At 59.6% G+C, this 54,274-nt stretch carries 57 protein-coding genes (1 of these 57 only partly in view); 25 read left to right on the forward strand and 32 right to left on the reverse strand.

The window, feature by feature from the left end; all coding sequences use genetic code 11:
* Both fdhF and FFS64_RS07530 read left to right on the forward strand, forming a co-directional pair.
* On the forward strand, positions 1–1,987 hold the 3' portion of the coding sequence (gene fdhF / locus FFS64_RS07525) for a formate dehydrogenase subunit alpha (RefSeq protein ID WP_137804830.1). 890 nt of this gene lie to the left of the window's left edge; the window shows 1,987 of its 2,877 coding nt (coding positions 891–2,877); the start codon falls outside the window, past its left edge; its stop codon occupies positions 1,985–1,987.
* Complete coding sequence (locus tag FFS64_RS07530; protein ID WP_137804831.1) at positions 1,984–2,205, forward strand: formate dehydrogenase subunit delta; 222 nt, start codon at positions 1,984–1,986, stop codon at positions 2,203–2,205. Before fdhF ends, FFS64_RS07530 begins: the two co-directional genes overlap by 4 nt.
* A 134-nt stretch (positions 2,206–2,339) precedes the next feature.
* On the opposite strand, the gene FFS64_RS07535 is transcribed toward FFS64_RS07530, so the two are convergent.
* Positions 2,340–2,681, reverse strand: a complete 342-nt coding sequence (locus FFS64_RS07535) for a potassium channel family protein (protein WP_137804832.1) — start codon at positions 2,679–2,681, stop codon at positions 2,340–2,342.
* A gap of 137 nt (positions 2,682–2,818) precedes the next feature.
* On the opposite strand from FFS64_RS07535, the gene FFS64_RS31240 reads away from it, so the two are divergent.
* Complete coding sequence (locus FFS64_RS31240; RefSeq protein ID WP_171017064.1) at positions 2,819–2,995, forward strand: hypothetical protein; 177 nt, start codon at positions 2,819–2,821, stop codon at positions 2,993–2,995.
* A 3-nt stretch (positions 2,996–2,998) separates the two neighbouring features.
* On the opposite strand, the gene FFS64_RS07540 is transcribed toward FFS64_RS31240, so the two are convergent.
* From FFS64_RS07540 to FFS64_RS07550, 3 genes are read right to left on the reverse strand one after another with little or no spacing between them, the layout of a single operon-like run.
* The gene (locus tag FFS64_RS07540) at positions 2,999–3,451 is read right to left on the reverse strand and encodes a hypothetical protein (RefSeq protein WP_137804833.1); all 453 of its coding nucleotides are present in this window, start codon (positions 3,449–3,451) and stop codon (positions 2,999–3,001) included.
* 54 nt (positions 3,452–3,505) lie between these two features.
* Positions 3,506–4,867 (reverse strand): ATP-binding protein, encoded by a 1,362-nt coding sequence (locus FFS64_RS07545; protein ID WP_137804834.1) that lies wholly within the window; start codon positions 4,865–4,867, stop codon positions 3,506–3,508.
* Positions 4,864–5,574, reverse strand: coding sequence for a response regulator (locus tag FFS64_RS07550; protein WP_095193801.1), 711 nt, complete (start codon positions 5,572–5,574; stop codon positions 4,864–4,866). The genes FFS64_RS07545 and FFS64_RS07550 overlap by 4 nt, the downstream gene beginning before the upstream one ends.
* Before the next feature lie 166 nt (positions 5,575–5,740).
* Here FFS64_RS07550 and FFS64_RS07555 point away from each other — a divergent pair, with 166 nt between their 5' ends.
* From FFS64_RS07555 to FFS64_RS07580, 6 genes are all read left to right on the forward strand, one after another.
* Complete coding sequence (locus tag FFS64_RS07555; RefSeq protein ID WP_137804835.1) at positions 5,741–6,532, forward strand: VacJ family lipoprotein; 792 nt, start codon at positions 5,741–5,743, stop codon at positions 6,530–6,532.
* Entirely contained in the window at positions 6,522–6,779 is a 258-nt protein-coding gene (locus FFS64_RS07560) for a hypothetical protein (RefSeq protein ID WP_137804836.1), read from the forward strand. Before FFS64_RS07555 ends, FFS64_RS07560 begins: the two co-directional genes overlap by 11 nt.
* A gap of 71 nt (positions 6,780–6,850) precedes the next feature.
* On the forward strand, positions 6,851–8,770 hold the full coding sequence (locus FFS64_RS07565) for an alkaline phosphatase D family protein (RefSeq protein WP_137804837.1): 1,920 nt from the start codon (positions 6,851–6,853) through the stop codon (positions 8,768–8,770).
* Between the two features lie 56 nt (positions 8,771–8,826).
* Positions 8,827–9,318 (forward strand): adenylate kinase, encoded by a 492-nt coding sequence (locus FFS64_RS07570; RefSeq protein WP_137804838.1) that lies wholly within the window; start codon positions 8,827–8,829, stop codon positions 9,316–9,318.
* 176 nt (positions 9,319–9,494) lie between these two features.
* Positions 9,495–9,749, forward strand: coding sequence for a type II toxin-antitoxin system prevent-host-death family antitoxin (locus FFS64_RS07575; RefSeq protein ID WP_137804839.1), 255 nt, complete (start codon positions 9,495–9,497; stop codon positions 9,747–9,749).
* On the forward strand, positions 9,746–10,000 hold the full coding sequence (locus FFS64_RS07580; RefSeq protein WP_137804840.1) for a Txe/YoeB family addiction module toxin: 255 nt from the start codon (positions 9,746–9,748) through the stop codon (positions 9,998–10,000). The genes FFS64_RS07575 and FFS64_RS07580 overlap by 4 nt, the downstream gene beginning before the upstream one ends.
* Here the strand turns inward: FFS64_RS07580 and FFS64_RS07585 are convergent.
* Positions 9,994–11,166 carry an aspartate aminotransferase family protein gene (locus FFS64_RS07585; protein ID WP_137804841.1) on the reverse strand — a complete coding sequence of 391 codons (1,173 nt, stop codon included), beginning with the start codon at positions 11,164–11,166 and terminating at the stop codon, positions 9,994–9,996. The two genes, FFS64_RS07580 and FFS64_RS07585, sit on opposite strands and share 7 nt — an antisense overlap.
* A 102-nt stretch (positions 11,167–11,268) precedes the next feature.
* Here FFS64_RS07585 and FFS64_RS07590 point away from each other — a divergent pair, with 102 nt between their 5' ends.
* Together FFS64_RS07590 and FFS64_RS07595 are read left to right on the forward strand one after the other, a co-directional pair.
* Complete coding sequence (locus FFS64_RS07590; protein WP_137804842.1) at positions 11,269–12,174, forward strand: LysR family transcriptional regulator; 906 nt, start codon at positions 11,269–11,271, stop codon at positions 12,172–12,174.
* Between the two features lie 74 nt (positions 12,175–12,248).
* Positions 12,249–13,262, forward strand: coding sequence for a sensor domain-containing diguanylate cyclase (locus FFS64_RS07595; RefSeq protein ID WP_137804843.1), 1,014 nt, complete (start codon positions 12,249–12,251; stop codon positions 13,260–13,262).
* 8 nt (positions 13,263–13,270) lie between these two features.
* On the opposite strand, the gene msrA is transcribed toward FFS64_RS07595, so the two are convergent.
* Together msrA and msrB are read right to left on the reverse strand one after the other, a co-directional pair.
* Complete coding sequence (gene msrA / locus FFS64_RS07600) at positions 13,271–13,984, reverse strand: peptide-methionine (S)-S-oxide reductase MsrA (protein WP_137804844.1); 714 nt, start codon at positions 13,982–13,984, stop codon at positions 13,271–13,273.
* A gap of 45 nt (positions 13,985–14,029) precedes the next feature.
* Complete coding sequence (gene msrB, locus FFS64_RS07605) at positions 14,030–14,560, reverse strand: peptide-methionine (R)-S-oxide reductase MsrB (protein WP_137804845.1); 531 nt, start codon at positions 14,558–14,560, stop codon at positions 14,030–14,032.
* 172 nt (positions 14,561–14,732) lie between these two features.
* Here msrB and FFS64_RS07610 point away from each other — a divergent pair, with 172 nt between their 5' ends.
* The 4 genes from FFS64_RS07610 to FFS64_RS07625 all read left to right on the forward strand — a co-directional run bounded on the left by FFS64_RS07610 (position 14,733) and on the right by FFS64_RS07625 (position 19,534).
* Positions 14,733–15,452, forward strand: coding sequence for a response regulator transcription factor (locus tag FFS64_RS07610; RefSeq protein ID WP_095193811.1), 720 nt, complete (start codon positions 14,733–14,735; stop codon positions 15,450–15,452).
* Entirely contained in the window at positions 15,449–16,969 is a 1,521-nt protein-coding gene (locus FFS64_RS07615; protein ID WP_137804846.1) for an ATP-binding protein, read from the forward strand. Before FFS64_RS07610 ends, FFS64_RS07615 begins: the two co-directional genes overlap by 4 nt.
* A 169-nt stretch (positions 16,970–17,138) precedes the next feature.
* Complete coding sequence (locus FFS64_RS07620; protein WP_137804847.1) at positions 17,139–17,843, forward strand: hypothetical protein; 705 nt, start codon at positions 17,139–17,141, stop codon at positions 17,841–17,843.
* A 260-nt stretch (positions 17,844–18,103) separates the two neighbouring features.
* Positions 18,104–19,534, forward strand: coding sequence for a PLP-dependent aminotransferase family protein (locus tag FFS64_RS07625; protein WP_137804848.1), 1,431 nt, complete (start codon positions 18,104–18,106; stop codon positions 19,532–19,534).
* Positions 19,535–19,648: 114 nt separating this feature from the next.
* Here the strand turns inward: FFS64_RS07625 and FFS64_RS07630 are convergent, their stop codons facing one another.
* The 10 genes from FFS64_RS07630 to FFS64_RS07675 form a co-directional block, all read right to left on the reverse strand.
* Positions 19,649–20,449, reverse strand: a complete 801-nt coding sequence (locus FFS64_RS07630; protein WP_137804849.1) for an N-acyl homoserine lactonase family protein — start codon at positions 20,447–20,449, stop codon at positions 19,649–19,651.
* A gap of 13 nt (positions 20,450–20,462) precedes the next feature.
* Positions 20,463–21,422 carry a diiron oxygenase gene (locus FFS64_RS07635; RefSeq protein WP_137804850.1) on the reverse strand — a complete coding sequence of 320 codons (960 nt, stop codon included), beginning with the start codon at positions 21,420–21,422 and terminating at the stop codon, positions 20,463–20,465.
* Positions 21,423–21,485: 63 nt separating this feature from the next.
* Positions 21,486–22,244, reverse strand: coding sequence for a TauD/TfdA family dioxygenase (locus FFS64_RS07640; RefSeq protein ID WP_137804851.1), 759 nt, complete (start codon positions 22,242–22,244; stop codon positions 21,486–21,488).
* Positions 22,245–22,265: 21 nt separating this feature from the next.
* Positions 22,266–23,138, reverse strand: a complete 873-nt coding sequence (locus tag FFS64_RS07645) for a branched-chain amino acid aminotransferase (RefSeq protein ID WP_137804852.1) — start codon at positions 23,136–23,138, stop codon at positions 22,266–22,268.
* A gap of 30 nt (positions 23,139–23,168) precedes the next feature.
* Positions 23,169–24,521 carry a KamA family radical SAM protein gene (locus FFS64_RS07650; RefSeq protein ID WP_137804853.1) on the reverse strand — a complete coding sequence of 451 codons (1,353 nt, stop codon included), beginning with the start codon at positions 24,519–24,521 and terminating at the stop codon, positions 23,169–23,171.
* A 30-nt stretch (positions 24,522–24,551) separates the two neighbouring features.
* Positions 24,552–25,196 carry a glutathione transferase gene (gene yfcF / locus FFS64_RS07655; protein WP_137804854.1) on the reverse strand — a complete coding sequence of 215 codons (645 nt, stop codon included), beginning with the start codon at positions 25,194–25,196 and terminating at the stop codon, positions 24,552–24,554.
* A gap of 205 nt (positions 25,197–25,401) precedes the next feature.
* On the reverse strand, positions 25,402–25,866 hold the full coding sequence (locus FFS64_RS07660) for a cupin domain-containing protein (RefSeq protein WP_137804855.1): 465 nt from the start codon (positions 25,864–25,866) through the stop codon (positions 25,402–25,404).
* Positions 25,867–25,948: 82 nt separating this feature from the next.
* Entirely contained in the window at positions 25,949–26,443 is a 495-nt protein-coding gene (locus tag FFS64_RS07665) for a RidA family protein (protein WP_137804856.1), read from the reverse strand.
* 47 nt (positions 26,444–26,490) lie between these two features.
* Positions 26,491–27,771: an acetyl-CoA carboxylase biotin carboxylase subunit family protein gene (locus tag FFS64_RS07670; protein ID WP_137804857.1), complete on the reverse strand. Its 1,281-nt coding sequence runs from the start codon at positions 27,769–27,771 to the stop codon at positions 26,491–26,493.
* Positions 27,772–27,811: 40 nt separating this feature from the next.
* Entirely contained in the window at positions 27,812–28,912 is a 1,101-nt protein-coding gene (locus tag FFS64_RS07675; RefSeq protein ID WP_137804858.1) for an MFS transporter, read from the reverse strand.
* A 148-nt stretch (positions 28,913–29,060) separates the two neighbouring features.
* On the opposite strand from FFS64_RS07675, the gene FFS64_RS07680 reads away from it, so the two are divergent.
* On the forward strand, positions 29,061–30,473 hold the full coding sequence (locus tag FFS64_RS07680; RefSeq protein WP_137804859.1) for a PLP-dependent aminotransferase family protein: 1,413 nt from the start codon (positions 29,061–29,063) through the stop codon (positions 30,471–30,473).
* 143 nt (positions 30,474–30,616) lie between these two features.
* On the opposite strand, the gene FFS64_RS07685 is transcribed toward FFS64_RS07680, so the two are convergent.
* From FFS64_RS07685 to hmpA, 8 genes are all read right to left on the reverse strand, one after another.
* Positions 30,617–32,128, reverse strand: coding sequence for a Fic family protein (locus tag FFS64_RS07685; RefSeq protein ID WP_137804860.1), 1,512 nt, complete (start codon positions 32,126–32,128; stop codon positions 30,617–30,619).
* Positions 32,129–32,554: 426 nt separating this feature from the next.
* On the reverse strand, positions 32,555–33,442 hold the full coding sequence (gene cyoE / locus FFS64_RS07695) for a heme o synthase (protein WP_137804861.1): 888 nt from the start codon (positions 33,440–33,442) through the stop codon (positions 32,555–32,557).
* 11 nt (positions 33,443–33,453) lie between these two features.
* Positions 33,454–33,789, reverse strand: a complete 336-nt coding sequence (cyoD, locus tag FFS64_RS07700; protein ID WP_095193827.1) for a cytochrome o ubiquinol oxidase subunit IV — start codon at positions 33,787–33,789, stop codon at positions 33,454–33,456.
* The gene (locus tag FFS64_RS07705; RefSeq protein ID WP_095193828.1) at positions 33,789–34,415 is read right to left on the reverse strand and encodes a cytochrome o ubiquinol oxidase subunit III; all 627 of its coding nucleotides are present in this window, start codon (positions 34,413–34,415) and stop codon (positions 33,789–33,791) included. The genes cyoD and FFS64_RS07705 overlap by 1 nt, the downstream gene beginning before the upstream one ends.
* A 3-nt stretch (positions 34,416–34,418) precedes the next feature.
* A complete protein-coding gene (cyoB, locus tag FFS64_RS07710) occupies positions 34,419–36,449 on the reverse strand; it encodes a cytochrome o ubiquinol oxidase subunit I (RefSeq protein WP_137804862.1) in 2,031 nt (676 codons plus the stop codon).
* A gap of 3 nt (positions 36,450–36,452) precedes the next feature.
* Positions 36,453–37,385, reverse strand: a complete 933-nt coding sequence (gene cyoA / locus FFS64_RS07715) for a ubiquinol oxidase subunit II (RefSeq protein ID WP_137804863.1) — start codon at positions 37,383–37,385, stop codon at positions 36,453–36,455.
* Positions 37,386–38,211: 826 nt separating this feature from the next.
* Positions 38,212–38,721, reverse strand: a complete 510-nt coding sequence (locus tag FFS64_RS07725; protein WP_095193831.1) for a disulfide bond formation protein B — start codon at positions 38,719–38,721, stop codon at positions 38,212–38,214.
* Positions 38,722–39,012: 291 nt separating this feature from the next.
* Positions 39,013–40,194, reverse strand: coding sequence for an NO-inducible flavohemoprotein (gene hmpA / locus FFS64_RS07730; protein WP_137804864.1), 1,182 nt, complete (start codon positions 40,192–40,194; stop codon positions 39,013–39,015).
* A 156-nt stretch (positions 40,195–40,350) separates the two neighbouring features.
* Between hmpA and norR the strand changes: the two genes are divergently transcribed.
* The 5 genes from norR to FFS64_RS07755 all read left to right on the forward strand — a co-directional run bounded on the left by norR (position 40,351) and on the right by FFS64_RS07755 (position 44,743).
* Complete coding sequence (gene norR, locus FFS64_RS07735) at positions 40,351–41,901, forward strand: nitric oxide reductase transcriptional regulator NorR (protein WP_137804865.1); 1,551 nt, start codon at positions 40,351–40,353, stop codon at positions 41,899–41,901.
* Between the two features lie 133 nt (positions 41,902–42,034).
* Positions 42,035–42,937 carry a chemotaxis protein CheV gene (locus FFS64_RS07740; RefSeq protein ID WP_137804866.1) on the forward strand — a complete coding sequence of 301 codons (903 nt, stop codon included), beginning with the start codon at positions 42,035–42,037 and terminating at the stop codon, positions 42,935–42,937.
* Positions 42,938–42,976: 39 nt separating this feature from the next.
* Positions 42,977–43,435 carry a GNAT family N-acetyltransferase gene (locus FFS64_RS07745; RefSeq protein ID WP_137804867.1) on the forward strand — a complete coding sequence of 153 codons (459 nt, stop codon included), beginning with the start codon at positions 42,977–42,979 and terminating at the stop codon, positions 43,433–43,435.
* Positions 43,436–43,583: 148 nt separating this feature from the next.
* Positions 43,584–43,910, forward strand: coding sequence for a hypothetical protein (locus FFS64_RS07750; protein WP_137804868.1), 327 nt, complete (start codon positions 43,584–43,586; stop codon positions 43,908–43,910).
* Between the two features lie 83 nt (positions 43,911–43,993).
* Positions 43,994–44,743, forward strand: coding sequence for a YkgJ family cysteine cluster protein (locus tag FFS64_RS07755; protein ID WP_137804869.1), 750 nt, complete (start codon positions 43,994–43,996; stop codon positions 44,741–44,743).
* Between the two features lie 83 nt (positions 44,744–44,826).
* Here the strand turns inward: FFS64_RS07755 and FFS64_RS07760 are convergent, their stop codons facing one another.
* Positions 44,827–45,084, reverse strand: a complete 258-nt coding sequence (locus tag FFS64_RS07760; protein ID WP_137804870.1) for a hypothetical protein — start codon at positions 45,082–45,084, stop codon at positions 44,827–44,829.
* A gap of 198 nt (positions 45,085–45,282) precedes the next feature.
* On the opposite strand from FFS64_RS07760, the gene FFS64_RS07765 reads away from it, so the two are divergent.
* A complete protein-coding gene (locus FFS64_RS07765) occupies positions 45,283–46,257 on the forward strand; it encodes a D-glycerate dehydrogenase (RefSeq protein ID WP_095193839.1) in 975 nt (324 codons plus the stop codon).
* 204 nt (positions 46,258–46,461) lie between these two features.
* On the forward strand, positions 46,462–46,971 hold the full coding sequence (locus tag FFS64_RS07770; protein WP_137804871.1) for a DUF2165 family protein: 510 nt from the start codon (positions 46,462–46,464) through the stop codon (positions 46,969–46,971).
* A 12-nt stretch (positions 46,972–46,983) separates the two neighbouring features.
* Here the strand turns inward: FFS64_RS07770 and FFS64_RS07775 are convergent, their stop codons facing one another.
* On the reverse strand, positions 46,984–47,886 hold the full coding sequence (locus FFS64_RS07775; RefSeq protein ID WP_137804872.1) for a DMT family transporter: 903 nt from the start codon (positions 47,884–47,886) through the stop codon (positions 46,984–46,986).
* A 138-nt stretch (positions 47,887–48,024) separates the two neighbouring features.
* On the opposite strand from FFS64_RS07775, the gene FFS64_RS07780 reads away from it, so the two are divergent.
* Complete coding sequence (locus tag FFS64_RS07780; RefSeq protein ID WP_137804873.1) at positions 48,025–48,900, forward strand: helix-turn-helix domain-containing protein; 876 nt, start codon at positions 48,025–48,027, stop codon at positions 48,898–48,900.
* A gap of 118 nt (positions 48,901–49,018) precedes the next feature.
* Here the strand turns inward: FFS64_RS07780 and FFS64_RS07785 are convergent, their stop codons facing one another.
* Complete coding sequence (locus FFS64_RS07785) at positions 49,019–51,376, reverse strand: TonB-dependent receptor (protein WP_256660419.1); 2,358 nt, start codon at positions 51,374–51,376, stop codon at positions 49,019–49,021.
* Here FFS64_RS07785 and FFS64_RS31635 point away from each other — a divergent pair.
* Positions 51,291–51,653 carry a hypothetical protein gene (locus FFS64_RS31635; protein WP_256660420.1) on the forward strand — a complete coding sequence of 121 codons (363 nt, stop codon included), beginning with the start codon at positions 51,291–51,293 and terminating at the stop codon, positions 51,651–51,653. The genes FFS64_RS07785 and FFS64_RS31635 overlap by 86 nt on opposite strands.
* Here FFS64_RS31635 and FFS64_RS07790 read toward each other — a convergent pair.
* The 4 genes from FFS64_RS07790 to FFS64_RS07805 form a co-directional block, all read right to left on the reverse strand.
* Complete coding sequence (locus FFS64_RS07790) at positions 51,620–52,609, reverse strand: FecR family protein (protein WP_137804875.1); 990 nt, start codon at positions 52,607–52,609, stop codon at positions 51,620–51,622. The genes FFS64_RS31635 and FFS64_RS07790 overlap by 34 nt on opposite strands.
* The gene (locus FFS64_RS07795) at positions 52,606–53,178 is read right to left on the reverse strand and encodes an RNA polymerase sigma factor (protein ID WP_137804876.1); all 573 of its coding nucleotides are present in this window, start codon (positions 53,176–53,178) and stop codon (positions 52,606–52,608) included. The genes FFS64_RS07790 and FFS64_RS07795 overlap by 4 nt, the downstream gene beginning before the upstream one ends.
* A 4-nt stretch (positions 53,179–53,182) precedes the next feature.
* The gene (locus tag FFS64_RS07800; RefSeq protein WP_137804877.1) at positions 53,183–53,509 is read right to left on the reverse strand and encodes a DUF3325 domain-containing protein; all 327 of its coding nucleotides are present in this window, start codon (positions 53,507–53,509) and stop codon (positions 53,183–53,185) included.
* A partial coding sequence (locus tag FFS64_RS07805) for a PepSY-associated TM helix domain-containing protein (RefSeq protein WP_137804878.1) occupies positions 53,510–54,274 on the reverse strand: 765 nt, incomplete at its 5' end.

Below are 54,274 nucleotides of genomic sequence, written 5' to 3' on the forward strand. Positions count from 1 at the left end.
TCGCATCACCAAACCGATGATCCGCAAAAACATCAGCGACCCGTGGCAAGAAGTCAGCTGGGACGAAGCGGTGACGTACGCCGCCAGCGAATTCCGTCGCTTGCAACAGAAATACGGCCGCGATTCCATCGGTGGTATCACCTCCAGCCGTTGCACCAACGAAGAAACCTACCTGGTGCAGAAACTGGTGCGCGCCGCCTTCGGCAATAACAACGTCGACACCTGTGCGCGGGTCTGCCATTCGCCGACCGGTTATGGCCTGAAACAAACCTTGGGCGAGTCCGCCGGCACCCAGAGCTTCGACTCGGTGATGCAGGCTGATGTGATCCTGGTGATGGGCGCCAACCCCAGCGATGCGCACCCGGTGTTCGCCTCGCAACTCAAGCGTCGCCTGCGTGAAGGTGCACGGCTGATCGTCATCGATCCACGCCGTATCGATCTGGTGGATTCGGTGCATGCCCGCGCCGAATATCACCTGGCCCTGCGCCCCGGCACCAACGTCGCCATGCTCAACGCCTTGGCCCACACGATCATCACCGAAAACCTGCAAGACCAGCCCTTTATCGACGCCCGTTGCGAGGGCAACGATTTCGCCCGCTGGAGCGAGTTTGTCAGCCGTGCGGAGAATTCGCCGGAAGCCCTTGGCCCTGTCTGCGGCGTCGAACCTGCCGACATTCGTGCCGCCGCTCGTTTGTATGCCACCGGCGGCAACGCCGCGATTTACTACGGCCTGGGCGTCACCGAGCACAGCCAGGGCAGCACCGCCGTCATGGGCATCGCCAACCTGGCCATGGCCACCGGCAACATCGGCCGCGAAGGCGTGGGCGTGAACCCGTTGCGTGGGCAGAACAACGTTCAGGGCTCCTGCGACATGGGCTCCTTCCCCCACGAGTTGCCCGGCTACCGGCACATCTCCAACGAAACGGTGCGTACGCAGTTCGAACAGGCGTGGAACGTCACCCTGCAACCCGATCCGGGCCTGCGTATTCCCAACATGTTCGAGTCGGCGCTGGCGGGCAGCTTCAAAGGCCTGTATTGCCAGGGCGAAGACATCGCCCAAAGCGACCCGAATACCCAGCACGTCACTGCGGCGCTGTCGGCCATGGAATGCGTGGTGGTGCAGGACATTTTCCTCAACGAAACCGCCAAGTTCGCCCACGTGTTCCTGCCGGGCGCTTCGTTCCTGGAAAAGGACGGCACTTTCACCAACGCCGAGCGCCGTATTTCCCGGGTACGCAAAGTCATGGACCCGCTCGGCGGCAAGGCCGACTGGGAAGGCACCGTGGCCCTGGCCAACGCCTTGGGCTATCCGATGAACTACAAGCACCCATCGGAAATCATGGATGAAATCGCCAGCCTGACGCCGACCTTCACCAACGTCAGCTACGCCGAACTGGAGCGCCACGGCAGCCTGCAATGGCCGTGCAACGCTGCGGCACCGGATGGCACGCCGACCATGCACATCGAGCAGTTCGTGCGCGGCAAGGGGCGCTTCATGCTCACCGGCTATGTGCCCACCGAGGAGAAGGTCAACAGCCGCTATCCACTGCTGCTGACCACCGGGCGCATCCTCAGCCAGTACAACGTCGGCGCCCAGACCCGACGCACCGAGAACGTCGCCTGGCACGACGAGGACCGCCTGGAAATCCACCCGACCGACGCCGAAAGCCGTGGCATCAATGAAGGTGACTGGGTCGGCATCGGCAGCCGTGCCGGGCAGACCGTACTGCGTGCGAAAGTCACGGAACGGGTCGCCCCGGGCGTGGTGTACACCACCTTCCACTTCCCGGAATCGGGGGCCAACGTGATCACCACGGACAACTCCGACTGGGCCACCAACTGTCCGGAGTACAAGGTCACCGCCGTGGAAGTCAGCCGCGTCTACCACCCTTCCGAGTGGCAAAAACGCTTCCAGGAATTCACCGACGAACAGCACCGCCTACTCAAGGAACGCCGTCAAGGTGCCAAAGCGGAGGTGCGCCGATGAGTACTGAGAACCTGATCAAAATGGCCAACCAGATCGCCCAGTACTTCGCCAGCGAGCCGGACCAGCAACAGGCTGTACTGGGTGTGCGTAACCATTTGCAAATGTACTGGACGCCGGGCATGCGCAAGGAATTGCTGGCCTGGCAGACCGAGCACCACGGGGCGGATATGCATCCGTTGGCGCAAGAGGCGGTCAGTGGGGCGGGGTGGGAAGCCTGAAACTTAATTAAGTGAAACCCATCCCCTGTAGGAGCGAGCATGCTCGCGATGGACGTCAACGATAACGCGGGCTGTCTGGATGCCCGCGTTGTATGGACTTGCATCGCGAGCATGCTCGCTCCTACAGGGATAGGTTACTTATCTCCCCCCGTCACCCGCACCGCCGTCTCGATCGCCCGCACGCTGATGGCCGCAAAGATCGCCGTCAGCAGCACACCATTGAACCCGAGCAATATCGCCAATACCCGCGACAGCGGCAGCTTCGGCACGAGTTCGCCATAACCGATGGTCAAGCCCGTCACGAAGCCAAAATAGATGCCGTCAAACGCATCCCAGCCCTCCAGATAACTGATGATCAAGCCAACCATAACGATGACTATCAGCATCGCGGAAAAGATCGGCCAGGCCAGTCGAAGGTAGAAGCCGACGGATTTGTAGAACTCTCGACGGATGTGCGACGTAGGGGCGTGCTTCATGTCATGGCTTCCTGAACGACCGGCGAAATGGCGTCCCATCAGCTTGGCACAAACTCTGGAATATGAAGGCGGACCAACGGCTCGGTGCGCGTGCAGAACAGCGATTAAGCTGCAAGGGTCCGGTTCTGGAGACGCCCATGTTCAAGCCCCCGATCACGCCGCTGCTCTTCTTCGTGTTCATGGCCATCAGCGGGTCGTCGTGCCATGACACTCGGCAGGACGACCAGGCAAGCCCACCCGACACCGGAGGCAGTGGCAGGATTATCCCCGACCAACAACGCATGCCCTCGACGATGCCGCGTCCCAGGATGTAACGGCTACTCGATCTGTATCGGCCCCTTGGTCCCGGCAGCGCTGTCGGTCCAATAGTCCTCATTCTGCAGCCGCCGATCGCCCTGAATCGTGAAGGTGAGCTTGCCCTGGCGAAATTGCAGCGTGCCGTCGGTGCGCTGGGCGTTGACCCGCTTGCCGTTGACCCAGACCTGTTCCTTGGCATCGATACGAATCGTGGCGACGGTCGCGCCGGCGTCGCTTTTGGCGACCCACTGCCCGGCATACGGCGTCTGGGTATTTGTGCTTTCGGCGGCCGGGTTGGTGAACCCGGCCTTGGCGTTTTCGGCCTTGCTCTTGTGGATATCGCAGCCCTGGGTCTCGCTGACCTGGGTGCAACCGGATTGCTCAAGTTGTTGGCGGTACTTATCGTTGATGGCGTAGGCCGAGGGTTGCGCCGCGATGAAAATAGCCAGTGCCGGCAGGATGGTTCGGTTCATTTTCCTCTCCTCTGGTCAGCGCCTTCCCGAGCGCCCGCAAGGTGCATGGATCAATCACTGTAGTCCGAATCCTGTACCCGGATGCACCGGCAATACCACCAACGCCTCCAACCCACCCTTCGACCGGTTGCGCAGCTTCAACTCTCCGCCATGCTCCAGCACAATCGCCCGCGCCGCCGACAACCCCAGGCCAACGCCCCCCGTGCTTTTGTTGCGCGAGCCTTCCAGGCGGAAAAACGGTGTGAACGCTTGCTCAAGGCTGGACTCAGGAATCCCCGGCCCGCGATCCAGTATCTTGATCCGCACCTGCTCGGCATCGGCATTCAGTTCAACCGCCGGCTCAGTTCCATACTTGATCGCGTTCTCCAGCAAGTTGGTCATCACCCGCTTGAGCCCCAGCGGCCGCCCGAAATACACCAGCCGCTGCGGCCCACGATAGGCAATCTCGACACCCTGATCCCGATAATCATCCAGCAGGGTTTGCAGCAATTGCGCCAGGTCAAACTGGGTCGCCGGTTCCAACCGGGCGTCGTCGCGGAAGAACTCCAGCGCAGCGTTGATCATCGCCTGCATCTCATCCACGTCACGAAACAGCCGCTGCTGTTGCTCGCTGTCTTCGATGAATTCACCGCGCAAGCGCATCCTGGTCAGGGGCGCGCGCAGGTCGTGGGAGATGGCGGCGAGCATTTGCGTGCGGTCGCGGATGAAGTGTTGCAGTTGGGCCTGCATGGCGTTGAAGGCGAGGATCGCCTGGCGAATTTCCTGGGGGCCGAGCGGTTCGATAGGTGGCGCTCGGAAGTCCATGCCGAAGCGGCGAGCGCCTTCGGCGAAGCGTTGTAACGGCGTGGCGAGGCGACGGGTGGCGATCAGGGCGACCAGGCCGGTGGAGATCAGCACCAGCAGGATGACGATCAGGTAGCGCGGCGCCTCGTCGAGCCCCCAACTGCGCGAGGGCGCGGAGAACATCACCCATGAGCCGTCGGCCAGCTCGATCAAAAGCGCGTAATGAGCGTCGGACTTGTGTTCGGTCCAGTCCGCCGGTTCATAGGCTTCGATGCGCCGGTTCGGGCTTTTGAGCATGGGTTGCAGGATGGTCGAGCCGATGTCCGATTTCGCATCGTCCACCGTTGGCAGGTCGAGATCGTGCCGGTCAGGGTGCCAGGTGACGATGAATCCATTCTCACCGGCGGCTTGCGCCAGTGGGTTGCGCAAAGTCGTCGGGGCGGCCTCGATGACGCGGGTGATGGCGGCGGCTTTTTCCAGCAGGCCGATTTCGGTCAGTGGCGGGCGTGCCCAGACACCGGCCAGCTGGATAAACAGGCCGTTGAGCGCCAGTGAAATGAGCATGGCCAGGATGATCGTCAGCGCGATCCAGCGCCCCACCGTATCGCGGCGAACCCGCGCCAGCCAACTCATCGCCGGGTCACACTGGGGGTGAACAGATAGCCGCCATTGCGCACGGTACGGATCATCGCCGGGCGCTTGGTGTCGGATTCGAGTTTGCGTCGCAGGCGGCTGACCTGAACGTCAATGCTGCGATCGAAGGCGTCATGGCAATGCCCGCGCGCCAGGTCCAGCAATTGTTCGCGGGTGAGAATGCGCTGCGGGTGTTCGACGAAGACCAGCAGCAGGTCGAATTCGCCGGCCGACAGCGGAATCATCACGTTGTCCGGCGAGCGCAGCTCACGACGGGTGACATCCAGGTGCCAGTCGGCGAAGTCGATCAGCGGCCTTGGCCGTTCCTGCGCCAGCGGCCGGCGTTCGTCCACCCGGCGCAGCACAGCGCGGACCCTGGCCAGCAGTTCGCGGGCGTCGAAGGGTTTGGTCAGGTAATCGTCGGCACCCAATTCGAGGCCGACCACCCGGTCGCTGAGTTCGCCCATGGCCGTGAGCATGATCACCGGAATGGTATGGCGTATCCGCAGTTGCTGACAGAGGATCAGGCCGCTGTCGCCGGGCAGCATTACGTCGAGAATGATCAGGTCCGGCGGCTGGCGCTCGATGGCCGCCCACAGCGACGCGCCGTCGGTGGCGACCTCGACGCTGTAGCCGTGCTGCACGAAGAATTTTTTCAGGAGATCGAGGACTTCAAGGTCGTCATCGACGATTAACAGGCTGTTCACCGAAGGTCACTTACGGGGCGAATGGAACCGTTATCTAAAACCATTCGCGGCCGTCCGTCATATATTTCAATCCTGCAATAAAACGACAACGCTGCAATAAACCAGACATCTTTGCGCAAGGCTCGGGCCTCAGCATCACGGCGAATTCCTCCCGAGACTTGCGTCCATGTTGCCTTTGAAGTGTGCTCCCTGGCTGACCCGTCGTACCTCGATTGCCATGCTGGCTGCCGGATTGGCGGGTTGCGGCAGCCAGCCGCCGTCCGCCACCACCGTGACCTGCGCCGAAATCAGCTATTCGGTGGACGACCCGGCGGAACCGTTCAATCGCGGCGTCTTCGCGTTTAACCGGGTGGTCGATGACTATGCCCTGGCACCGGTCGCTCGAGGCTATCGCTACACGCCGGATTTTTTCCAGACCGGTGTGCATAACTTCGTCGCTAACTTCGGCGAGCCCAAAGTCTTTATCAATGACCTGTTGCAGGGCAATCCGGGGCGTTCGGCCAACACCTTGGGGCGTTTCTTGTTCAACACCACCCTCGGTGTGGCGGGTTTGGTCGATGTCTCTGGCATGGCGGGCATTCCACGACACAACGCCGACTTCGGACAGACCTTCGGCGTGTGGGGCATCGGCAACGGCCCGATCGTCGAACTGCCGTTGCTCGGCACCTCCAACAGCCGCGACGCCACCGGACGTGTGTTGAGTTTCATGGTCGATCCGTTCGGCGACAACAGCGACACCGTGGACACGCTGTCCACAATCAACACGGTCGGCGACGTTGTCGATGGCCGCGCGGAAGCCTTGCCGCTGACCGACAGCCTGCAAAAGCTGCCGGACTATTACAGCGCGTTGCGCAACGTAGTCGCCGAGCGCCGCGCGGCTTTCGTGGCCGATGGCAAACAAGGCTCGGCGCAGATTTCCAATCCTCAATGCAAAGGAGCACCGGCCGATGGTTTCTGATGGCTTGATTTTGCAACAACGGGTCAGTCGGGACGACGCGGCCAACCTGCACTGCCGGGAAATCACCCTGCGGCTGTCAGCAGACTGTCGCCATCTGGTGCTCACCCGCTACACCGAGCACTACGGCCCGGCGGTGGTGAGGGGGATTGAGCGCAGTCACACGGTGTCGGTGAGTGAATTGTTGCGCTGGTTGGTGGCCAATGGCGAGGAAAAGGTCGTGAGCCTGGGGAACTCGTCGCTGAGTTGAATCGATAACAGGCAATCAGAGCCAGCTGCGTTATTATCCCGCGCTTGCGCATTTTGAATCTTGAAACCCTGATGTCCAGTTCTTCGCCCTTGCCCGACACTCATCAATCCCTGCCCCCGGTCCTGGCCGGCCCACTGCTGCGGCGTCTGGAACCCACGCGCCTGGTGCTGTGGCTGGTGGGTTCCCGGGCGCTGGAGTTAACGCTGCGTTTGCAGGGCGTGGGCGACATTCGCCTCGATGCCGGGCAAAGCACGGTCATTGCGGTGGGCACTCATGCATTTGTGCACCTGATCGATGTGGTGCTGGACACCGCCCTGCCCTGCGATGAGTTGATCGAGTACGACCTGCTGATCGACGGCGGAACCGGCATCGCTGACTGGGCGCCGCATCTGGTGTACGGCGATGCCAGTTCGCCAAACTTCGTCCTGCGCTCACGCATAGATCAATTGCTGCATGGCTCCTGCCGCAAGCCTCATCATCCCGCGACCGATGGTTTGCTCTGTGTCGATACGCTGTTGGCCCAAGAACATGACGCCTGTGATCGCCCAGCGTTGCTGATGATGAGCGGCGACCAAGTCTATGCCGACGATGTTGCCGGGCCGACGCTGCGGGCGATTCATGCCTTGATCGAGCGGCTGGGTTTATACGGCGAGCACCTTGAAGGCGCCGTGGTCAGCGACAGCGCCAAACTCTACGAGCACCCTGCCAGTTACTATCACCGCGCGGATTTGTTACCAGCGCTGGAGAGCAACGAGACCCTGCGCGAGCGTTTTTTCGGTGGCGCGCGTAAGCCGATTTTCACCAGCAGCAGCGCCGACAACCATCTGGTGACCTTCGCCGAAGTCATGGCCATGTACCTCTTGGTCTGGTCGCCGGTGCCCTGGACCTTGATTGCACCACAACCGCCAGTGCTGACACCGCAAAGGCGCGAGCGTTATGCGTTGGAACAGACGCGCATCGAGGGCTTCAAGGCCGGGCTGGGCAACGTCGCCCGGGCGCTGGCGCACTTGCCGACCCTGATGATTTTCGACGATCACGATATTACCGATGACTGGAATCTTTCCGCGCAATGGGAGGAAACGGCCTACGGCCATCCGTTCTCCAAACGCATCATCGGTAACGCGCTGCTGGCTTACATGTTGTGCCAGGGTTGGGGCAACAACCCGGACGCCTTCAAGGGTGTGCTGGACAAGGCCCGCTCATTGACCGCTACAGGGCACGACCAATACCTCGACAGCGAGGTCCAGGACGCGTTGATCGATGAGCTGCTGAGGTTTCAGCGCTGGCATTACGTGCTGCCGACCACCCCGGCCATGGTCGTACTCGATACCCGCACCCGGCGCTGGCGCAGCGAGATGAACCTCAAGCAACCGTCGGGCTTGCTGGACTGGGAAGCCCTGAGCGAATTGCAGCAGGAATTGCTGGATCACCCGTCGGCGATCATCGTGTCACCGGCGCCGGTCTTTGGCGTGAAACTGATCGAAACCGTGCAACGGGTATTCAGCTGGTGCGGTTATCCGCTGCTGGTGGATGCGGAAAACTGGATGGCCCATCGCGGCGCGGCGCAGGTGATCCTTAACATTTTCCGACACTCGCGCACGCCAGGTAACTACGTGGTGCTGTCCGGCGATGTGCATTATTCCTTCGTCTACGAAGTGCTGATCCGACACCGCAAGGCCGGCCCGCGCATCTGGCAGATCACCAGCAGCGGGATCAAGAACGAATTCCCGCCGAGCCTGCTGGAATGGTTCGACCGCCTCAACCGCTGGCTCTATTCACCCCGCTCGCCACTCAACTGGCTGACCAAACGCCGACGCATGCGCATCGTGCCGTACATTCCTGAGCATGCTGAAGCAGGTGAGCGGCTGTGGAACTCGGCAGGGATCGGGCAGGTGTTCTTTAATGAAAAAGGACAACCGCGGGATATCTTTCAGCACAACGCCAATGGGGCGCCGAAGACACGGATGGTGGCGCCGGAGCATGAGGACTGAAGGCCTGACCGATATTCATGGTCATGCCCGCTCCCACATTTTGATCGGTGTCGCTCATGGACCTCACCCGAACCCTGATCATCGGCAATTCCGGTTCCGGCAAGAGTTGGCTGGCCGAGCGGTTAGCCGCACATCTGAAAGTACCTTGTGTTGATCTCGATTCAATCCACTGGCTATCCGACGAACACAGCATCGCCCGCCCCCGAGGCGAAGCGTTGGGCATGGCGCGCATCGCGGCCAGTGAAGAGCGCTGGGTGATCGAAGGCGTTTACGACTGGATCATCAGCGAACTCCTGCCCCGGGCGACGGCGTTGATCTGGTTAAGTGTTGAAGATGAGGAGTGCGTCGCCAATATTCGCCAGCGCGAGGCAGAACGGGGCGAGGACGACGAGTTGTTGATTGCCTTGCTGAATTGGTCCGGCAGTTATCGTGCGCGTGACGGGGCCAGTGGGTTTGCTGCGCATCAGCGGTTGTTCGACGAGTTTGGCGGTTCGAAATGTCAGTTGATGAACCTGACTGAAATCGCTGCTTTTGCCAGCGAAAATTAATAGAAGACGTTGGTATCAGATCGGGATTGCAACGATCTCGGAAACGTCCTGAAGAAGCATCGGTGATACTCGCTAAAGACGCGGATGCATCGTCTGCGCCACAACCACTCGTAGGTATCGCCTTGCTACCATGTACTCATTTCTGTACGTTCTCTGCATCGAGCGAGGACATCCAAATGGAAACCATCAACTACACCAACGCCCGTGCACACCTGGCGGAAACCATGGATCGAGTAAATGAAGATCGGGCACCATTACTGATCACTCGGCAGAAAGGCGAACCCGTGGTGATGATGTCACTGGCGGAATACAACGCCTTGGAGGAGACCGCATATTTGATGCGTTCCCCAGCCAACGCCGAACGCCTGATCAAATCAATCGCAAACTTACGGGCCGGGAAGGCCAACGCTAGAAAGCTCATCGAAGAATGATCATCGAGTTCACTCCTGAAGGATGGGACGACTATCTTTGGTTTCAGCAGAACGATAAGGCAGGCCTCAAGCGAATCAACCTGCTGGTCAAAGAAATCCAGCGTGAACCGTTCAATGGATTGGGAAAACCAGAACCGCTCAAACACAACCTGAGCGGTTTCTGGTCGCGCCGGATTACTGCTGAACATCGTTTGGTCTACACAATCGAGAACGATGAAATACGTATCTTGATGTGTAGATATCATTACTGAGAAATCACCCGACTCACCCCTCTCACAATCATCTCCACCTCCCGCTCATCAATCGTCAGCGGCGGCAGCAAGCGGATGGTCTGGCCCCGGGTCACGTTGATCAGCAAGCCGTGATCCCGGGCGGCGATCAGGGTCAGGTCGCGGATCGGTTGTTTGAGTTCGATGCCGATCATCAGGCCTTGGCCGCGGATCGCCAGGACGTTCGGGTGGTCGGCCAGTTCCATGCGTAATCTACCGAGCAGCCGTTCGCCTTGTAGCCGGGCGTTCTCCCGCAATCCCTGTTCTTCGATGATGTCCAGCACGGTGCAAGCGACGCGACATGCCAGCGGATTGCCGCCGAACGTGCTGCCATGGCTGCCGGGGGTGAAGCGTTCGGCGGCTTTGCCACGGGCCAGGCAGGCGCCGATCGGGATGCCGTTGCCCAGGCCTTTGGCCAGGGTCATGACGTCGGGAACGATGCCTTCGTGCTGGCAGGCGAACCACTGGCCGGTACGGCCGATGCCGGTCTGGATTTCATCGAGCATCAGCAACCAGCCGCGCCGCGTGCACAACTCGCGCACGGCCTTGAGATAGCCGGGTGGCGCCAGTTGCACGCCGCTTTCGCCCTGGATCGGCTCCATCAGAATCGCCACGATGCGCGGACCGTGGGCTTGCTGGACCTTGTCCAGTGCCTTGAGGTCGCCGAACGGCACCTTGATGAAATCCCCCGGCAATTGGTTGAAACCCAGGCGCACGGCCGGGCCATCGCTGGCGGACAAGGTGCCCAAGGTCCGCCCGTGAAAGGCATTCTCCATGACCACCACCAGCGGTTGTTCGATGCCTTTGTGCCAGCCGTGCAGCCGCGCGATTTTCAGCGCCGTTTCGTTGGCTTCTGCACCGGAGTTGTTGAAAAACGCCCGGTCCATGCCGGCCAGTCCCGTGAGCCTGTGCGCCAGCCGCTGCTGCCAGTCGATGCTGTAGAGATTCGAGGTGTGCAGCAGCAACCCGGCCTGCTCGCTGATGGCCGCGACGATTTTTGGATGAGAGTGGCCAACGTTGGTCACCGCCACCCCGGCCACCGCATCCAGGTATTCACGACCCGCCCGGTCCCACAGGCGCGTGCCCAGGCCTTTATCGAAACTCAAGGCCAAGGGCTGGTAAGTACTCATCAGGCAGGCGGCGGTCATGACATCAGGCTCCATCAATTGTCGGTGTTTTTGCAGTATGGTTAGCCACCTGAGCTGGATAAACTGCGTAAAACTTCGATCATTTAAAAGCCGAGCTTGATAATGGATTTGTTCCAGGCAATGACCGTTTACGTGAGGGTGGTGGAAGCCGGCAGCATGACCGCCGCCGCACAGCAGTGCGAAATGTCCACGACCATGGTCGGCAATCACCTCAAGGCGCTGGAGCAGCGTCTGGGTGTGCGCCTGCTCAACCGTACGACGCGGCGCCAGCGCCTGACGGAGTTCGGCAGTGCGTATTACCAACGTTGTCTTGAAGTGCTGGGGCTGGTGGCGGACTCCGAACGCCTGGCGGAGCAAACCCTCGACGAACCGAGCGGCACCCTGCGCATCACCGCGCCATTGACCTTCGGCACCGAGCGCCTGGCACCGGCCTTGAGTGAGTTCAGCCTGCACAATCCACGGGTGAAGCTGGACGTGGTGCTGACCAATCGTCGCCCGGATCTGCTGGATCATGGTTTCGACGTGGCCTTCCGCCTGGGTGCACTCGAACCTTCCAACCTGATCGCCCGCCCGCTGATCGACTACACCCTGACCATGTGCGCTTCGAAGGACTATCTGGCGCGTCGCGGTACGCCGGAAAAACCTGAAGACCTGCAACACCACGATTGCCTGGCGTTCGCCTATCCGGCCGGCGATGACTGGCAATCGGTGGCACGACAATGGCGCCTCAATGGTCCGGACAGCGAAATCGTGGTGGCGGTCAGCGGTCCGATGGTGATCAACAGCTCGGCAGGCCTGCATCAGGCGGCGCGAACCGGGATGGGCATTGTGATGGTGCCCGATGCGCTGGTGGAACGGGATTTCGAGGACGGCACGCTGGTGCCCCTTTTGCAGCGCTATCAATTGCCGAGCCGACCGATGCACCTGGTCTACGCTCAGGATCGCTACCGTCTGCCGAAACTGCGTCGTTTCGTCGACTTCGCCATGGGGATGTGGGGCAAGCACTAGCCGGGCGAATGCGCCATGATCTAATCTCCGCGACGGGCAGGTCATTTTGATATCAGGCAGCAAGGAGAGCAGCGATGGGCGAGGCATCGAACATCGAACCAGTGAAGTTCAATGTGTCAGACATGAACGACGGAATGCTGCACGCCATCCTCGAATTGGTCAGCGACGGCATCTGGGATTGGAACGCCAACACTGGCTTCGTTTACCGCAATGCCAGCTGGTACGAAATGCTCGGCTATTCGCCTCATTCCCTGGACAACACGGTGTTGACCTGGGAGAACGTCATCCACCCCGAAGATTATCCTCGGGTCATGGCGCAGTTCGATGACCACCTGAGCGAGCGCAGCCCGTTTTATCAAGCCGAGTATCGCTGCCGGACACAGGATGGTGGCTACATCTGGATCGAAGACCGTGGCCACGTGCTGGCCCGCAATGCCGACGGTTCGGTGGCGCGCATGGTCGGCGCCCATCGAAGCATCGAAGACAAGCGGCGCCTGGTCGAAGAGCTGGAGCGGCGCAATCACTCTTTGGAAGCGATGATCGAAGAGCGCACCCGGGAGCTGTCGCGGGTCAATCAGCAGCTGCAACTTCAGCTCGAAGAAAACCGCAAACTGGCGCAAACCGACACGCTGACTTCCATCGCCAATCGCTATCGCCTGGAACAATTGCTGCCCCAGGCCTGTGAGCGCGCCCAGCGTTTTCGCGAACCCCTGTCGCTGATCGCCATGGACATCGACGACTTCAAGAACATCAACGATCACTACGGCCATGCGCTGGGTGATGCGGCGTTGGTGCATGTGGTCGAAAACGTCAAACGCTTCGTGCGCGAAGGTGATCTGCTGGCCCGTTGGGGCGGCGACGAATTCATCATGGTCCTGGCCAACACCCCGCTGGCCGACGCCAGAACCTTGGCCGAGACCATCCGTCATGGCTTGTCGGACATGATGCCCGTGGGGGACTTCCAGGTGACCATGAGCTTCGGCGTGGTCCAGCGCTTCGATGAAGAGCAGCAGACCGGCCTGATGGCCCGCGCCGATCAGGCCCTGTATCGGTCGAAGATCGCCGGCAAGAATGTGATCTCCGGATAACCTCTCTCTTACTGCTGCCTGCCCGCCTTCACCAACACCGGTTTCTCCTGATAGCGATCGGGGTACAGCTGCTTGAGCTGCGCCACCTTCGGCAGATCGTTGATCACGATGTAGGGATAGGTCGGGTGTTCGGTCAGAAAGTCCTGATGCTCTTCCTCTGCCGGGTAGAAACCGTTGTAGGTTTCCAGTTTGGTCACAATGGGTTTATTGAACGAACGGGCAGCGTCTAGCTGGGCAATGTAGGCCTGTGCGACCCGTTGCTGCTCACTGCTTTTGGGGAAAATGGCCGAGCGATACTGGGTACCGGTGTCCGGTCCCTGACGGTTGAGTTCGGTCGGGTTATGCGCCACCGAAAAGTAGATTTGCAGCAAAGTGCCGTAGCTGACCTGACTCGGGTCGAACGTGACTTCCACGGACTCCGCATGACCGGTATCACCATTGCTGACACGCTCGTATCGAGCGGTGCCGGCTGCACCGCCGGCGTAACCGGATACGGCATTCTTAACGCCTTTGACATGCTGGAACACGCCTTGAACGCCCCAGAAGCAACCGCCGGCAAAGACTGCGGTTTCGCTATCGGCCTGAGTGACTTCATCGAGGGTCGGCGGCGGGATAATGACCGCTTCCTCAGCACCGCCGAGAGAGAACGCCGAGCATTGGCCGATGGCGCCGGCAGCGAGCAATCCCAACAGCGTACGACGCCAGGTGAACAGGGTTTTCATGGGGCGGACTCCGGAATAATTGAAGGGGTATCAGCCGGGTGGCAATCAGGCCGCCCTGGGCTCGAATTTCATCGCCAGGCCGTTCATGCAGTAACGCAACCCGGTCGGCTTCGGTCCGTCGTCGAAGACATGCCCCAGATGACCGCCACAGCGCCGACAGTGCACTTCTTCGCGCACCATGCCGAAGGATCGGTCCTGACGGGTGGCCACGGCGTTGTCCAGCGGCGCCCAGAAACTCGGCCAACCGGTATGGCTGTCGAATTTGGTCGCCGATGAAAACAACGGCAGGCCACAGCCTGCACAGACGAATGTGCCATCACGGTGTTCGTTGTTCAGCGGGCTGCTGTAGGCCCGCTCGGTGCCCTCTTCGCGGAGTATTTCGTACTGTTCGTCGCTGAGGATGGCGCGCCATTCACTGTCGCTGTGAGTCACTTCGAACACCTCGGCCGCGTCGGCCTCGCTGATCAGCGCAGGGTTCGCGGCAAATTTTGGCAATACACCGATCGCCAGGGCTGCAACCCCCAGCCCGCCGCTCGCTAACAGAAATTGTCGTCGTGAAAACCGTCTTGAAAACATAGCCGTCTCCAAAAAATCCAGGGGCCTACATGGAACACAGCCTAGGCTTGGGTTGATCGCCAAATCCTCACGGGAAGTTAAACAATTCGTGATAACTCGGCGCCCGAAAAAAACGCACAATGCCGGTGGGAGCGAGCCGGCTCCCACAGGGTATCAATCGAAGGATGAGTGGATGGAACAGAACAAACGCGTCCTCGTGGTCGAGGACGACCTGCATATTGCCGACCTTATCTGCCTGCATCTGCGTGACGAGCAGTTCGAGGTGGTGCACTGCGCCGATGGCAATGAAGGCATGCGTCTGCTGCAGCAAGGAAGCTGGGATGCACTGATTCTCGATCTGATGCTGCCGGGCGTCGACGGCCTGGAAATCTGCCGGCGCGCCCGCGCCATGGCCCGCTACACCCCGATCATCATCACCAGCGCCCGCTCCAGCGAAGTGCACCGGATCCTCGGCCTCGAACTCGGTGCCGACGACTACCTGGCCAAGCCGTTTTCCATGCTCGAACTGGTGGCCCGGGTCAAAGCATTGTTGCGCCGGGTCGATGCCATGGCGCGCAACCTGAAGATGGACGCCGGCAGCCTGAACATCGATGGCCTGGCCATCGACCCGATCACCCGCGAAGTGTCACTCGACGGTCGGCGCCTGGACCTCACGCCACGGGAATTCGACCTGCTGTACTTCTTCGCGCGCCAGCCCGGCAAAGTGTTCTCGCGCATGGACCTGCTCAATGCCGTCTGGGGATACAGCCACGAAGGCTATGAACACACCGTCAATACGCACATCAATCGCCTGCGCGCGAAAATCGAGGCCGATCCGGCACAACCGGTGCGCATCCTTACGGTCTGGGGCCGCGGCTACAAATTCGCCTCAAGCCAGGAGCCGCAACCATGAGGCTGACCCTCACACAACGCCTGTCGCTGGTGTTCGCCGTGCTGCTGCTGGTGTGCTGCGGCACTTCGGCCTGGATGCAAGTGCGCTCCAACCAGATGCACGAACAGGAAGTGGTGCAAGGGTTGTCACGGGATCTGGCGCAGCACATCGCCCGCGATACGGTGCTGATGGACACCCAGGGCCTGATGCCCGATGCCGTGCGTGATCTGTTCAACAAGCTGATGTTGGTCAACCCCAGTGTCGAGGTCTACCTGCTGGACACCGAGGGCAAGATCGTCGGCAGCGCCGCGCCCGAGGGTCGGATACGTCGGCAACAGATCGACCTGGCGCCGATCCAGCGCCTGCTCAGGGGCGACGCCCTGCCGATTCTCGGCGACGACCCACGCAGCGGCGATGCACGCAAGGTGTTCAGCGCTGCGCCGCTGAAAGTTGATGGCAAACCGGCCGGGTATCTGTATGTGGTCCTTCTGGGTGAAGACCATGACCGCATCGCCGAACGCGGTGCCACCAGCGCCGCACTCAACACCGCCCTGCTGTCCATCGGTCTGGTGGCGCTGTTGTGCCTGATTGCCGGTCTCACGGCGTTTGCCCTGATCACCCGGCCGTTACGCCGCCTGACCGACACCGTCAGCCAGTTCGACATCGACGGCGTCCCGGTCGTGCCGCCGACAACCGTACCGGTGGAAAGCGCCACCAGCCACGATGAAATCGCCATCCTCGACGCCACCTTCCGGCAGATGCAGGCGCGCCTCGGTGAACAGTGGCGCTCGCTGACCCGCCAGGATCAGGAACGCCGCGAGCTGGTGGCGAACATTTCCCATGACCTGCGTACGCCGCTGGCCTCGCTGCATGGCTATCTGGAAACCCTGTCGCTCAAGGACGCCACGCTGTCCCCTGCCGACCGTCGCCGTTATCTGGGCATCGCGTTGGATCAGAGCCGCAAGGTCGGCGGACTGGCGCAGTCGTTGCTGGAACTGGTGCGCCTGGAGCACGGTTTCGTGCAACCGGTGCTGGAGCGCTTTTCCCTGACCGATCTGGCCCAGGACATCTTCCAGAAGTTCGAGCTCACCGCCGAGGCGCGACAGGTCGAGCTCAAAGCGACCTTTGCTCCCAATGCGTCGGCGGCCTGTGCCGATCTGGGGCTGATCGAGCGGGTGCTGACCAACCTGTTCGACAACGCCCTGCGTCATACCCCGCCAGGTGGAGAAGTCGAACTCAGCCTGCGGCCCCAAGGATCGTTTATCGAAGTGACCGTCAGCGACACCGGCCCGGGCATTGCTCCCGAACTGCGCGAAGGGTTGTTCCTGCGACCGTTCAACATTGGCGGTGCACGGCGTGATGGCGGGCTGGGGCTAAGAATTGTGCATCGCATCCTGCAATTGCATGGTCGTGAGATCCAGTTGATCGATCTACCCGGACGCGGAGCGACCTTTCGTTTCTCACTGGCGGTGGATGAAGCGACTGCATCGGCATTGGCCATGCGTTCGATGAACCTCAACACTCCCGGGCAAGCCTGACAGACCGCCTTCGTCGGATCGCCGCCCGGAGCCGGCAACTTCAACATCCATTTGCCCGCTTGCCTGTTCCTTCGTGACAACGCCGCGCAGGTCCAATAGATTAGTCGGCCTGAAAAAGCCCTTGTGCTTTCTCGCCTCTATTCAAGCTTAAAAAAGTAGTGAAATTTCAATGTCCGATTCCAACACCGCTGAATCCGTAATCACCTTGTCGTCCAAAGCGGAATACGAAAACTCCATCAATCTTTCACAACACGTGCCCCAGGCAAAAACCATCAGCGAGATGGTCCTGGATGCTTTCCAGTCCAGCCGCGAAAGCGACCAGATCCGCGAGCTGCGCGTCGCGATCCGCCAGGCACACGATAGCTTCGACGACGACAAAGCCTATGAATTGATGGGCCAGCTCAAGCAACTCAAGGATGCCGAAGCCGCTGACATTGCCGCTCTGGAAGACCTGAGCAGCAAGTTCCCGATCAGCCGCATTCTCTCCAGTTTCAAGGACGACCCGGCGTTTCAGGAAATCGTCTACGGTCTGGCGTTGAAGGTGCTGAACCAGACGCACCAGGCGATCAGCAATCCGAGCGGTGGCAAGAGCAAGGCTGCGCGGGCCAAGAAAGAAGCCGAAGTGTTCACCATCAGCAAGGACGGCATCAGCGTCACCCTGCCGCTGCGCACGCCGCGTTCGCGTTTGAACGTTGACCGCGAAGCCCTGGAGTTCCTCGGTTTCACTTTCGTCGGTGAAGGCGAAGAAGCCGAGCTGGAAAGCGAGACCTTCCTGGACAACACCGGTGCCGAACAAGCCGCCAACCGCAAGAACATCATCACCGCGCTGCAACAGCAGACCGCGTTCGACGGCTACAGCATCGCTGCGCAGTAATCCGATCAGGTGAGGTTCACCACAGGTTTCTCACTCGACTCAAGACTCGCCTGAACACCCAACATCGAACCCCGCCCCAGTGCGGGGTTTTTATTGCCCGTGATTCGGGCAAATCCGCGATTACTCTTCCAGTATCGACGCCAGAAACACCCTTCCCTTAACCCTTCAGCACCACGGGTCCGCCTGCTCTGATGAAGGTCGTGGAGCGTCAACCTCACTTTCCAGCCAGAGACCTCAGTGGTGCGACTGCTGAGGTCATCATGAACACGACGCCTTTATACCGTCAGTTGGCCAACCATTACCTGGACGCCATCCGAAGCGGCACCCTGAAAACCGGCGAGCGCTTTCCTTCGATCCGGTTGATGATGGAGAAACACGCCGTCAGCCTTTCGACTGCCGTGCAAGTCTGTCGAGAACTGGAAGACTGTGGCGTGCTGGAAGCGCGGCCTCGCTCCGGCAACTACATTCGCCAACCCGACACGCCGAGCAAACCCATACCCATCGCCCTGCCCCCGCCGCTGAATACCGAGGCTTATGCGGGCATTCACGAACAAGTGTCATCGGTGCTCAAGGCCAGTCAGCGGGCGACAATCAAGGTCAACCTGGCCAGTGCCTACTGCGCGCCGCAGCTTTATCCGCTCAAGACGCTGCAGGACAACATGCTCAAGACGTTGCGCCAGGACCCGCATCTGCTCGACACCACGGGCTCGACCTGCGGCCATATCGCGTTGCGCAATACTTTGGCCCGCCGGGCACTGACCAGCAAAACCCACCTCCCCGCCGAGCGCATCGTGATCACCAACGGCGCGACCGAAGCGATCAATCTGGCGTTGCGCGCGGTGACCTGTCCGGGGGATACCGTGGCCGTGGAATCGCCGACCTTCTACGGTTTGCTGCAAATTCTCGAAAGCCTCAACTTGCAGGTGCGGGAAGTCCCGGCCACGACCCACAACGGAATCAACCTGCTGGCGCTCGAACAGTTGCTGCAAGGCCCCGAACGGATCAAGGCGCTGATCGTCATTCCCAACCTGCACAACCCGCTGGGCAGCATCATGCCCGACGCCAACAAGGCGCGGCTGGTGCAACTGTGCGCCGAGCACCACACCGTGCTGATCGAAGACGACACCTACGGCGACCTGGTGGATACCGAGCAACCGTTGTCCACGCTCAAGCACTGGGATCGCAGCGACAACCTGATCTATTGCGCTTCGCTGAACAAAACCCTGGCACCCGGCGTGCGCCTGGGCTGGATCAGCGCCGGAAAATGGCACGACCGCGTGGAAATGCTCAAGCACACCCAGTCCCGTGGTTGCGAAGCCTTGTCGCAACTGGCGGTCAGTGCGTTCATGGGAACACCGTCCTATGAACGTTACCTGCGTCGCTTGAGGAAAACCCTGGCGCAACAGCGACAGCACATGAGTGCGGCGATCCTGCGCTATTTTCCCGAGGGCACGAGCGTGAACAATCCCCAGGGCGGGACGTTGCTATGGGTGGAGTTGCCTCGGGAGTATTCGTCCATGGTGTTGTTTCACGAGGCCCTGAAAGTCGGCATCCTGATTTCCCCTGGGGATATCTTTTCCAATGCCAGGCGCTTTGGTCACTTTGTGCGGATCGGGTGTGGGGCGCCGTATTCGCCGCGGGTTGATGAGGCCTTGCGGACCCTTGGCCAAATCCTCAAAAACCAGGACTGATACTTACCCTGTGGGAGTGGGCTTGCCCACGATGGCGGAATGTCAGACACATAAATGTTGGATGTGCTGCCGTCATCGCGGGCAAGCCCGCTCCCACAAGGATAGGGGTGATTTTCAGGTTGGAGATTGGTGCAGGCAGATGATATGCGGATCATCATTCCAATGCGGAAAACGCTCGGCGATCAGGGGGTCATGACCGGGGATGACGTGGTCTGCGCTGTCGGCCAGGCGGTCGATTTCGCTGAAGGCCTCCAGGGTTTGCGCCAGGTCATCAAGAATCGGAAACGGACTGCGCTCACGGATGTTGACCCACAGGTGCGCGGCATCCGACGCCAGCACGATCCAGCCGCGTGCAGTATTGACCCGCACCACCTGGCTGCCGGGTGTATGACCGCCCACCGCATGCACAGTGATGCCGGGCAGCACTTCGGCCGTGCCATTGTGCAAACGCATGCGCCCTTCGAACAGCGGCGGCAGCGCCGACATCACGTCCTGGACTTCGTAGGTTTTGTTCACCGTGCGATGGGCCATTTTCGGCCCGGTGCAAAAGCGCAGCTCCGCTTCTTGCAGGTGCACCGTGGCTTTCGGAAACAGTCCCAGGTTGCCGGCATGATCCCAGTGCAAATGGGTGAGGATCAGTTGCTCGACCTGCGCCGGATCGATGTCCAGTTGCCGTAGGGATTCCTCCGGCAGGCGATACATCTGACGGTTGCGCCGATCCGCCGTGGCCGGCTGAAAACAGGTGTCGACCACAATCACCTGCTGCTCGTTACGGATCACCCAGAAGTAATAGTCCAGCGGCATCGGCGCATTTGGATCACCGCAACAGGCGTCGTAGAGAAAATTCTCCCGGGCGGTGCGCTGGGCGTTGGCGCCGACACGGATGGCGAACACTTCGTACACGGGAACAGACATGGACACCTCCGATTCACGCCGCAGCGGTGGCTTTCAAGGTCGGACGAAAATCGAAGTCGATCTGATCACTGATACCCAGCTCCTGCGCCAATTTATGCAGGCCGCTGTAGTCGCGCATGATCGTCGCGTTCTTGTTGCTCTCGCGGGTGTCGGCAATGATCAGTGCGGCGTCCGCCACCCCGAGCTGCGTCAGGATTGCCTCCCACATCGAGTAGTCCTGAGCGACAAAGGCACTCAGTGCCACCGACAAGGTGCGTGCGAAAAATTCCCGCTGCGCCGGCTGCATGTTGGCGTACATCACCTTGGCCACTTCAGCCAACACTTTGCTGTGGGCATATTCGTCACGGTTATGCAGCTCGGCGACGCGACGGTTTTGCGGCTGGATACTCTGGTCGTCCGCCAGCAGATCCAGATAAGCGTTGACGCTGATCTCGGCCACCACCGCGAAGGTGATCGCCGCCAGGTCTTTCTGCCATTGCTCGGTCAGCGTTTCCCGCAAGGCCAGCAATCGCAGATAGGTGACTGACGGCGGCAAGTCCAGATCCTGATCGAGCGCACGCTCCAGTTTGGTCCGTTCGATGGCCCGCAAGTGCATGAGCGTGTGGTAATGCTCGTCGATCAAGGTTTGCTGCATGGCCTCGCGGAAATGCCAGTCATCCTTGCCCAGGTATTGATTGGCGATGACGCTGAGCGCCGGATTGACCACATGCTCTTCGGCGGTCACGGTGCGCAGGTTGTAGCCGATCCAGCCCCAGGTCACCACGCTGCTCTTGAGTTCATCGCTCAAGGCCTGGAATTTGGGGTGGTGAAAGAACGGCACCATGCGCTCCGGGTAGTCCGGACGCGCCGGGTCGAACACTTCGTCGGCCGACATCTTGTCCGGCGAGCAGACCGTGGCACGCCGGGTCCAGGCCTGATTGAGCCGCACGACCAGTTGATGATCGACCTTGGCGATCTCGATTGCTGTTTGCATGACGCGATACCTGTAGGATGCGTACCCGCTGAGGGGTACGCCGAGGGAATAGAGACGTAAGAATCAGGCCAGCCAGTAGCGGGTCAGGTGGCGCGCCGGATCAGTGTATCGACTCCGGGCGTGGATCATCCGCCAGTTGTCCCAGATCAGCATGCAGTCGTCGGGAATCAGCACCGGGGTGTTGTGCTCGACGAAGTACGCTTCGCCGAGTACGGCAAACCTGGCCAGCGGCGAGTCGTTGTTGTTGACCTGTGATTGCTGCAAGGCTTGCTTCGACGGGTTCACATCGCCGTAGTGAAACTGGTTGTAGCTGAAGCGGAAAATGTCACCGTCCTCGGTGGGCGTCAGGATGTACTCCTTGACCCGGGTTTGCGCGGGCTCGCCGGGTTTGGCGGTGGCAACGAACTCCACGGGGGTGTCATCCAGCCATTCGCGCAGTTGCGGGTCGCTGCGCTCCAGTGACTGCAAGAACGCGTAACCGTCCACCAGCCCCGTGTGGCCGCCACCGCAAGTCGCCTGATGATGGCAATGCAGCGCCAGGTAACGTGGCGGCGGGCCATACACCGGCGCCTCGGTGTGCGGGCCGATGCCGTTCATGCTCTGGGAGTACGGCAGGTCTTCGTAGCCCGGCTTGCGGGTGATGGCGAAGGCGGTCTGCCCGTTGAATTGCGGAATGACCGGACCGAACTCGTGCAGGGTGCCTAAAACGTCGTGGGAAAACTCCCCCGGCGTCAGCACCGTCCAGCCCCGGGAAGACAATTCCTCATGGCGATGGCCCAGGGAAACATAAGGTTTGGACGCAACAATCCCTTGATCTGACATGGTGAGGTTCCTGGCGGTTTATCAGGCGTTGACGGTTGAGGTGTAAGCGGCGATCAATTCGCGGCACGCGGTGCCCGGTCGGTAGTGCTGTTCATCGATGCTTTGCACAGGGGTGATTTCGGCGGCGGTGCCCGTCAGAAAACACTCGTCGAAGTCGCCCAGCTGCGTAGGCAAAATCGTGGTTTCGATCACCTGGTAATCCAGGGCCCTGGCCAGCTCGATGACGGTCTGCCGGGTAATCCCGTTGAGGAAACAATCCGGCGTCGGCGTGTACAAAGTCCGACCTTTAACGAAGAACACGTTGGCGCTGGTGGCCTCGGCGACGTGACCGCGCCAGTCGAGCATCAAGGCATCGTGGTAGCCGCTGTTTTCTGCATCGTGCTTGCTCAGTGTGGCGATCTGGTAATGCCCCGACGCCTTGGCTTCGAAGGGGCTGCTGCTCGGTGGCGGGCGCCGCCACGTAGCGGTTTTCAAGCGAATGCCGGCCATGCGCGCCGCCGGGTCGAAGTAGCTGGGCCATTGCCAGCAGGCGATTGCCACATGCACGCGGTTGAAACGTGCCGAGGTGGATATCATCTCGCTGCCGCGCCACGCCACCGGCCGCAAATAGCCCTCGACCACCTGGTTGCGCTGCAGCACTTCATGGCTCGCCGCTTCCAGTTTGGCGGGCTCGAACGGGATGGCAAAATCCATCAGCTGCGCCGAGCGATACAACCGCTCAGTGTGTTCGCGCAGCTTGAAGACCTTGCCGTTGTACACGCGCTCCCCTTCATACACTGTGCTCGCGTAATGCAAGCCATGGGTCAGCACATGCAGGCGCGCCTGGGACCACTCGACGAACTCGCCGTCGAGCCAGATCCATCCTTCGCGTTGATCAAACGGGATACCGCTCATGTCCTTGTCTCCCCAATTCCAAGAATCGTCCTACGCCGTTTGCAGCAGCACCGGTATCAATTCCGGCGCCGGTGCCAGCAAAAGCTCAGGCTCGGTTTGAAAGAAAAACCCTCGCTCACCAAAGGCCGGGCGCAACTGGTCGAACCAGGTTGCCTGCGGGTCGAAGCGCGCATAAAAAGTGCGCAATACCCATTGCGGGTCCCGGGCCTGGAGGAACTGCAACACGAAGACTTTTTCCCCGGCCACGGTCTCGATGCCGTTGATCAACACCTTGCCGTAGAAGGTGCTCATCGATGGCCCGCGCACCGTGCGCGCCAGCCCGGAGACCGTGCGGTACGCCGCCTGGAAAATCTCGAACGCCCGCGCCAGCGGCATTGCGAAGTAATGGCTTGGGCCGGTGTCCCGCTCGACGAACATGTAGTACGGCACCGCCCCGAGCCTCACGCCTTCGGTCCACAGCTCGGCCCAATTGGCGGGGTTTTCGTTGATGTGGCGGATCACCGGTGCCTGCATGCGCAGGGTGGCACCGGTGGAGCGAATGCGTTCGACGGCTTGCCGGGCGATGTCCTGGCGGATCTCCACCGGGTGGTTGTAGTGTCCCATGATCGACAGGTTTTTCCCCGCCGCGACGATCCGCCGAAACAGTTCGAGCAACTCGGGCGCGTCCTTGTCGCTGACAAATCGCTGTGGCCAATACGCCACGGACTTGGTGCCGATGCGGATATTTTTCAGGTGCGCCAGTTCCAGCAGCGGCTCGATGTATCCGGCCAGCGAACGGCTGTTCATGATCAGCGGATCGCCCCCGGTGATCAGCACATCGGTGACTTCCGTGTGCACCCGCAAGTAACTCACCAACTCCTGGGATTCCCGTGCGTTGAACTTGAGTTCTTCCTCACCGATGAACTGCGCCCAGCGGAAACAGAAGGTGCAATACGCATGACAGGTCTGACCGGCACCGGGGAAAAACAGCACGGTCTCGCGGTACTTGTGCTGAATGCCTGGCAGGACTTTTCCGTCGAGAGTCGCGCCGTTATGCGTCAGCTGCCCGGCCGGGTGAGGGTTCATGCGCAGCCAGATCGCTTCGATCCGGCGCTTGATGGCCGCCGCATCGTCCTGTTCGATCAGTTGCTTGAGCGATGCATACTCGTCCGGCAGCAGCATGTCCTTATGGGGAAAGGTCATGCGAAAAATCGGATCGTCCGGAATGTTGTTCCAATCGATCAACGTACCGAGTACGTATTCGTTGGTGCGAAACGGCATGACCCGCGCGACGACGGTCATTGCTTCCTGCAAGGCCGGCGTCAGCTTGTGCCAGTACGGCGTGTCGCGGATGGTGCGTGAGTTATAGGGTTTGTATCTTTCCTGCTCCGACATTCCCTGCATGGCAGCGCTCCTGGTGTTGGCTGGCGGCGGTTACTGAACGGCTGGCGCTACGCGCTCTATGTCCATCCAGGCCCGAACACTGTCGCGGTCCCATTGACGGCGCACGTAGGTCGCGAGCCGCGCAGGCACCGGATCACCATTGGCGACCAGTCGGTTGAGCATGATTGCCAGGTCGGTGTCGGCAATGCTCCAGTCACCGAACAGGTACTCGGCGCCCTCTTGCAGCAAGCGATCGGCCACAAAGAACAAGCGGTCGACCGCAGCACGGGCTTCGTCGGAAAGCGGGTTGTGTTTCTTGCCGAAGTACACCAGGTCAAATGGGCGTTCTTTGCGCACCACCAGCAGATCGCTGCGCAACCAGGCCTGAAGTTGACGGGCACGGGCGCGTTGCTTGATGTCTTGAGGGAACAGCTTTTTATGCCCCGGCGAGAGTTCATCCAGGTATTCGGCGATAGCGGAAGATTCCGACAGCGCAAAACCCTCATGAACTAATGTTGGAATTTTGTTGGCCAGGGAAAGATCACGATAAGTCGCTTTATAATTCTCTTTCGCCTTCAAATCTACCGTAACCAATTCGAATGAAAGTTGCTTTTCTTTCAACGCCACAAACGCAGACATTGCAAACGCACTGACAAAATCCGCACCCACATACAATTGCAGTTTCGTACTTTCCATAGAACGCTCCCTTGCACTAACCACACTAATCCGTTGCATTGGAAGCGATCGTAGTTAGGTGTTTAAACGCTGAACAGATACAGAAATTATCTGTTTCTACGGATACAGAGGTTCTAAACGCCAACGACCGGAAAAGAAAAAGGGAGCCTGCGAACGCGGGCTCCCTGGAACGGGGTGACGGGGAAATTTTCGCCTCGCAGGGCGATCAGACGATGGCGTCCGCAGCACTCAGCTGCGCCATTTGCGGCATGTTGCTCATGTTAAGCATGGCCAGCGGCTCAGTGGCGCTGGTGTTGACGAAGCCGTGCTCGGTCCAGGCCGGCACCAGCAATACGTCACCAGGGCTGACGCTCACTGCGTCGGCATCGCCCAGGGTCAAAGTGCCACTGCCGGACTGAATGATGAACAGGTGCCACCAGGAATGGGCATGGCCAGTGAGCGTCGAGCCGGGTATCAACCATTGCATGGACACCGCCATTCCTGGCGTCAACCTGCACCCTTCGAGGCTGTTGTCGTAGGCCAGCGCGACAATATCGACCTCGCTGGCCGCAAGACTCTGACGCATGTCAGCAAGTTCACCTTCTTTCCACACCCGCGCACTGCCAGGCGGGTGCTTTAAACTCTGGCGAAAATTCTTATAGGAAAAAAACCTGCCTCGAACATTATTCATTCGTGAATTCCAAATGGCTGGCGACTTAAGTCACCAGACACTAGGCGAACAATTGACCACTGTAAAGCCAGGCCACTCATACTTATATAGTCGAAGGCCGCAACGCCGCGATCATATCAACTTCAACAGCGGCATTTTTCGGCAACTGATAAACACCAATGGTGGTTCGAGTATGTTTCCCGGCGTCGCCCAACACATGACTGAAGACATCCGAGGCCCCGTTGGCCACTTCACTGAGGTCGACAAAGTCCGCCGTGGATTTCACATACACCGTGACCCGAATCAACGACTTGATCTTATCCAGCGAACCGATGGCATCGACCATCAGCGCCAGACCGCGCATCGCACTGATGCTGGCCGCCGCTTGCGCATCCGCCATGTTGAGATCCAGCCCGACCCGGCCGGGATAGTGGATTTTGCCGTTCATGCGCGGCACCAGACCGCTGACATACAGTTCATCGTGATGGCGAATCAGCGGCGCGTAATGGCCGCCGGCGGTGTTCTCGCCGTAGATGTCATAACCGAATTCCTTGGCCAGGGCGATGAAGCGTTCATCACAGGTCATGTGTTCAATCATTGTCCGAATCCTCTAGATCAATACTGCAAAAAAACATCGATCGCTACTTAACCCACGGCCCTGGCGGGCGGCGCCAGGCTCGTGATCCCGACCCTTGATTCAATGGCTTCGGCCAGGCGCAACAGGTCGTTGCTGAGCTGACCGTAGTGTTCGTTGAACAACACGATGTGGCCGATGAACGAGAAGTTGTCTTTCACCAGTGCACTGACCGAATCACCGACACGCTTGGCGAAGGTGGCTTCCACCAGGTCGATGTGCAGCGCACTGGCCACGGCTTCGATGTCAGGCGTCGAGCGCAATATCCCGCCCGCTGGCGCCCTGAGCAGGCGAATGCCGCAATAGCCACGCGGTACCGGTTCGTGGTACTCGATCTGGCCTTCCACGGCCCAGCGCACCCAGCGCTCCCACGGGTTGAAATCGACAAAAGCACGCTTGGCCAGGTCCCAGATGTGCATGCCGCCGGGACGCATGTTGGTTTCCACGGCCGACGTCAGTTGGTCGGCCCTGTGGAACACTTCGTTGTGCCACGCGCCATTGTTCTCGGACACCAGACCGGCCATGTGCCGGCCGGCAGCCATCAGGCGGGTATGCACGTCTGCCGGCAGCGGTGCAGGTACCACTTGCTGGATCTCGGCACGATAGGCGCCTTCGGTGGTGGTCTTTTCGGTGACCCAGGTACTCCCGGCCACACAGTCCCAGCTGTATTCCCGGGCGTCCTGAATCAGTTCTTCGAGGACGATGCCGCCCTCGCGATAAGGTTTGAGCGCCTGCCAGGCTTCATCGCATTCCGACGGGTGCTGGATCACGCGACAGCCGCGGCTCGCGCCTTCGCAGGCCGGCTTGATGAAAGCCTTGCCGCCCAGTTCCACCACATGTTGGCGCAGTTGAGGCAGGCTCTCGACCCGCTCGGAAAACACGGGGCGATAGTCTTCTGGCGACGTTGTAGCCGTTGCTTCGAGGTGGCGGAAAATCTGTTTGTCCAGCCCTGCCCGCGCCTCGGCCCGGGTGATGCCAGGCAAGCCGAAATGACTGGCCAGGGCCGCACCGAGCAATACGCCGCGATCAGAAAACGGCAGCACGCCGATCAGTTTCCAGCTGTCGGCGTTCAGGCAACCGACCACCAGCTCAAGCGAGTCTGCCACGTCCTTCTCGGCCAGTGATGTGCTGCAGACGTGATCGGCCACTTGTTCGTCTTGGGGCTGAATCTGCTCGACCAGCAGAATCAGTCGGGCGTTGTAGAGCGACTTGCACAGGTCGCGCAATTTCTGGATGTCGTGCACCCGATTGCCGTTGTATCCGACCACTACTACGCATGATGTCGTATTCATAAAAACCCCGACCTGCAAAGAAAACCGACGCTGCGCTGAGTCAGTCGTGCAACGACGCATTGGATTTACGGTTGAGCCAGTACCAGGCCAGGATCCCTCCGGCACCGATGGCGGCCAGCACCAGGGCGTTGTACGGCGCCGGCACGACCCGCATGATCAGGACCGTCAGGCCGGCACCGACGCCCAAGGCCACTTCCTTGACGAACATGTTGTTCTGCTTGACCGAGAAGTAATCGAGGTAGCTGAACGCGCATTCGGCGATGGACAGCAAAGCCACCCAGATCAACGCGCCGACCAGGGTTTCGACACGGAACGCCGCCGGTGAAGACAACACCGCAAAGCCGCCGACGATGATCCCGATCACCGCCACCACCTTGAAGCGCCCGGTGCGCTCGATCAGCTTCATCACCGGCACTTGGGCGAACACCACCACGGCGCTGTTGAGGATCAGCATCAGGCCGTACCACGCCGGCAGTTCACCGGTCTTGAGCAGGATCGCTTGCGGCAGGATCGAGAACACCCCGAACAACTTGATGCCCATGATGATCCCGGCGATCGCCCACGGCAGTTTGTTGCGCCAGCCGCTGCCATCGTGGGTGACCGGGCTCGCCACCACCGGCTGGGTGGTGAAGGTCGCGCCTGCGGCGATCGGCAGGCACAACAGGACGAATGCCGCCGCGCCGAGGAAAAACAGGGTCGGGGTCAGCAGTGGCGAGAGCAGGATCAAACCGGCCAACAGGCTGCCCATGTTCATGGCGACACGGTTATACGCCGCACCTTCCTTGGTCTGCGCCGCTTCGCTCTTGATCAGGTAACCGGCAATCGCAATGCCGTAGGCAAACAACGCCGCGGCGAACATCACCACGCCCTGGTTGCTGGTGACCGCCAGCAGCACCAGGCCGGCGGCCGCGCACGTCAAGGTGACGCTCAAGGACCGACGGCCCAGTACCAGCAACGTCAGCGGCAGCAGCAACAGCAAGGCTCGATAACCGAGGGCCAGGATGCTGTTGGTCGCGGTATCGAGCCAGACGTTGGCCTTGCCCAGTACCGCGAACAGCGACACCGCGGTGATGATCCGGATCATGAACAGGCGAATGTTGATCACCGGTTTGGCCACGGCGGCCGTTGTTTGAACACTCATGCAACACCTCTGGAACCAGCGATTGTTCAGGCGCCCGGCGCGAACAATCAGGAAAGTCTGTAAGGTGATGGTAGAGAGGGACGCTTGTTTTCATCAGAGCAAGTTCGTATAGAATCAAACGAACTTTACTGCCGGAGAGACCAGTAAAATGCAGGTTCAGCGCGCAGTGATCGCCGCCATCGAGTTCCAGCCGGGAGTACCGCTGGTTCAGCAGATTGTCGATCAATTGTCGGTGGCGATCAGCCAGGGCGGCCTGCCCCACGGTTCGCGCTTGCCTCCGATTCGCGAACTCTCCGAGTTGATGAACGTAGGCAAGTCCACGGTGGTGGATGCGCTGGACCGCTTGCGGGCCAAGGGTCTGGTGGTTTCACGCCAGGGCTCGGGGCACTACGTGCACCGCTCCAGCACCACGCTCAAGACCGATGCCGGTCCGGACCTGCAACCGCAAGACACCCTCAGCGTGGTCCGCCGTGCGGTGCTGCAGGACACTGGCGCACTGCGCCCCGGCGCCGGTTTCCTGCCCTCCTCGTGGCTACCGGCCGAAGAACTGCTCAAAGCCGTGCGTGGCACTCTGCGCGCCACCTCCTTGCAAATGGGCGAATACGGCGTCGCCGCCGGTTACCTGCCGTTGCGCGAGGCCCTGCAGGTCAAGCTGTCGGCTCTGGGCATCGAAGTGCCCGTGGAGCAGATTGTCACCACCGCCAACACCGTACAGGCCATCGACCTGTTGATGCGCCTGCTGGTCAAGCCTGGCGACACGGTGCTGCTCGACGATCCATGCTACTTCACCATGCACACCAATCTGGCGCTGCATGGTGCCAAGGTCATCACCATTGCCCGTGGTGCTGACGGCATGGACATGGAGGCCTTCGAGCAATTGGTGAGTGCCCATCGTCCCGTGCTCTACATGACCAACAACACCCTGCACAACCCGACCGGCCACTCCTTCTCGCAGGCACAGGTTTATCGTTTGCTGGAAATGAGCCACCGCTATGGTTTCCACATCGTCGAAGACGATTTGTATGGCGACTTGCAGCAACGACAGACGCCACGTCTGGCAGCGGGCGGGCTGGACAATGTCAGCTACATTTCAGGTTTCTCCAAGACCCTGACGGCTAACAGTCGCGTCAGCTTTGCAGTGCTTTCGCCACCACTGGCGGCACGGATGATCACCCTGAAAATGGCCTGCGGTGGCATGACGTCGGAGCTGGCGGAACAGATCATCTGCGCGATGCTCAGCGACGGCAGCTACGCCAAACACACACGGCGCACGGTGGACAGGCTCTATGAGTCGAGCAGCCGGGTGAGCCGTTGGTTGATGGAAGCCGGTTGCTCGGTGTCATCGCTGCCCCACGAAGGGCTGTTTATCTGGGCGCAATTGCCAGAAGGCTTTCATGCCGAAACACTGGCCAGGAAAGGCCTGGACATCGACCTGGTGCTGGCCCCCGGCACCCTGCTCAGCAAAGCGCCGGACGCTAGCCAATTCCTGCGCTTCAACGTCGCCCACAGCGACAACACCCAGGTGCGCGAGCGGTTCTTGCGATTGCTTGAATCCAAGTAAGTAACTGACCACCACTTACCCTGTGCCCAAAAGTCCATTGCTGACCTCCCCCCGCCAGCAGATCGCTACGATTGTGCGGTCCGCGATCCACGCGGGCTTTTTGAATGTTTGCACCTTCCGCGTGTTTCACAGCACCCTGGTTGTTACAGGTCAACCTCTTCGACTCGATTGACTTCCACGTCCTGCGCCTTCAGCAGTGTCTGTGTAACCTGTTCGATGTAGTCAAACACTTCTTCCTGAACCGAATACTTGTACTGCTTTCGACGGTGCTTCGAGACAGTGCCATTTTGCGCCAGGCACATCATCACGAGATTGGACAGATCACTGCCTCGGACGTCGTAGCGCTCATCAACAGCTTTGACGATCTTGTCGTAGTTTTCGAGGTAAATGGTTTCCTCGCGAAGCTCGACTTCGAGGGCACGTTTGGCCATTTCAAGAGTAAATCGAACTCCCGGCGTAGCATCCCAAAAGCGATAGATCGCAGGGTGACCCGTGAAGTTGAACGACAGGTTATCTTGATCAATCCATCGAACATCCCAAAATTCACGCGCCGGCTGAGAGAACTCCTGCAGGGTTTCCAGGTACAAACGCTCCTCACGTTTCATTGCCACCGATACTGGAAGCAACAAGCCATTTTCCAACGCGCCAGCACGACATAAAGTCTGGTGGATGAGGAATCGGGAAAGGCGACCATTCCCATCCATGAACGGATGAAGGAATACAAATCCAAAGGAAATAATCCCGGCGGCAACCAGAGGGTCAATGTGCTTTGTCGCTTCATTGCCCAAGGCCATAAGACGCTCCATCAGCTCCCGGCACAGGTCCGGCGCGGGCGGGACATAGGTAACTCCAGCCGCGCCTTGCAGCCCATTTGCGAGATGGTTTTGTTCATGGCGGAACGCCGCAGCCATATCGTATGGATTGGAAATGGTCGCGTTCTGGAGGGTTACCAGGTAGTCCTCGCTCAGCGGCATACGATCATGAGCCTGCCTGAGCAGTTGAATAAATCGTCGAGACTTATCCTCACTGGGAGATTCCTTCTCGATGGCGAACGAGTCCTTCGTTTCGTTCAAGTAGGCCCAGTTGATTGCTCGATCCATCATTCCTGATGGGAGGTTCAGTATGAAATGCTGCACGCGTGCAAGGATATCGTGTTGAAGCAAGTCCATGATTTGAGGTGTTCGCTCAACGGTGGCGCAATAAGCAAACGTTCCAATACCGTTGAATTCCACACGCCAGCGAGAATTACGTTCTCCTGGCATCGTCAAATATTGCTTCGGGTCGAACAAGGGGATGAAGCGCCCCTTCACTGGTGAATGCTGGATCAGCTCCCTATCAGTGAATGCTTCGTAGAGATAACAGGCCTTGCGGATGTAGATTCCGTTCGGAGCTTTTTGCAGCTCGGCTTCAAGCAATTCTTTCGAAATCTGAGGTAGTGCCTGCGCCAGAATGGCGAGGTTGATACCTTCATGCTTTAACGCAAAGAGGACATGCCCAAGCAAATCGTCTGGAGAAGGTGCGATCCCAGGTGGGACTGCCAATGTCTCACCGATTCGCTCAAGCCGCGTAACAGGCTGCACCCTGGCAGGATGGCGCAATGGAAAAGCTGAAAGCCGCAGCGTATCTTGCAGGCAAGCATATCCAGCCGAGTTCATCGCACAAATCCTCATTTTTGTTCTGACCACGCGTTTTTTCTTCAGCGGGCCAAGAAAATCTTAATTTTCAGAGAGTATCTCAATTTTTTATTAAGCAGCAGCTGCAGTGGTCAACTAATCCCGGACACGACGTTGAGTTTTTCTTCGGGTTCTGCGCGCTCACAATTCCTGCTGACTGCCGGCCTAATTTACCTAAAGGCCAGTCGGCGCACGGACGTCGCACACCTCCTGACCAGGCAGAGCGTTTTATCCGGTTTATTCAAGAGCACTACAAACCAGGCAGACACTGCAATCCAACTGAGTGGCCCGAGGGAGACGCGTTGAAAAAATCTTCATGCGGAGCGAAATCATCCTGAACCGCCCCCCCAACAAAAAACCCCGCTCCTTCTCTCAAAGGGCGGGGTTTTTCTTTTCGGCATCCGACGCTTAAGGCGCGTACGTCACCAGCAACTCGGTCGGCACTTTGAAGTCCAGGGACATCGCCACGCTCAACGCGGTAATGGTGAAGATCGAGAACACGAACAGCTTGCGTGCCCAGACCGTGTCATCCACTGCCTTGTAGCCGGTCCAGGCCATGTACAGCCAATACATGCCCATGGCCGCGGCGACGGCGAGGTAGCTCATGCCGGCGTAGCCGCTGAAGGTCAGCATCAAGGTCGCCACGAGGAAGGCCAGGATGTAGATAAGGATGTGCTTCTTGGCCACTTGAATCCCGCGCTTCACTGGCAGCACCGGAATCGATGCGGCCAGGTAATCGTTGAAGCGGAAGATCGCGATGGCGTAGGAATGCGGCATCTGCCACAGGCTGAACATCACCAGCAGGGTCAGCGCGGCCATGTCGAAGCTGTTGCTCACCGCGACGTAGCCGATCACCGGCGGCATGGCGCCCGACAGGCTGCCCACGAGCGTGCCGTGAACCGACTTGCGCTTGAGGTACAGGCTGTAGAAGCCGACGTAGATGACAAAACCGATCACCGCGAACAGCGCGGCCAACGGGTTGGCCACCGTGTACAGCAACGCCACGCCAGCGATACCCAGGACGGTCGCATAGGCCAGGGCCAGTTTCAGGGAGATGAGGCCCTGGACCAGCACCCGGTTCTTGGTGCGCTCCATCTTCAGGTCGATGTCGCGATCGATGCAGTTGTTGAACACGCAACCGGAGGCGACCACCAGGGACGTGCCGATCATGGCGGCCAGGAAGATGGCCAGATCGACATGCCCTTTGGAGGCCAGGAAGAATCCGCCTGCCACAGAAAGCACGTTACCGAAAATGATCCCCGGTTTGGTGATTTGGATAAAGTGCTTAAAGGACATCCGGACTTACCTCACTTCGCCATCATGAACGTGTGGATGCTGAACATGATCCAGATCGACAGGCCAACCAGCAGCAGGATCACGATGGCCGTAAAGACGAACGCAATCACGTTGTTACGCTGAGCCACAGAACGATCCAGGTGCAGGAAGTAATACAGGTGAACAATCACCTGGATCACTGCGAACAGCAGGATAATTGCCAGCGTCGTGGCCTTCGGCAGGCTCGGGTACATCACCAGGCCGAACGGGATGACGGTCAGGATCACCGACAGGATGAAGCCGATGGCGTACGACTTTACGCTGCCGTGGCCAGCATCATGGCTGTCATGGGAGTGTGCATTAGCCATTACAGAGTCCCCATCAGGTAAACAACGGTGAAGACGCAGATCCAGACCACGTCCAGGAAGTGCCAGAACAGGCTCAGGCAGCTCAGGCGGGTCTTGTTGGTCGACGTCAGGCCATGTTTGTTGACCTGGTACATCATGATGCCCATCCAGATCAGACCTGCGGATACGTGCAGACCGTGGGTACCGACCAGGGTGAAGAACGCCGACAGGAAGCCGGAACGGCTAGGACCGAAGCCCTCGGAGATCAGCAAGTGGAACTCGTTGATCTCCATGGCGATGAAGCCGGCACCGAGCAGGAAGGTCATGAACAGCCAACCCAGAACCTGCTGCTTCTTGCCTTTGTACAACGCCAGCATGGCGAAGCCGTAAGTGATCGAACTGAACAGCAGCAGAGCGGTTTCGCCCAGCACGTATGGCAGCTCGAAGATGTCGTGGCCCGACGGGCCACCCGCTACGTTGTTAACCAGTACCGCGTACACCGCGAAGATCGACGCAAACAGAATGCAGTCGGTCATCAGGTAGAGCCAGAAACCGTATACGGTCATCTCGCCCGAGTCGTGGTGGTGGTCATCGTGCCCGTGGTCATGACCATGGGCGTGTCCAGCATTGGTCACTAAGTTCGACATGGTTTAAGCCTGTTCCAACGAGGTTTCAACACGGGTGGCGGTGGCTGGGACTTTCCCGGCCGCTACCAGACGCTTGTGCTGCTCGGCTTCGATGCGCTCGATCACGTCGACCGGCACCATATAGCCTTGATCATCACGGGCCGCGTGGATCACGAAATAGATCACGGTGCCGGCCAGGCTAGCGATTGCCAGCCACCAGATGTGCCAGATCATCGCGAAACCGAACACGGTCAACAGAGCACCCATGACCAGACCGGTCGCGGTGTTGTTCGGCATGTGGATCGGTTGGTACCTGGCCGGAGCCTTGTACGCGGTACCGTTTTCCTTGGCTTCGGTGAACGGGTCGATCACGTCGGCTTTCGGCAGCACGGCGAAGTTGTAGAACGGAGGTGGCGACGAGGTCGACCATTCCAGGGTATGGGCATTCCACGGGTCGCCGTGTTCGCACATGTTCTCTGGCTTCTTGCGGTCACGCACACTCACGTAGAGCTGGATCAGCTGGCAAGCGATACCCACGGCGATCATCAACGCACCGAACATGGCAACGTACAGGTACGGTACCCACTCAGGGTTGGTGGTGGCGTTCAGACGACGGGTCATGCCCATGAAGCCCAGTGCATAGAGCGGCATGAAGGCGACGAAGAAGCCCGAGATCCAGAACCAGAACGCTGCTTTACCCCAACCTTCGTGCAGCTTGAAGCCGAACGCTTTCGGGAAGTAGAAGCCGAAGCCTGCGATGTAACCGAATACCGCGCCGCCGATGATCACGTTGTGGAAGTGCGCGATCACGAACAGGCTGTTGTGCAGAACGAAGTCAGCACCTGGAATGGCCAGCAATACGCCGGTCATGCCGCCGATGGCGAAGGTCACCATGAAGCCCAGGGTCCAGAGAACCTGGCTGGTGAAGCGCAGACGGCCCTGGTAGATGGTGAACAGCCAGTTGAACAGTTTCACACCCGTCGGGATGGAAATCAGCATCGTCGCCAGACCGAAGAAGGCGTTGACGCTGGCACCCGAACCCATGGTGAAGAAGTGGTGCAGCCACACCATGAAGCCCAGGACCGAGATCGCACCCGATGCGTAGATCATCGAGTGGTGGCCGAACAGTTTCTTGCCCGAGAAGGTCGAGATGACTTCGGAGAAGATACCGAACGCCGGCAGAATCAGGATGTAAACCTCGGGGTGACCCCAAGCCCAGAACAGGTTGACGTACATCATCGGATTACCACCAAGTTCATTGGTGAAAATGTGGAAATCCATGTAACGGTCAAGCGTCAGCAAAGCCAGGGTAGCGGTCAGGATCGGGAACGAAGCCACGATCAGGACGTTTGCCCAGGTGCAGGTCCAGGTGAAGATCGGCATGTCCATCAGTTTCATGCCAGGGGTACGCATTTTCAGCACGGTGGCCAGGAAGTTGACCCCCGTCAGCGTTGTCCCCAGACCCGATAGCTGTAGCGCCCAGATGTAGTAGTCCATCCCCACGCCAGGACTGTATTGCAGGCCCGACAGCGGCGGATAGGCAACCCAACCGGTCTTGGCGAATTCGCCGACGCCCAGGGACAGGTTGATCAGCACCACGCCGGAAACCAGCAGCCAGAAGCTCAGGGAGTTCAGGAACGGATAGGCAACGTCACGCGCGCCGATCTGCAGCGGCACTGCAAGGTTCATCAGGCCGGTGAAGAATGGCATCGCCATGAAGATGATCATGATCACACCGTGAGCGGTGAAGATCTGGTCATAGTGTTCAGGTGGCAGGTAGCCAGGCGAACCTTCGGTGGCCATGGCCAACTGGGTACGCATCATGATGGCGTCGGCAAAGCCGCGCAGCAGCATGACCATGGCGACGATGATGTACATCACGCCGATTTTCTTGTGGTCGACCGACGTCAGCCACTCGGTCCACAGGTAGGTCCACTTCTTGAAGTAGGTGATTGCAGCGAACAGTGCCACACCGCCGAGCGCGATCATGGCGATGGTCACCATCACGATCGGCTCGTGGAACGGGACCGCTTCCCAACTTAATTTACCAAACATCGTTTACTCCTCTGCCCCGGCAGCTGAATGCGAGTTGTCCGTAGCGGCCACTTCTTTCTCTTTCTTCTCGTGCTTGACCTTAGGACCCGGTTTCATGCCTTCGTACTTGTCGACGATGGTCTGGAACAGGTTCGGCGTAACCGAGGAGTAGAGCTCGACTGGGTTGTTCTGGCTCTGCTTGGAAAGGGCTGCGTATTCAGCTTGTTCAAGCTGTTTAGGTGCCTTTTTGACTTCACTTACCCAGGCGTCGAATTCTTCCTGGGTCGTTGCGATCGCTTTGAATTTCATACCGGTGAAACCGGCACCGCTGTAGTTGGCGGAGATACCGTCCATTTCAGCGTTCTCGTTGGCGATCAGGTGCAGCTTGGTCTGCATGCCCGCCATCGCGTAGATCTGGCCGCCCAGGGCCGGGATGAAGAACGAGTTCATCACAGCGTCCGAAGTGATCCGGAAATTGATCGGCGTGTGCGCCGGGAACACGATCTTGTTGACCGTGGCAATGCCTTGTTCCGGGTAGATGAACAGCCACTTCCAGTCCAGCGCGACCACTTCGATGGTCACAGGCTTGACGTCGGATTCCAGCGGACGGTATGGGTCCAGGGCGTGGGTCGACTTGTAGGTGATGTAACCCAGGGCAATGATGATCAGCACCGGAACAGTCCACACCGCGATCTCGATCTTGGTGGAGTGGTTCCATTTCGGCGTGTAGGTCGCGCTGGTGTTGGAGGCGCGGTATTTCCAGGCGAACAGGAAGGTCATGATGATGACCGGAATCACGACCAACAGCATCAGCAGCGTTGCGGTGATGATCAGGTTTCGCTCATCCAGGCCAACCTGGCCCTTGGGATTGAGCAAGGTCATGTTGCAGCCTGACAGCAACAACGTGCCGATCAGCGGCAATAAGCCTAGTAGTCTGGGGTACCTGTTTTTACTCATCTCACGACCTCTAAAGCAGCTTGCGCAATGCAGTTGGGTTTTGATCGCCAACACTTCACCCTGCCAAGGGTTGGCATTTTTCTTGGATTGAATAAGGGCTGCCCGTCGAGCGTCAGACGCGTTTCGACAAATCCTGGGTCAGCGTTGAGTTCTTATTCGAATTCGTGGTCAAAGGCCTTGTTACAGACCAATTCCATTTGGTGCGGATAGTTGGAGGCACCGACACCTGGGAGTCGCATGAAGCCGCCCGGCCTCTCGACACCCTGTTCCTGCTCAAGCACCTGTGGGTGTGAGCAGCGCCGGGAATTCAGTGCGGGCGATTGTAGTTATGTAGCGTTTTTTAAACCATGTCTCATCCCGAAATAATTTATATCCCGAGCCGCAACAATCCTTCGCGGAACTCGTAAAAGTCGCGCATGTTATCGAAATTGATTCTCAACAAAAACACCAAAAATAGTAGGTCTACCACCGGCAATTCAGACAGTATCGTGGGCTCGACAGCCTGTCAGGATCCTGCCCAAGCCCCCATATCGCGGGGGCTCTGGCAAATCGCCAGCCCCTGTTAAAACTGCCTGCTGTAGCCTGATGAAGGTAAAACAACCTGTTTGAAAAACAGGCCAATTTCGTTGCGTGGTCGAGTACCAATCCGGCGCCTTGAAAGCCGGTACGACACTCAAGATGTGACAACATGTCGCACACTTGTCACACCCTTCGTTGCCGCACATCACGGCCTTTTTACCTTCTCTCTGAAAATGCAAAAACGCCCCGGTCCTCTGTTCAAGGACCGGGGCGTTTTTCATTCGCGCCGGCGTTGTCGCCGATGACCTCAGCGCAGTGCTTTGCGGTTACGCACGGTGAGCAGCGGAACCAACACCACCACCAGCACGAAGGCGACCAACGCCCACTGCGCCAGCGACAAACCGAGGATCGGCGGGTATGGCGTAGAGCAGAAGCCGTCGACCTGGAAGCCCAGCGGGAAGATCTTCGCCAGCGGCAAACCATCGACAATCGGCTGCAACACATCGACGCCGCAACTCACGGCCGGATAGAACTGCGTGTAGACGTGATGCCCTGCCACACCGACACCGGCCAGCGCGCAGATCACCACCAGGGTTTCAAACACCGTGATGCTGCGACGACTGTGCATGGCCGCACCGACAAAGGCGAAGATCGCGATCAACAGCAAGGCATAACGTTGCAGGATACACAGCGGGCAAGGCGCCTCGCCCAGCACGATTTGCATGTACAGCGCACCGCCGATCAGCGCCAGGCAGATGATGCCCAGCAATACCAGATAGCGCCGTTCACGCCCCAACCGCATTGTTTCCTCGCTCATCGCGTTTCCCTTAAAAATATCAATTGCCGCCAGTCTACACGCTGAGTTTGCTCTTGGAGAGCCCGGCGCATAGTGGGGGATGTCGGGGGGAATAGACGATAAGCGGGTTAAGAAGGGATTAACTTTTATTTGTTTTTCACCCCACGACCGAGGTGAAGCAATCGCGGGCAAGCCACGCTCCCACAGGACTCGCGTCGATCCGAATTAATGAGAACGACACAAAACCTGTGGGAGCGTGGCTTGCCCGCGAAGAAAGCGACGCGGTGAGTCTGACTCACCGCGCCCCACCATTTACTCCAACGCCGAAGCCGGGCCGAAGAACTCGTATCGGCTCTGCTTCTCCGGCACACCCAGCGCCTTGAGGTGACGCTTGATCGCCGCCATGAAGCCCTTCGGCCCCAGGAAGTAAGCGTCCACATCGCGCTCTGCGGGCAACCACTCACCCAATTGCTCCTGATTCAACAACCCGACCTTGTCGGCCGCCGGGCTGACACCGTCGTCTTCGGCGTAGCAGTAGAAACGCTTGAGTTGCGGGTGACGCGCGGCCAAACCGTCGATCCAGTCGCGGAAAGCGTGAACGCTGCCGTTGCGGGCGCAGTGGATGAAGTGCACCGGACGCTCGGTTTCCAGCGCTGCTTCAAGCATCGCCAGGGTCGGGGTGATACCGACACCACCGCTGATCAGCACCAGCGGTTTGTCGCTGGCGGTCAGGGTGAACTCGCCCGATGGCGGGAACAGCTGGATGCTTGAACCCACGTGCAATTGATCGTGCAGGTGGTTGGAGGCGCGACCGCCGGCTTCACGCTTGACGCTGATGCGGTACTGGCCTTTGTTCGCCAGGGCCGACAGCGAGTAGTTACGACGAATCTCTTCGCCATCAAGGATCAGTTTCATGCCGATGTACTGGCCCGGCTCAGCCGCCAGAATCAAGCCTTTGTCCACCGGTTCGAAGTAGAACGAGGTGATTTCCGCACTTTCCTCGACCTTGGCCGCCACGATGAATTCCCGCGCCCCGCGCCAGCCGCCCGGTGCCTGTTCTTTCTGGTCGTAGATGCTGGTTTCGGCACCGATCAGGATGTCCGCCAGTTGACCGTAAGCCGCACCCCACGCCGCGATCACTTCCGGCGTGGCGATTTCTTCGCCCAAGACTTCAGCAATCGCGCGCAGCAGGCAGGTGCCGACAATCGGGTAATGCTCCGGCAGAATCTGCAGGGCCACGTGCTTGTTGATGATCTTGGCCACCAGGTCGCCCAACTGGTCGAGCTGGTCGATGTGGCGCGCATACATCAGTACGCCGTTGGCCAAGGCGCGTGGCTGGTCACCGGTGGCCTGGTGGGCCTGGTTGAACAGTGGACGAACTTCCGGGTACTCGGACAGCATCATCCGGTAGAAATGCGTGATCAGGGCTTCACCACCGCTTTCCAGCAGAGGCACAGTGGATTTGACGATGGCACGGTCTTGGACGCTAAGCATAAAGTGACTCCTGAGCAACGAGGGTTTCTTAACTGTTGCCCTATGCTTATCAGGTTTCGTGCCAACAATAATTTCAATACAAATCAATAACTTAACAATACGATAGTCATATCGACACATTTTGACTTATAGTCACACCGACTACATGGAGTCACTATGACTGCAAAATCCCTGCTTACCGCCCTGTTGCCACTGGTCTCGGACCTGTCCCGCGAACTCCCCGAAGGCGAGCGCTATAGGCGCCTGCTCGAAGCCATGCGCGCCCTGCTGCCCTGCGATGCCGCAGCCCTGCTGCGCCTCGATGGCGAATGGCTGGTGCCGCTGGCCGTTGACGGGCTGAGTACCGACACCCTCGGCCGACGCTTCAAGGTCAGCGAACACCCGCGCTTCGAAGCATTGCTCAGCAGCCACGGCCCGACCCGCTTCGCTGCCGACAGCGTCATGCCTGACCCTTATGATGGCCTGGTCGATGGGCTCGATGATCATCTGGAAGTCCATGACTGCATGGGCTGTCCGTTATTTATCGACGAGCGGCCATGGGGCCTGTTGACCCTCGACGCCCTCAATCCGGAGCAGTTTGAACCGATCGAACTGGACGCCCTGGAAGCCTTCGCCAGCCTCGCCGCCGCCACGGTCAATGCCGCCGAGCGCATCGAACGCCTGAACAATCGCGTCGAAGATGAACACCAGCGCGCCGAGGTGTACCGTCAGGCCAGCGGTCAGCAGAACCGTGAAATGATCGGCCAGAGCAAGGCGCATAAACGCCTGGTGGAAGAAATCAATCTGGTGGGCGGCAGCGACCTGACCGTGCTGATCACCGGAGAAACCGGGGTCGGCAAGGAGCTGGTGGCCCAGGCCATCCACGCCGCCTCGCCCCGGGCCGACAAGCCGATCATCAGCCTCAACTGCGCCGCGTTGCCCGACACACTGGTGGAGAGCGAATTGTTCGGCCACGTGCGCGGCGCCTTTACCGGGGCGATGAACGATCGGCGCGGCAAGTTCGAACTGGCCAATGGCGGCACGCTGTTTCTCGATGAAGTCGGCGAACTGTCGCTGACAGTTCAGGCCAAATTGCTGCGAGTGCTGCAAAGCGGTCAGCTGCAGCGCCTGGGTTCAGACAAGGAACATCAGGTCGATGTGCGGCTGATCGCGGCGACCAACCGCGACCTGGCCGAAGAAGTGCGCAGCGGTCGCTATCGTGCCGACTTCTACCATCGCCTCAGCGTTTACCCATTGCTCGTACCGGCCCTGCGTGATCGTGGCCGCGACGTGCTGCTGCTCAGCGGTTACTTCCTGGAGCAAAACCGCTCGCGCATGGGCCTCAACAGCCTGCGCCTGAACAGCGACGCCCAGGTGGCTTTGCTCGCCTATGACTGGCCGGGCAACGTGCGGGAACTGGAACACTTGATCGGCCGTAGCGCCTTGAAAGCCTTGGGTAACTGCAAGGAACGACCGAAAATTCTCAGCTTGAGTGCTGCCGATCTGGACCTGCCCAGCGGCAGTGTTGAAATCACCGCCGAGCAACCGGCCGCGGCCACTGCGGCGTTGGTGACCGGAGATTTGCGCGAGGCCACCGAAAATTATCAGCGCCAGTTGATCGGCGCGTGCCTGGAACGGCACAACAACAATTGGGCCAGTGCGGCGCGGGAGTTAGGGCTGGACCGGGCGAATCTTGGGCGGATGGCTAAAAGGTTAGGCATGAAGTGAGGGCCTGCTCGCGAAGGCGGTCTACCCTTCACCTGATTTTCTAAAGCCTGCCCCCAACAAGTCGATAACCCGGCATTGATAGCTGTTGGCGATCTTCGCGGTCGTCTGTCACCTTTTTCCTCAGAAGGTACTTATGTCCTCCACCAAAGGCCGTGCGGATTCACTTTCGCTTCTGCTGTTCACCTTGCGCAGTGGCAAGTTGATGGCGATCAACCTGCTCAAAGTCAGTGAAATCATCCCCTGCCCGCCGCTCACCAAGCTGCCGGAGTCGCACCCCCACGTAAAAGGCATCGCCACCTTGCGCGGCGCCTCGTTGTCGGTGATCGACCTCAGCCGCGCCATCGGCGAACGCCCGCTGGAAGATCCGAACGGTGGCTGCCTGATCGTCACCGACGTCAGCCGTTCCAAGCAGGGCTTGCACGTTCAAGCCGTCAGCAAAATCGTCCATTGCCTGACCACCGACATCCGTCCACCGCCCTTTGGCTCTGGTGGCGTGCGCTCGTACATTACCGGGGTGACCTCGGTGGATGGCACGCTGGTGCAGGTGCTGGACATCGAAAAAGTCATCCACGGTATTGCCCCGGTGCAGATCGAAATGGCACCCACCGAACTCAGCATGGAGGACGCCGAAGTGCTGGGCAACGCGCGGATCCTGGTGGTCGATGACAGCCAGGTGGCCTTGCAACAATCGGTGCATACCCTGCGCAATCTCGGCCTGCAATGCCACACGGCGCGCAGTGCCAAGGAAGCCATCGATTGCTTGCTGGACCTGCAAGGCACCGCCCAGCAGATCAACCTGATTGTCTCCGACATCGAAATGTCCGAGATGGATGGCTACGCCTTCACCCGCACCCTGCGCGAAACCCCGGACTTCGCGCATCTCTATGTGCTGCTGCACACCTCGCTGGACAGCGCGATGAACAGCGAAAAGGCGCGTTTGGCCGGCGCGAACGCGGTGCTGACCAAGTTCTCTTCACCGGAACTGACCAAATGCCTGATCGAAGCGGCCAAGGCTGTGGCCGAACAAGGTCATTGAGTCTTGGCCGGGGCCCCAGAAGAAACGTGGTGCTGGCTGATGCGGCGCGACCTCGCCGAGGCTGTGCCGGACATCGCCTGGCCAACCGGCATTCAATTGACCCAATACCGCACCGAACTCGCCGCAGCCGTGCACCACTTGATGGAGCTTGGGTATCGCGACGGCGGCGGTCGCGTACCCGCGTTGACACTGTGGCAACGGCAGTTTGAGACTGATCCTGAATACGATCCTTCCCTGTGTTTCATTGCCCTTGATGTCAACGGCATAGTCGCGGTGTGCCAGTGCTGGACCAGTGCCTATATCAAGAATCTGGTGGTGCATCCGCGGGTTCGACGGCAAGGCCTGGGGCGCGCGTTACTGCTGCATGCATTCAAAGTATTTCAGCAGCGCCGGGAAGGCTTTGTGGATTTGAAGGTGTTGGAGGACAACCTGCGGGCTCGGCGGTTGTATGACAGTGTCGGGATGTATGCGGTCCGCCGGGAACCTGTGCCAGTCTGACCCACCGCCATCGCGGGCGAGCCCGCTCCCACAAGGACGATGCAATCCGTAGGAGCGAGGCTTGCCCGCGAAGGCGTCTTCACTCCACACATAAAACCATCAGGCATACTCCAACCTTGGCCATTGCACATCCAAGGATTCCTGATCTATGAAAGCCGCCACCCTGACCCTCCTCTGCCTCACCGCCCTGACCACCCAGGCCCACGCCTCCAGCCCCGATGCCTGGGCCGCCTACGACAAAACCGTACTCGCCAGTTGCACCAAGGCCAGTGGCCTGAAGAATGCCCAACCCGTCGGCAGTGCCGCGCAGTTCGATGACCGTGTCGGCTACACCGCCCTCCTGCTGCAAGGTCAGTACCCGCAAAAACACATGAAAGGCGCGCAAGGCACCGAGTTGTGCCTCTACAACAAAAAAAGCAAAACCGCGTACCTCACCGAGTGGGACTCGGTCCGCCCTGCTGCCAAGGCGCAGTGAGTGGCGCATAACTTGCTTCGACAGCGGCCTTCGCGGCGACATTCTGTCGCCGTTTCATGCCCTCGAATGCGACTGACTGCTCAATGAATACGACGTTTTCCTGCGTAGGCTGTGGCAAGTGCTGTAATGACCACCATGTCTCCCTGACCCTGCCAGAAGCCCGGATGTGGGCAACTGACGGCGGGCAAGTGATCGTGCTTGTAGAAGGATTCCTGAGCAACGGCCTGGGTCTGCCACCACAGCAACGTGAACACGCCGAACGCCGCTCTGCGCTCATCCGCAGTGCCGACGCAGAAGCCTTCGTCGCCATCACGTTTGCCGCGTACAACGTGGGTGCCTGCCGGAATCTTGACGAAGACAATCTCTGCAGGATCTACGAACGCCGACCGCTGGTGTGCCGTATCTACCCGATGGAGATCAATCCGCACATTCCTCTGAACATCGCCCTGAAGGAATGTCCGACTGAGTCATGGGAAAAAGGACCTGATCTGATTGTTGGCGGTGAACTGGTCGACCGGGAGTTGTCGGATTTGATCCAGCGTTCACGTCAGGCGGATCGCGATGACATTCTGATGAAGGACGCGATTTGCGCGTTGCTGGGGATTCGGACCACGGCGTTGAAAGGTGATGGTTTTACCGCCTACCTGCCGGATATGAACGAGTTCACCACGATCATCGATGAGCTGGACGGGCAGACATTGCCGCAGTGGGACAGCGAGTGGCAGTTCCATGTTTCGAGTGAGGATATTGCCGGGCAGGTAGTGGCGGCGGGTGCGCAGGTGGTGACGGATGAGCCGGGAAATTATGCGTTTATTTCGTTGCGGGCGGCTTGAACCAAGGATCTGTGTTGATTGTGCCGTCCCCTTCGCGAGCAGGCTCGCGAAGGGGACAGATCAGGCACCACAGAAACAAAAACTCAGCGCTTGCCCATCGACCGCCGAGTCCCCGGCGGGGCCATACCCGGTGTTTTGGTGTGGCCGTTTTTGGCGCCGTTCTTGTACCAGGGCTGGTTGGAGCCTTTGGCGGCTGCCAGTTCACCCGGTTTGAACGGGAACTTGAACGCCGGGATCGCGGCGTTTGTTTCGCCATCAGTGCTGGACTCGACGCTGTCTGGCAGCTTTGCCTGCTCGTCGCTCAGGGCGTCGGCGACCGGCGGTTGTTTCGGGGAATTCATGAACGCTCCGGGTGATGCGTAATGTGTCGGGCCCAGTCAGCGAGCCGCGAAAGGCGGCAGTATAGCTGAGGGGCAGCTGCAAGCTACAGGCTGCAAGCTTCAAGTTAAAAGCAAAGAGAGCGGCTTTTAAGCTTGCAGCTTGCCGCTTGGAGCTAGTAGCTTGCTAAGCAATCTCCTCCGCCCGACGAGCCTGCACCCATGAAAAAAACCGTCCTCGCCTTCAGTCGTGTCACGCCTGAAATGGTCGAACGCCTGCAACAAGACTTCGACGTCATTGTGCCGAATCCGAAAAACGGCGACATCAATGCCCAGTTCAACGAAGCCCTGCCCCATGCCCACGGCTTGATCGGCGTCGGCCGCAAACTCGGTCGTGCGCAGCTTGAGAACGCTGCCAAACTGGAAGTGGTGTCGAGCGTCTCGGTGGGCTACGACAACTATGACCTCGCGTACTTCAACGAACGCGGGATCATGCTGACCAACACGCCCGACGTACTTACCGAAAGCACCGCCGACCTGGCCTTCGCCCTGTTGATGAGCAGTGCCCGGCGCGTGGCCGAACTCGATGCCTGGACCAAGGCCGGGCAATGGCAAGCTACCGTAGGTGCGCCGCTGTTCGGTTGCGATGTACACGGCAAGACCCTGGGCATCGTCGGCATGGGCAACATCGGTGCGGCCATCGCCCGCCGGGGTCGCCTGGGTTTCAACATGCCGATCATCTACAGCGGCAACAGCCGCAAGACCGAACTGGAACAGGAACTCGGTGCACAATTGCGTAGCCTGGATCAACTGCTGGCCGAAGCTGACTTCGTGTGCCTGGTAGTACCACTCAGCGAGAAGACCAGACACCTGATCAGCCATCGCGAACTGGCGCTGATGAAGCCGAACGCCATCCTGGTAAACATCTCGCGCGGCCCGGTCGTGGATGAGCCGGCACTGATCGAAGCGCTGCAAAACAACCGGATTCGCGGTGCCGGGCTGGATGTTTACGAAAAAGAACCACTGGCCGAGTCGCCACTGTTCCAGCTGAAAAACGCCGTGACCTTGCCGCACATCGGCTCGGCCACCCATGAAACCCGCGAAGCGATGGCCAACCGTGCCCTGAGCAACTTGCGCAGCGCCTTGCTGGGCGAACGTCCGCAGGATCTGGTCAATCCGCAGGTCTGGAAGGGTTGATTGAAGCGCGGCACGTCTTGTTCGACGTGCCGCTTGCATACCCCTTGGCAATATCCATCAGCCCCCAAAGTATCAAGCCCCGAATAACTTTGTTTAAACTTCAACAAAGACATAACTTGCAACTCAGTCTTCGGCTGGCTTACAAAAAACGCCTATAAACTCCGACAAACAAAAGCACCGATCGTGCATTCGGAGAGTATCTGCATGAATAACTTCACCACCGCCGGTGTCATCAGGCGGAGCAAAGTGTTGATTGTCTTGATGGCGGCACTGTTCGGACTCATGACACTCGCCAACAACTTCACCGACTACGCAGCGTACTCCGACTACATCGGGCGAATACTCAGCATGAGCGAAACAGTTGGCAATGACTCCCGACGTTACCGAGCCGTCACTTCCACGATCTTCCATCACCGTTTTTACTGGGCGATCATTACGCTCGAGACCATATTTACTTTCAGCTTCCTGGTCGGAACTTATCAACTGTATAGAAAACTCTCTGCACCACGCCGTGAATTCCACGAAGCCAAAAAGTTCGCCATCATTGGTTTCAGCACCGCACTTTTCGTTTACCAGACGCTATACGTGATCATACTTAATGAGTGGTTCGACATGGAGTACTCCGCGCAACGCAATGCCTTTGAGTGGGCAAGAACCAACATTGAATACATGTTCCTCGGCCTGATATATCTGCTGGTGGCGAAGGATAATTGAATAGTTACTTTCTCAGGCCAACTTGCTCGCCACGGGACTCACACTTGGCCGGGGTTTGCGGAATACCAACACGTTACCCAACATAACCATCACCAACCCCACCAGCGCCGGTGCGGTCCACTGGTAGCCTTCGGCAAATGCCGAGACATTCAGCGCCACCACCGGGAACAGCACGGTGCAATAGGCGGCACGCTCCGGTCCCATGCGGCCGACCAGCGTCAGGTAAGCGGTGAAACCGATCACCGAGCCTGGAATCACCAGGTACAGCAGCGAACCGATGTAGCGGGTATTCCATTCCATGTCGAACGGTACGCCTTTGACCAGGCACCACACCGACAGCATTGCCGCACCGTAGGCCATCCCCCAGGCGTTGGTCGTCAACGGCTTGAGCCCGGCCTTCTGTTGCAGGCTCGAGAGCATGTTGCCCGCCGAGAAGCACAAGGTGCCGCACAGGGCCAGGCCCAGGCCGAGCAAGGTTTGCGGGCTGGCCGTATGGCCGACCAGTTCCGGCCAGAACAACAGGCCAAGGCCGAACAAGCCCAGCGCGCCGCCCATCAGCACATTGCGGGCGATTTTCTGACCGAAGAACACCCGCGCATTGAGGGCGTTCCACAGGGTCGCCGTGGAAAACACCACGGCTACCAGACCGCTGGGAATCCACTGGCTGGCAGTCAGGAAGCACATGAAGTTGACGCAAAACAGGCACACCCCCTGCGCCAGGCAGATCAGATGCCCACGGCGGTTCATCACTTGCAGCTTTCGGCTGAGCAGCAACATTGCGAACAGCACCAGCGCCGCGAGGCCGAAGCGATAGACGATCGACACGGGAATCGCCACCACGCCCAGTTGCCATTTCAGGGCAATCCAGGTGGTGCCCCAGATCAGCACAGTCAACAGGTACAAAGATAGGTTCATGGTAAAGGCTCCTCGATAGGTGCCCAGTGTCCTGCGCCGCGCCTTGGCGCACTTGCATAAACTTGCGCTTTTGTCGTGCTGCGGGCTGGCAGGCGAATGTCTACGGAGTAGGATGCAAGGCGTTGGAGAGAACTGATCATGTCCGCACTGGAAACCCTGCAAGTCTTTCAAGCCCTCAACCGCTCGCCCAATGCTCGCCTCGAGTACAGCGCCGAGCTCGGTGACGGCCTGTCCGCAGCCTTGTGGAACAACCATCACGATGCCCAGGACTACGAAGCGCCGAGCCACCACACGCTGTCGTGCTACATCGCCGGTGGCACCGGCACCTTCCGACGCGACCAGCCCGGCACCAAGGGTGGTCCGGACAAACTGTGCATACTGCCGGCCGATCATCAGTCCGGCTGGGTGATCAACGGTGATATTCGACTGGCACACCTGTATTTCAGCCCCGAACAATTTGCCCTGGGCTGCGTCACCCTGCTCGATCGCGAACCTCGCGAATTGCAGTTGCGCGAACAAACCTTTCTGGATGATCCGCAGCAGGCGCGGCGCTTTCGACAGTTGATCAGCCTCAACTGGGACGAACCGGGTGAACGCCTGCTCACCAGCAGCCTGGCCCACGAGATGCTCAGCCATGCCCTGCTCAGCCAGGTCAGCACGCGCCCGGGCTTGCGCCTCAAGGGAGGTCTGGCGGCGCATCAACGACGGTTGCTGGTGGAGTACATCGACGGCCACTTGTCCGAAGCCATCAGCCTGGGACAACTGGCGGCGTTGTGTGCACTGTCGGAATACCACTTCGCGCGGATGTTCCGCGAGAGCTTCGGCTTGCCGCCGCATCAGTACGTACTGGCGCGTCGGTTGAATCGGGCGCGGGAGTTGCTGCGTTCGACATCGCAGCCATTGGGGGACATTGCGCTGGCTTGCGGGTTTGCCAGTGCCAGTCACTTTACCAATCGGTTTCGGCAAAGCGTGGGTGGGACGCCGGGGGAGTATCGGCAGGCGTTTTTGCGTTAGCCCCAAGTTTTTCGGCGCCTTTAAGGCCGCCATCGCTGGCAAGCCAGCTCCCACCATTGGATCGCGCAAACCCTGTGGGAGCTGGCTTGCCAGCGATGAACGATGACGCGGTTGCAGATCAGAACTCCAACGTGCTCGACAAGATCACCTGCCGCGAATCCCCCATCGATACAAAGAACCGACTCGCCGCCGAGGTGTAGTAAGTGCGGTCGAACAGGTTTTTCACGTTGAGCTGAAACTTGACCTTCTGCCCGTCCAGCTGAGTGTCGTAGGTGGCGAACGCATCAGCGACGGTGTAGCTCGGCAGCTCGAAATCGTTCACGGCGTTCCCCGCCCGCTCCCCGACGTAACGCGCTCCCGCGCCGACCCGCAGCTGATCGCCGCCAATGATCCTGCCGAAGTCATACACCGCCGACAGCGAGCCGCTGTTCTTCGCCACGTTTTGCAGTTTTTTGCCTTTGTAGTCCGGATCCTCGGTCACTTCGGCGTCGGTGTAGGCGTAGCTGCCGATCATGCTCCAGCGGTCGCTGAGCTGGCCGCTCAAATCCACTTCCAGACCACGGGAGCGCACTTCACCGGCAGCGCTGTAAATCGTCACCGGGCCTTCGGAGTTGGCGATCAGCACGTTGCGCTTCTTGATGTCGAACAGTGCGATGTTGCCCGTCACGCGTCCCGGCAGATCAAGCTTGGCGCCGATTTCCCAAGACTTGGCCTCTTCCGGCGCGACACTGCCGTCGAGCACGACGGTGCTGCCACTCAAGGGTGCGATGGTCGAGTTGGGTTTGAACGATTCGGTGTAGCTGCCGTAGAACGACAATGCGTCGGTGTAGCGATACACCAGACCCGCGCGCGGCACCCACTTCTGGCCGTTGCTGTCAGTGTTGGCATGGAACGGCACGCCTTTGCCGGCGTACTGGTCGTACTCCTGGAAACGACCACCGGCCACCAGAATCCATTGGTCGGTGAGGTGGATCGAGTCCTGCAAAAACGCTGAATTGCTGCGCAGCAAATCGGTCTGGGCACTGTCGGCCGGGCTGACGGTGGTGCCTTCGACTTCACGGCCATACACCGGATTGAGGTAGCTGAAGGTGGTCAGGCTCTTCTGGCGGATCAGGTCTTCGCGGTAGATCTTGCGGTACTCGTCATCGATGCCGAACACCAGGTCATGACGCATGCCCAGAACGTCGACGTTGCCCTCGACACTCGCCGTGGTAAACCGGTCGGTACTGATCGCGTTTTGCGTGCCGTCCATGCTGCGGGTCAGCGTGCCCTTCTTGGTGTCGATGGCGGTCACGCGCACCTGGCTGGCGTCGTAGGTTTCGCGGTTCCAGCTGTAGCCGAAGTGGGCTTTCCAGTTGTCGTTGAGTTCGTGATCGGCTTCGAAGTGGTAGAGGTCCGAGCGCCCTTCCATGTTGTTGAAGGGTTCGTCGAGCCGCCGATCACGGGAAATGTCCAGCGGGTGATTGTCACGCGGATCGATCACCGTGCCACGGTCGAACGGGGTCAGGAACTCACGGTGTTCGTAGGCGAACAACAGCTGGGTACTCTCGCCGAACCAGGCCAGCGACGGTGCAACCAGCGTCTCGCGATGCACGCCGTAGTTGCGCCAGTAATCTTCGTCTTCGTGATCCAGCACCATGCGATAGGCCAGCCCTGAAGTACCCAATGCACCGGTGCTGTCGAAGGTGCCGCCGCTGCCGTTCTTGCCTTCGCCATAGGTCGAGCCACGCAGGGTCAAGGCGTTGTACTGCTCAAGCTCAGGCTTTTTGCTGACCATGTTCACCACGCCGCCGGGGTCCTGAATCCCGTAGAGCAGCGAGGCCGGCCCCTTGAGTACTTCGACCCGGTCCACCGTGGCGTTCATGCCACGGCCCTGAACGATCGGCATGCCGTCGCGCATGATCGACCCGTTGCGGTTGTCGCCAAAACCGCGGGTCATCACCGAATCCTGGGTGCTGCCCAGCGTGTTGCCCTGGGTGATGCCGCTGACGTTGGCCAGGGCGTCATCCAGATTGCGCGGCGCCTGGTCGCGAATGACCTGGGCCGCAACCACGTTGACGGTCTGCGGAATGTCCTGAAGCGGGGCCGAGGTGCGCATCACCGAACTGGTGGGCGGTGGCTGGTAACTCGTGGATTGATCCATCACTGAGGTAATGGTGGTCGCGCCGAGGTTCAAGGCGCCTTCGGTGGGGAGCGGTTCCAGCGCCATGGTGTGACTATCGGTACGCCGGAAGGTGAAGCCCGAACCGCCGAGCAATCGCTGCAGTGCCTGTTCGGCGCTCATCTGGCCGTTCACGGCCGGCGCGTTGAGACCGTAGGGCGCTTCATCGGTGTAGATGACGCTGATGCCCGTCACCCGGCTGAAATCGCTCAAGGCCTGGGGCAGCGGTTTGGCGGCCATAGAAAAGCTGAACTGTGTGCGTTGTTGGGCGCTGGTATCCGCGGCCATCGCCACGCTCAGCGGCAGCAACGCCATCGCCGAAAAGCTCAACGCCGAAACATTCAAAGCAGAAACACTCAACCATCGTTTGACCGAACCCGATTTTGCCCTGGACTTCATGACTCTTGACCTGTGTAGAACCGCAGCGGATGCGAATGACTCGCAGTTTCAGTCACTACACGGATGGCGTTCGGTTTCACCTCAGCAGAAAGTTGAAAATATTTTTGTTCAGAAATATGTGGTGCTTGATCTGGTCCCTTCGCGAGCAGGCCAGTCGCTTCAACGCAAAATAATCAGATGCCCCAAAACCTGATGCTGCTCAAACCCCAACACCCCCTGCAACGAACTCAACACCGCCTGCGGATTCTTGCTCGGAAAGCTGCCACTGACCCGACGCTTGGCCAGTTCATCGTTGAGCAACACAATCCGCCCCGGGTAATACCGCCCCAGGTCCTGCACCACCTCGGCCAACGTCGCCTTGTAGTAGTTGAGCCAACCCTGGCGCCAGGCCAACTGCGCTTCACTGTCCACCGCGTGCAGCGGTTGCGCCGTACCCTCGCCATAAGCCACTTGCTGGCCGGCGATGAGGATTTGTTGCGCGGCGTCTTTATCCGCCGTCACTGCGACGCGACCGGACAACACCGTGACCTGCGCGCCCCGGGGTTGCAGGCGCACCTCGAACTGCGTGCCGAGTACCCGCGCCTGACCTTTTTCGGCGTCGACCACAAACGGCTCACCGGTGTGGGTCACGCTGAAGAAACCGGCACCGCGACGCACCTGCACATGCCGTTCACCGCCGCTGAAATCCACGGCGATGGCACTGTCGGCGTCCAGGGTGACTTGCGATTGATCGGCCAGGGTGACGGTGCGGATTTCCCCCGGCGCCGAGACATAATCGGCGCCCAGATCATCGAGCCAGCGCGTCGGTTGCCAACCGGTGCCCAGGCTGATCATCAACAACAAACAAGCGGCCATCGCCAGGGCACCGGACCAGCGCCGAACGCTGTGGCGACGCGAGTGATTCATGGCGTTGAGGTAACGCTGCAACGCCAATGCGTCTTCATCGGCCAGGGTGCGCGCCGGCACTTCGCTCAACTCCCACAGCACTTGCGCACGGGCGTAGGCCTCGGCATGGGCCGGGTCAGCCTTCAACCACTGGCTGAAGGTGGCTTGATCACCACTGCTCGGCTGGTCATGCAACAGGCTCAGCCAGGTCAGTGCGGCCTGCTCCTGAGCGGGCGTCGGGGTGACGCTTTGTAAACTGTTCACGATGCTTTCCCTGGCGTACGCGGTTCCGGTTCCCGCAGGCTGGCCTTGCAGGCTTCGAGCGCGCGCATCATATGTTTTTCCACGGCACTTTGGGACAGATCCATGGCCTTGGCGATTTCGGCGTACTTGCGGCCATGGATGCGGTTAAGCAAAAAGATCTGCCGCGTACGCTCGGGCAATGCGCGCAACGCTGCTTCGACATGCCGCAAATCGTTGCCCGCTTCCAGTGCCGCTTGCGGCTCGCTGCCGACGCTGTCCGACGGTTCCGTCATCAAGCCTTCGCTGGCCCGGGCTCGCGTGCCTTCGCTACGCAAATGGTCGATGGCAATGTTGCCGGCGCAGCGCAACAGGTAAGTGCTGAGTTCCTCGACCTGTACCAGCGGCCGGCGCCAGAAACGCAGGAACAAGTCCTGCACCAGGTCCGCGGCGGTCGCCCGGCAACCGACGCGGCGACTCACCAGCGCTTCCATTTGCGAACGTTGCGAGAGAAACACCTGAAGAAAATGCGCACGGTCGCCACGTGGTTGATCGCGATCTCTTTCAGCGGGTTCAGGAGGATGACTGATCATGGATTCAATACGGCGCAACGGCAGCAATCGGGCTGGCCAGCAGGCCCAATCCGGCCAGGAACAACGCCAGGCGCGGGCGATACGGCATCAGCATCACCAGCAGCAAGGCACTGAGCATCAACACTGCGAACCACTCCACCAGACCCAGCGCCCAACCGGTCGTCGACACCGCTGCCCACAACGACACGGCCAGCAGCAACCCTCCCGCCCACTTCATCCGTCGACGCACGGACAGCGACGATTTGCGCCCCAGCAACTCGGCATGGTGACGGTCCATGGACAAACACAGCGCGGTAAAACCGCCGTAACAGAGCAAGCAGGCCAGCAACATTCAGTTGGCCCCCTGTTCAACGGCGATCGGTTGCGCCTGTTGCCGGCCGGTGACTGAAACCCGACCGGCGCGCTGCATTTTCCACGCCGCCCACCCAAGGAACAGACCGCTGCCCAGGCACGCCAGATCGAAACCGGCCATGGCCCAATCGCCCTGCACCAGCGTGACGCCGAGGTGATACGGCGTGGTCATTAGGTTGAGCAACGGCACCGCACCGAGCAGCAACGCCCCCAGCGCCAATTGCTCCATCCACGCCGCACGCCCTCGGCGGAGGATGGCGTGCAACAGGCTCAGGCCCCAGACGATGAAGAAGGCGTTGACCTCCCAATCCGCACGCCCGGCCATGTCCACCGGTATCAGGCGGTTGGCCCAGAAGAAAGCCGCCACCGCAACAACGAGTCCCGACATGCTGGCGATGTTCAGCACTTCCACCAGCCGCAACTCGAAGGGCATCACGCCACTTTTGGCATGCTTGAGTTGACGCTTGCCGAGCCAGATCACCAGCCCGGTGCCGATCATCGCCGTACTTGCCAACCCGCAGATAAAGTACAACCAGCGCAATACCGGGCTGGCGAAATGGCCCATGTGCAAGCCATAGAAACTGCCGGCGATGGCCATCGGCAATGATTGCGCCGGTGTTGCGGCGAGCAATTGCCCGGTTACGCCATTGAATGTCACAGCGCTGCCAAAGTCGTGAACCACACGGTCGGCCCCATCGCGCGCCAGCACCACCGAGGCGTTCGCATCGCCCGGATTGTTCACCGT

It is taken from the genome of Pseudomonas sp. G(2018) (assembly GCF_005502415.1).
GTDB lineage: Bacteria > Pseudomonadota > Gammaproteobacteria > Pseudomonadales > Pseudomonadaceae > Aquipseudomonas.

Bases quoted from the DNA above. Each gene is read 5' to 3' on its own strand.
- FFS64_RS07650 (WP_137804853.1), bottom strand. From the start codon at position 24,521: ATGCAGGGAATGTCGGAGCAGGAAAGATACAAACCCTATAACTCACGC.
- FFS64_RS07585 (WP_137804841.1), bottom strand. From the start codon at position 11,166: ATGACCGCCGCCTGCCTGATGAGTACTTACCAGCCCTTGGCCTTGAGT.
- FFS64_RS07615 (WP_137804846.1), top strand. From the start codon at position 15,449: ATGAGGCTGACCCTCACACAACGCCTGTCGCTGGTGTTCGCCGTGCTG.
- FFS64_RS07680 (WP_137804859.1), top strand. From the start codon at position 29,061: ATGCAGGTTCAGCGCGCAGTGATCGCCGCCATCGAGTTCCAGCCGGGA.
- FFS64_RS07765 (WP_095193839.1), top strand. From the start codon at position 45,283: ATGAAAAAAACCGTCCTCGCCTTCAGTCGTGTCACGCCTGAAATGGTC.
- FFS64_RS07580 (WP_137804840.1), top strand. From the start codon at position 9,746: ATGATCATCGAGTTCACTCCTGAAGGATGGGACGACTATCTTTGGTTT.
- FFS64_RS07685 (WP_137804860.1), bottom strand. From the start codon at position 32,128: ATGAACTCGGCTGGATATGCTTGCCTGCAAGATACGCTGCGGCTTTCA.
- cyoB (WP_137804862.1), bottom strand. From the start codon at position 36,449: ATGTTTGGTAAATTAAGTTGGGAAGCGGTCCCGTTCCACGAGCCGATC.
- FFS64_RS07725 (WP_095193831.1), bottom strand. From the start codon at position 38,721: ATGAGCGAGGAAACAATGCGGTTGGGGCGTGAACGGCGCTATCTGGTA.
- FFS64_RS07640 (WP_137804851.1), bottom strand. From the start codon at position 22,244: ATGTCAGATCAAGGGATTGTTGCGTCCAAACCTTATGTTTCCCTGGGC.
- FFS64_RS07630 (WP_137804849.1), bottom strand. From the start codon at position 20,449: ATGTCTGTTCCCGTGTACGAAGTGTTCGCCATCCGTGTCGGCGCCAAC.
- FFS64_RS07760 (WP_137804870.1), bottom strand. From the start codon at position 45,084: ATGAATTCCCCGAAACAACCGCCGGTCGCCGACGCCCTGAGCGACGAG.
- FFS64_RS07645 (WP_137804852.1), bottom strand. From the start codon at position 23,138: ATGAGCGGTATCCCGTTTGATCAACGCGAAGGATGGATCTGGCTCGAC.
- FFS64_RS07545 (WP_137804834.1), bottom strand. From the start codon at position 4,867: ATGAGTTGGCTGGCGCGGGTTCGCCGCGATACGGTGGGGCGCTGGATC.
- FFS64_RS31240 (WP_171017064.1), top strand. From the start codon at position 2,819: ATGTTCAAGCCCCCGATCACGCCGCTGCTCTTCTTCGTGTTCATGGCC.
- FFS64_RS07570 (WP_137804838.1), top strand. From the start codon at position 8,827: ATGGACCTCACCCGAACCCTGATCATCGGCAATTCCGGTTCCGGCAAG.
- FFS64_RS07785 (WP_256660419.1), bottom strand. From the start codon at position 51,376: ATGGCGTTGCTGCCGCTGAGCGTGGCGATGGCCGCGGATACCAGCGCC.
- cyoA (WP_137804863.1), bottom strand. From the start codon at position 37,385: ATGAGTAAAAACAGGTACCCCAGACTACTAGGCTTATTGCCGCTGATC.
- FFS64_RS07740 (WP_137804866.1), top strand. From the start codon at position 42,035: ATGTCCTCCACCAAAGGCCGTGCGGATTCACTTTCGCTTCTGCTGTTC.
- FFS64_RS07565 (WP_137804837.1), top strand. From the start codon at position 6,851: ATGTCCAGTTCTTCGCCCTTGCCCGACACTCATCAATCCCTGCCCCCG.
- norR (WP_137804865.1), top strand. From the start codon at position 40,351: ATGACTGCAAAATCCCTGCTTACCGCCCTGTTGCCACTGGTCTCGGAC.
- FFS64_RS07665 (WP_137804856.1), bottom strand. From the start codon at position 26,443: ATGATTGAACACATGACCTGTGATGAACGCTTCATCGCCCTGGCCAAG.
- FFS64_RS07625 (WP_137804848.1), top strand. From the start codon at position 18,104: ATGAACACGACGCCTTTATACCGTCAGTTGGCCAACCATTACCTGGAC.
- FFS64_RS07540 (WP_137804833.1), bottom strand. From the start codon at position 3,451: ATGAACCGAACCATCCTGCCGGCACTGGCTATTTTCATCGCGGCGCAA.
- FFS64_RS07575 (WP_137804839.1), top strand. From the start codon at position 9,495: ATGGAAACCATCAACTACACCAACGCCCGTGCACACCTGGCGGAAACC.
- msrA (WP_137804844.1), bottom strand. From the start codon at position 13,984: ATGAAAACCCTGTTCACCTGGCGTCGTACGCTGTTGGGATTGCTCGCT.
- FFS64_RS07635 (WP_137804850.1), bottom strand. From the start codon at position 21,422: ATGCAAACAGCAATCGAGATCGCCAAGGTCGATCATCAACTGGTCGTG.
- FFS64_RS07745 (WP_137804867.1), top strand. From the start codon at position 42,977: ATGCGGCGCGACCTCGCCGAGGCTGTGCCGGACATCGCCTGGCCAACC.
- FFS64_RS07775 (WP_137804872.1), bottom strand. From the start codon at position 47,886: ATGAACCTATCTTTGTACCTGTTGACTGTGCTGATCTGGGGCACCACC.
- FFS64_RS07530 (WP_137804831.1), top strand. From the start codon at position 1,984: ATGAGTACTGAGAACCTGATCAAAATGGCCAACCAGATCGCCCAGTAC.
- msrB (WP_137804845.1), bottom strand. From the start codon at position 14,560: ATGTTTTCAAGACGGTTTTCACGACGACAATTTCTGTTAGCGAGCGGC.
- FFS64_RS07780 (WP_137804873.1), top strand. From the start codon at position 48,025: ATGTCCGCACTGGAAACCCTGCAAGTCTTTCAAGCCCTCAACCGCTCG.
- FFS64_RS07795 (WP_137804876.1), bottom strand. From the start codon at position 53,178: ATGATCAGTCATCCTCCTGAACCCGCTGAAAGAGATCGCGATCAACCA.
- FFS64_RS07675 (WP_137804858.1), bottom strand. From the start codon at position 28,912: ATGAGTGTTCAAACAACGGCCGCCGTGGCCAAACCGGTGATCAACATT.
- cyoD (WP_095193827.1), bottom strand. From the start codon at position 33,789: ATGGCTAATGCACACTCCCATGACAGCCATGATGCTGGCCACGGCAGC.
- FFS64_RS07660 (WP_137804855.1), bottom strand. From the start codon at position 25,866: ATGAATAATGTTCGAGGCAGGTTTTTTTCCTATAAGAATTTTCGCCAG.
- yfcF (WP_137804854.1), bottom strand. From the start codon at position 25,196: ATGGAAAGTACGAAACTGCAATTGTATGTGGGTGCGGATTTTGTCAGT.
- FFS64_RS07595 (WP_137804843.1), top strand. From the start codon at position 12,249: ATGGGCGAGGCATCGAACATCGAACCAGTGAAGTTCAATGTGTCAGAC.
- hmpA (WP_137804864.1), bottom strand. From the start codon at position 40,194: ATGCTTAGCGTCCAAGACCGTGCCATCGTCAAATCCACTGTGCCTCTG.
- FFS64_RS07670 (WP_137804857.1), bottom strand. From the start codon at position 27,771: ATGAATACGACATCATGCGTAGTAGTGGTCGGATACAACGGCAATCGG.
- FFS64_RS07755 (WP_137804869.1), top strand. From the start codon at position 43,994: ATGAATACGACGTTTTCCTGCGTAGGCTGTGGCAAGTGCTGTAATGAC.
- FFS64_RS07620 (WP_137804847.1), top strand. From the start codon at position 17,139: ATGTCCGATTCCAACACCGCTGAATCCGTAATCACCTTGTCGTCCAAA.
- FFS64_RS07590 (WP_137804842.1), top strand. From the start codon at position 11,269: ATGGATTTGTTCCAGGCAATGACCGTTTACGTGAGGGTGGTGGAAGCC.
- FFS64_RS07535 (WP_137804832.1), bottom strand. From the start codon at position 2,681: ATGAAGCACGCCCCTACGTCGCACATCCGTCGAGAGTTCTACAAATCC.
- FFS64_RS07800 (WP_137804877.1), bottom strand. From the start codon at position 53,509: ATGTTGCTGGCCTGCTTGCTCTGTTACGGCGGTTTTACCGCGCTGTGT.
- FFS64_RS07560 (WP_137804836.1), top strand. From the start codon at position 6,522: ATGGTTTCTGATGGCTTGATTTTGCAACAACGGGTCAGTCGGGACGAC.
- cyoE (WP_137804861.1), bottom strand. From the start codon at position 33,442: ATGTCCTTTAAGCACTTTATCCAAATCACCAAACCGGGGATCATTTTC.
- FFS64_RS07750 (WP_137804868.1), top strand. From the start codon at position 43,584: ATGAAAGCCGCCACCCTGACCCTCCTCTGCCTCACCGCCCTGACCACC.
- FFS64_RS07770 (WP_137804871.1), top strand. From the start codon at position 46,462: ATGAATAACTTCACCACCGCCGGTGTCATCAGGCGGAGCAAAGTGTTG.
- FFS64_RS07705 (WP_095193828.1), bottom strand. From the start codon at position 34,415: ATGTCGAACTTAGTGACCAATGCTGGACACGCCCATGGTCATGACCAC.
- FFS64_RS07610 (WP_095193811.1), top strand. From the start codon at position 14,733: ATGGAACAGAACAAACGCGTCCTCGTGGTCGAGGACGACCTGCATATT.
- FFS64_RS07555 (WP_137804835.1), top strand. From the start codon at position 5,741: ATGTTGCCTTTGAAGTGTGCTCCCTGGCTGACCCGTCGTACCTCGATT.